The sequence below is a fragment of the Clostridium septicum genome (assembly GCF_003606265.1).
Lineage (GTDB): Bacteria > Bacillota > Clostridia > Clostridiales > Clostridiaceae > Clostridium > Clostridium septicum.
Genome location: NZ_CP023671.1, coordinates 2710562 through 2768232, shown reverse-complemented (window position 1 = coordinate 2768232; position 57671 = coordinate 2710562). Strand labels below are relative to the sequence as shown.

The window sequence follows — 57671 nt, the reverse complement described above, 5'->3', positions numbered from 1 at the left end:
TGTTTTCGTTTCAGCAAAAATCTCAGCGTCTTTTTGGCTTGAAAAATTACAATGTGCCATAATTGACTTTTCACCTAATAGTCCAAAATCCCTTAAAACTTCAGTATCACTTTTTTTGAATCGTTGTTTGACAAAATCATGCTCTCATTGCCCTTCACTACAATGAGATTGAACATACAAATCATGTTTTTTAGCTAGTTTCCCTAACTCTCTCAAAACTTCATCAGTACAACTTGGTACAAATCTTGGTGTTATTACATGGTGTACCCCTTGAGAAAAATCTTTACCTAATTTTTTAACTTCATTTATAAATTTTTCTGTATCTAACAAGGCCTGTTCAGTAGTATATTATTTTTTCTTGCATAGTCCACTTTCATATTATAATTTTTATCTTCTTTTTTTATTACTGCCAATATTATTCCATTACCATCTACTTCTATTAATGCATTTTGTAAGAATTCAAATTCCCCGTATGTTGGTGAATGAAAAAAGATCCTTTAAAACTTTTGAAACCTTCATTTTCAAAATATTCCTCCCTTAAATATTATTTTCTCTTCAGATAATAACTTATTCTTTCATAAGATTACTTCCATTTTTTTAATTTTTTTAAAAATTAAGACTTAATATTTATTATTGAATATATTTTGTTATACAATTAATTTATATTTTAACAACAAAACTAAATTAGATAGTTTATAAACAAAAGATATTTTTAGATATTTAAAACTTTTAAAATACACAATAAAATGATATTATTTTATCAGATATTTTTATTTTATATATTAGAAAGGAATAATTATATGTTTAAAGAAAACTTATTAGAATCGTCAGAAAAAATTGAAATTGAAATTTTAAAAACACTTTATATTAATAATGGTAATTTTTCAAAATATAACTTTTGTAATGAGTTACATATCTCTTTTCCAACATTAAAACTCTATATAAAAAATATTAATATGATGTTCTCTAATCATTGTAATGGTCAGGCTAGTATACATATTATTAAAGAAACCATATTGTTAAAATATAAAACTGATATTAGTTTAGATAATTTTATTTCTATATATAGAAAATTCATTAAAATATAAATTGCTATGTATGCTTTATTATTATAAAGATTTAAATAATTTAACTAAAGTTCTAAATAACATAGAAAAAGAAAAAATAAAAAACTTAAAATTAGTTTAATATTATCTTGAAATGATTATAAATTTAAAAGATGTACTATCTCCATCTTTATCAAATCCCCAAAGATTATCATAAATATTTTTCTTATAAAACTATTTCTGCTCCCACGTCTTTATCAAGGTAAGCTCCTTTCCCTATTATTGTATTATCCTTATTCTTACATCTTTTGTTCCAACACTAATTTTCTTTTACTCTCATCTCAATTAATAAATTCATTAAAAAAATATAAACTAACTTAATAATTTTCATATATAACTAAATAACCAATAAAAAAATTTATATTTGCATTACAATTTTATACAAATAACCCCATCCAAATTATGTATAATATTAATTAATATTGAATTTTTTTATGAAAAATAGTCAAAGCTACTTTAGTTGTGTCAATCTTTTCACATATGTGTCCTTTTTAAATCTTGTCTAATGAGAAACTGGACATGGGACTTTATTTTACTTTTTATTATTTATACCAACTTACTTAGTTTTAAAATCATCATTAAGTTATCTATAATTTAGATATTTATACAATTTTATAAAGTATAAAAATAAATATAATTTAGTTTTAATAATAGGAGATTAATAATATGAAAAAGCAAAATATTTTCATTATAGTAATATTCTTTATAGTTTCGCTTTTTATTTCTTTACTATTTAATATTATAGAAAATTCTTACAATTATATAAAAGAAAATAATGAATTACTTTCTAATAATGCTATGGAACTAGAAATAAGTAATGCTAATATAGATTATAAAGATTTATTAAATATATTAAATAAAACACCTGAAGTGTATTTAGAAAAGAATGCTTTAAGTTTAGATGCTTATTATGGAAAAATGATATATTTTAATGGGAATTTTAAATATACTCCTCCATTAATAAATGGAGAGTTTTTAAATCATGAAATTTTTAATGATTTAAATGGAAAGTATTGTGTTCTTGGAAAGAGACTTACCTCTTTAATTAAAGAAAAAAATAATAAAAAATATGTGTCTATTAATGGAGAAGAATATTCTGTTATTGGAATTATGGGATATTCAAATAAAGAATCTGTATTTGATGAAAGGTTTTATGTCAATATAAATCCTGATATTTTAACTAACATAAATGGTAAATGGGTAATTTATGGAGAAAATGTTAATGGAATTTATGACATTATAAATGTCAATGCCAAAAAATTAGATACTGATATAAAAATATCTCTAATGAGTTTAGATAGACCAGAAACTTCTATGATGGATCTATTAAGCAATAAAATTTATATAATAATACTCTTTGTATTAGTTGTTTTAACCTTATTATTAAATATAGTTAATGTAACTAATAATTATATTATAAAAAGAAAAAAAGAATTTGGTATAAGAAGAGTATATGGTGCAACTAAAATGAAAATATATTTTAAAATTATATATGATTATCAAGTTATGGCTATAGAAGGCTTTATATTATCACAGTTAATTTACTTTTTAATAATAAAATTTAATAAATATGAAGTTATATTTGGTGATAAATTTAATTATTTATCTGCAATATTTTCCTTTTTAGTTTTACTTTTAATAGGTATATTTATATCTATTATTCCTATTAAAAAGAGTAATAAATTATCACCAAATGAATCAATGAAAGGAATTTAATTATGTTTAATATTAAGTTTTCATTTTGGGAATTAAGTAAAAAAATTGGATTTACTATTATATCTATAATTCAATTAGCTATAACATTTACTTTTTTATATAATATCGTTTATGTAAAAAATCAGGTTAGTAATACAACTGAAAAAGTAATTTCTACATTTTCAAAAGATACTATATATACAATGGATGCATTTTATGGGTTAGATGATATATATGATAAAAAAGATGCTGATTATTTAAAGTTTTATAATTATTTAAAAAATAATAAAGATATTATTCATTGTACAGCCTATACAGATCATGTATTGCTAAAAACATTTGAAAATAATAATTTTTTACTTACTAATAATTATGCTCCAATAAAGGAAGGTCATCAATATTATCCAATAAAAGCTTTAAAGGTTGATTATAATTACATTAATGAGTTTAAATATAATATTATTGAAGGACAAGGACTGGATAAAAATGACTTTTCAGAAAATAGAAATGAAATACCAATTTTACTTGGTATAAATTATAAAGGAATTTATAATTTAAATGATAAATTGGAATATTATGATTATAAGTATGGCAAAAAAAATCTTATAGTAAAAGGTTTTATAGATAAAGGCTATAATTCCATAGGTAAAATTATAGAAAGCAAAAATGTTATTAGTTTAGATAATTATATTATATTTCCTATACAGAATTATACAAATACTGATGATGATTTCCAAGTAATTAATTCTACATTACAGTCATATCTAATAATTAATTCAAATGATGTAAACTCTACTCTAATTAATATAGAGGAAAATGCACTTAAGGATTTTGGAGAAATAAAATTAACAGATATTAATGATAATATAAAAAATTATCTTGAGAAATATAAAATAGAAGAAGATATTTTAAAGGTTATATTCTTTATTGTTTTTCTAATGTGCTTTATTGGTATAATGACTAACATGATTAATTATATAAATAATAATATGAAAGTTTTTGCAATTAATTTATTAAATGGTGCAAGAATACTAGATATACAACTTATAGTCTTCTATCAGATATTTATTATTGTTTTTAGCTCTCTTATTTTATCAATAAGTGGTATTCATTTGCTTCAATCACTTAATTTTGTAGAATGAAAGCTAGAATATTTTCTTCAATTATTTATGATAGCATTATTAATTATATTAGTATTAATTATTATTCCTAGTATATACATTAAAAAATTAAGTATAAATACATTATTAAGGAGAGAATAAAATGAGTTTCTTGACTTTTAAAAATATATTTAAAGTTTATGGTGAGGGAGAAGGACAAGTCTATGCCTTAAATGACATTTCTTTTAACATTAATAAAGGTGAAATGTTAGCTATAATGGGACCATCTGGTTCAGGAAAATCAACATTATTAAATATTATTGGCTGCTTAGATAATCCATCAAAAGGTGAATATATAATAAATAATAAAATATCAAATAAATTAAAGGAAAAGCAATTATCCAAATTGAGAAATGAACTCTTTGGATTTGTAGTTCAATTTTTTGCATTAATCGAAGATTTAAACATAGAAAAAAATATATCAATCCCCTTAGAATATTCTAAAAAACGATATAGTAAAAAAGAGAAGAAAGAAAAAATAGAGAGTTTGGCTGAACGCTTAAAAATAAAAGAAAAACTTAAAAGATATCCTAAAGAACTTTCAGGTGGACAATGCCAGCGTGCTGCCATTGCTAGAGCATTAATAAATAATCCAGATATAATTTTAGCTGATGAACCAACTGGAGCATTAGATAAAAAAACAGGCGAAGAAGTAGTTAATATACTTAGAGAACTAGCTAATAAAGAAAAAACTATAATAATAGTAACTCATGATATAAATGTAGCAATGAAATGTGATAGAGTATTAATTTTAGAGGATGGAAAAATTAAAAGTGAAAGGATGAATTATGAAGAAGAAAATAATATTATCTATAATAACAGTAATTTTAATAATTAGTTTATTTGCAATATCAATATTTATAAAAAACATAAAATCTCAATCTTATACTATTGGAAAAACTGTTACTGATTTAAATTATACTGAATTAATAAATTGTAATTATAATTACAATAATTTATTAGTTAATATTGATATTGACAATTCCAACAATGACAAAAATATAAGTATTAAAATATATAATCCTAATGAAGTATTATTAGATGAAATTGAAGTGAAAAAAAAATGAAATTACTACTTACTCTAATACCTTCGAAGGAATAAAAGGTGATTATAAGGTAGTTTTTAATCAAAATAATGGATCTCCAAATTATAATTTCAAAATAGATATGTGTGGTAAAAACTAACTCTTTTTATATTTAAAAATAATATATTACCCTAGCTTGTCTATAGCATACTATCATTCTTTTTATAACCCATATTCAATATATTTTTATAATATTTCTTTAGCCTATCTATACTAACAACTTTTATTTTAGTAATTTCAAAACTATTCGTCAAACTTTAAAGCATTTATGCTTAATTTAACCCTTGTCCATTAGGAAATTATATATTTTTTACCATATTACAAGTTAATCAAATGAAATTAATTATTAATCTACCAATATGGTTTTTAATGGAATAATTTACATAAATAAAAATTTTAGTTAAATATTGACCAAACGTTTTTCTTAATGATACTATTATATAGATAAAAGGATAAAAAAGGGGGATTTATTATGAATAAGGAAAAAATAAGAGGATTTATAAAAACTAAAATAGGAGCTTGCGTACTTACTGGATTAATTACTTTTGTTGTAACTGGTGTTTTATTTAATGAAGAAGCACAACTTCAAGAGCTCTCAAGTAAAGTAGAAAAAAGTATCGTTGAACTAGAAAAAAAAGACACAGAAATTAAAGATCTTTCTGATAAGGTTGCTTCGGCAAAACCTTACTTTGATATGAAAGCAGAAGAACAAGCTCAATTAGCTGAAAAAGTAAGAAAAGAAGAAGAAGATAGAGTAACTAGAGAAGCAGCAGATAAAGAAGCTAAAAATAAAGCTGAGTTAGAAGCAAAAAGTGTAACATTGGAAAATGGAAACTTTGTTTCTGGCACAGATTTTGAACCAGGTGTTTATGATATCATAGCCATTAGTGGCGGTGGTAATGTAGTATCATCAAATATGTTTGATGGAGGGATAAATGCCATAATGGGGGATGACAACAAGATAGCTGAAATGAACGGTTTAGGAATGGGCGATATGTATAAAAAAGAGTATAAGAACATAAAATTACCAAATAGTGTGACTTTATCGCTAGATGGCGTAGGAGTTAAATTAGTACCAAAGAACTAATCTAGAATATTTTAGTTAAAGGTGGAGGGAATATATCTTCCTTCCACCTTAAATTATTATTTATTGATATCTATTCTTGTATCTAAGAAAGAATGGTTCTATCATCTCAGGCAAGTAATTCTCGAAAAATCCCCAATTACCTCCTAATTGATTTCTACCTGAAGCATCTACAAAAACTATACCAGCCAATTCATCACCATACATCTTAGCAAATTCTATAGCTATATGCCCTCCTAGTGAATGTGCTACTATAACATAAGGTACTGGTAATTCTTTTTTCTTTAATAGTTCATATAAATTCATAGCCTTATCTCTAGCTGTCTTAGTAGTTCCATTATAGTCATATTGATGAGTATCAATCTTTTCACCCATTAATACGCCAAGCTTGTCTTTATCAGACATTACAATATTTCTATTTTATCCCCCATAAAATCCCCCTTTTTTTTAAAAACTTACCAAACGATTATAACACAAGCACCGTACTTTTATATCATTAAGTTAATTTTAATATTTTATAATATTCTTTTAATTTGAATTCTCCACTAATTATTCTCTATTAATTATTTATCTTTATATTTAAACTTAAATAGAAAGAGCTAATATTTAGCTATTACTGTAGCTAAATATTAGCTTTGTTTGCAAATCCACTTTTCACCAATATATATCTGAAAACTCTACTATTGCTCTTTGCTTTGCTAAATCTTCTATTTGTTTTGAAATTCCTTCTTCTTTTTTTGAATTTGAGACAACATCTGGCAATCTTACTATAAATTCTGCTCCCTTTCCAAGTTCACTTTCTACTGTTATATTTCCTCCATGCATTTCCACTAATGATTTAACTATGAACAAACCCACTCCACTACCTTCACTTATCTTAGTCATTCTACTATTTATATGATTAAATATCCCAAATATTTCATCTGTTTTATCCTTTGAAAAACCAACTCCGTTATCCTTAACCTTTATAACTACATTTCCCTTTTCTAGCAGAAGACTTACTTCTATCTTTCCATGCAATTTAATAGATTTAATTGCATTTGATAAAAGATTAAACATTACTCTCTCCATTTTTTCTACATCAAAAGCAATTATCTTTTCTTCTATTTCTGTATCAAAAATAATTTCTATAGAATCACTTTTTCCTATTTTTACTACAGACGAGCATATATCCTCTATAAAACTTACAATATCATTATTACTTGGATTATATTTAATTTCACCTGAACTTAATCTAGTACAATCTATTAAGTTATCTACTAGCTTGGTAAGTCTAAAGATATTCTGATTTGCTACCTTAATATATCTTTCATAATTTGTATCTTCTTTTATTTGATTTTTATCTAATGAAAATTTTAACATTTGTAGAGAGGTAAATATTAAATTAATAGGGGTTTTAAATTCGTGAGATAAGTTTGAAAAGAAATCTATTTTTAATTTTTCTAATTGAAATTCTTCATCTTTTTTCGATGTAATATCGCTTATAATAATTACCTTTTTTAACTCTTCTCCATCATCGTTATTTACAACGTTAGATTTGTACCATACCCATCTTATTTCATTGTCTCCTCTTACTATTCTTATTGTTTCTTCAAAAGAATCTTCATATTTATGCCTTCTAATTTTGTATCTATCCTGGGGATGAACATGTTCAAGGAATTTATCTATAGTATTTGAATTATAAATGGTACTACAAGGTTTTCCAAAAATTTTTTCAAAAGCTTGATTTACATAAGTTACCTTTTCTCTTTCTCTTATTATTATTACATCATTAATATTATCTGATATTTGCTTAAACCTTATATCATTTTCTTTAACAAATCTATTAACTAACTTTTTATTACCTATATCTCTTAATATAGGAACTAAGTCAAAGCTTTGAACTTTTCTTCCTTTTTTATCATTAAATCTTTCTAATATTTTTTTATCTAAATAATCCTTAAACCAGATAATTGCCTTATCTCCATCTAATTTATTTATTTTTAAAAATTCACTTTCGTATAATCCATTTTTATCTATTTCTTTAAATATATTGTTTATGTCTATATCTCTAAAATTGTAATTTTCTATTATATAACTAAGATTATTATTTACTAACTTATCCAATTTAAGATTAGTTTCGTAAATTTTAAAATCAGCACCTTCATCATCTTGTCTTATAAATTTACCATAAAAATACGTAAGCGGACTTGACTTTAACATGCATTTATATACATCTATCTCGGTCATATATTCTCCTCCCATACATTAATTCTCTTGTGCCGTTATATATACTTTAATAATATTATTAAAGTAATAAGCTATATTAATTTTTCGAAAATTACCACCCATTTTTTTACCATATATTTAATTATACTTGCTTAATATTCAAAATTCAACAATTTTTCTATTAAATTAAAAAATAGTAATATTTTTTTAATATTACTATTTTTTATAAGTATTTTGCTTTATTAAATATATAAGCACCAATATAATAAATATGTTAGTGCTTCTTTTTATAGAAAATTTCTATTTTGTTAAATATAAATATAATAATTTGATAGTATTCTCAAGTGCTGTATAATGAGTTCTTTCCATACCATGAGATGCATGAACTCCAGGTCCAATTAAGGCTCCTCTAATATTATTTCCACCACGTAATGCAGCTCCAACATCTGAACCATACATAGGATAAATATCTACTGCATATTTTAAATTATTTTCTTGTGATAAGTTAACTAACTTCGTTACCATATTATAATCATATGGACCACCTGAATCCTTAGCACAAATTGAAACATCATATTCTGTACAATTTAAATCTTCACCTATACATCCCATATCAACTGAAATCATTTCTGTTATATCCTGTGGAATATATGAAGCTCCATGCCCTACTTCTTCATAAGTAGATATAAGGATTTTAGTCTTAAACTTTGGAACTATATTTCCTCTATTAAATAATTCTAGAAGTCCCATTAGAGCTGCTACACTTCCCTTATCATCTATAAACCTTGATTTAATAAATCCGCTTTCTGTAATAGTTGTTTTAGGATCTATAAATATAAAATCTCCAGATTCTATTCCTAATAATTTAACCTCTTCTTTAGTAGAGACAATTTCATCAATTCTTATTTCCATATTTTTAGGATCTCGTTTTTTATCTTTACTATCCTCATAAACATGGGCCGCTGGACTAGTGCTTAAAAATGTTCCTGTATATATTTTTCCACCTCTTGTTCTTATTTTGCAATATTCACTATCTAATGTTGCTGGTATAGGACATCCAATTAAAGTAAACTTTAATGTTCCATTAGATGTAATTGATCTAACCATAGCTCCTAATGTATCAACATGAGCTGATAATCCTACTACTTCCTTATCACTTTGTCCTTTTATAGTTATAATTCCACAACCTTTTCTAGTTGTTTCAAATTCATATCCAAAATCCCTAGATAGCTTTTCAATTACCTTCATAATGTCAAAGCAAAATCCACTTGGACTATCAAACTCTAAAAGTTCTTTAGCTGTTTTTAATACAAATTCTTTATTAATTTGTAAGTTCATAAATTCTCCTCCTTAAATAATAAATATTATAAATAATTATATAGTAATATTTATCTAGCAAAAATATTTACTTTATTTTATTGAAATAGCACTTCTAATCTTTTATAAACTAATTTTCACTTTTTAATTTAACCATTATATATTTCAATTCCATCTCTATCTATCTGGAGCTTTATTTCTTCATTCATATTATCTAGAAAAACAATATCACAAGAATAAACCCCTATAATTTCATCTATTTCTTCTACAATAATCCCTCTATAGCTTTTTTCACACAAAATTCCAAGGTCTATATCGGAATTATATTTATAGCTCCCTTTAGCTCTTGAACCAAATATAAGAACTCTTTTTATATAACTACTTTCTCTAAAATACTTTAATAAATTATTGTATACCCTTTCTTCTATTCCAAACATTATAATCTCTCCGTTGATATTTTCTTTAAAAGATTTTCTATTGCGTCCATATAATTATTTAAAATATCATTCTTTATAGCTTCATAATCAGTTTCATCATAAATATGCGCTGTGGAATTTCTAGCAAGTAAAATATTATTCCAAACAATCATATCTTCTATTAAACCTTCTTTAAATGCTTGTTTATAGCATCCTCTAGGACTATTTATCTCTAATCCATCTGCTTTAAATATTTTACATAAAAGTTTCCATGTTAATTCCTCTAAAGTCTCATATTTTTTTATAATAGAGTCTCTATAAACTTCAAGTGTTATATCATCTGCTTTATTCAAATTAATATACTTTTCTTTTATATTTTTTAAATGTATAAGCATTCTATAAGTATAATTATAAGTTAAATTAATTGATTCATCGTATTTATCTAAAATTCCACTCATTTTAAATCCTCCTTAAAATTATAGTATCTTTAATGAACTTATATTAGTTATTATATCATCTATTTATAAAAATGACTTTTATTATAACTTAACTAGTGTTACAAAAGACTCATTATATGTTATTTGTCCCCCTATATCTGATATCCCACTACTTGTAATAAAGTTAGGGTTTCCGTGTTTTTCCCACCAACCTACATACATCATTACTACATAATCTGAAACATCATTATTAATATTTACTTCTACCTCTATACTCCCTGTTATTGATTCTAATTTTACCTTTTCACCGTTTTTTAAACCTAGACTATTAGCCATATTTTCATTTATATGTACCTTAGATATTCCTTCTTCATCCATTAAATGCTGACTAGATAAAGAGTCTCTATGATGATTAGTTAAAAATCTAAAGACATCCTTTTTTACTACTTCTTTATCTACTTTAAAATCTTTTTTATAATGAATTTCAAACTTCTTAGAAGGAGTTAAAAATTCTTTATCCTCCCATGGTATTTCTTTATGTATTGTTATGTATCTATCTTTTAATTTTTCTAAAGTTATATCCCTATAAAATTCTTTAAGGGGAGCTATTACTTTATTTAAATATTCTTTTTTATCAACATAAGGATAATCTATAATATTCATTTTTTTAGCTAATTCTCTAAAGAAATAATACTCATCCATTAATACTTCACTAGGATTTACAACCTTTTCATTATATGTTATATATGGATTGGTCATAGAACTATATATTATATCTTCACTTTCTAAAGTATTAGTACATGGTATAAACAAATCACATTCTTTAGCTGTATCTGTCATAAACATATCAAAACATACTTTAAATTCAATTTTTGAAAATGCATTTTTCAAATTATTTAAATCTGGTAACTGATTTAACATATTACTTTTAGTTATTATGGCCATTTTTATTGGAATATCCAATTTATATATATTTTTTAAATTTTCTGTTTTAATATCTTTTACATAAATATTGTCCTTATAATAAGTTTCTCCATTAATAGCTTCATTAATAAATTTACTTATATCACTTACATAAAATAATCTGTCTTTTCCATAATCACTACTATTATATGGATCTCCATTTAATACATCTGGATAAACCTTATTAGCATAGTTTACTCCGCCACCACTAAAACCAATTTGACCTGTTATAGCACCTAATGCATCTATAAATCTAATTGTGCTTCCTCCATTTTTATATTTTTGTATTCCATATCCTAATAGTATAGTAGAGTATTTACTATTATATAAATAAGCAAGCTCTCTAGCTTCATCTATACTTACTCCACATTTATTACATAACTTATTTATATCTAAAGATTTTACATAAGATTTATAATTATTAAAATCCTTAACATATAAATTTACAAAGTCTTTATCATAAATATTATCTTCTATAATTATCTTTCCAATAGCTAAAGCTAAGTCTTCATCTGTTCCTGGATTTATCCTTATATATTTATCTGCCATTTTTGCTGTAGCTGTATAAATAGGATCTATTACTATTATCTTACTTCCGTTTTTCTGTGCTTTTTTTATCATTTGCATTGTATGTATTGTTGTATATGCAGGATTTTTCCCCCAAACAAATATATTCTTACTATTTATCATATCTTCCAATGAATGGCTTTTAACGTATCCAAAATCTCTTTCTTGCGCCTTTATTCCAGCACTCCAACAAGGCCCTCCTTTAGACTTTGTAACTCCTCCATAAAAGTTGAAAAATACTTCTCCTATGCTCTTAAGGATAGAACCACTTCCATATTGTTCATAATAAAATATAGATTTTGAAGAATACTTATTTTTATAATAACTAAGCATTTCTTCCATTATACCTATAGCCTCTTCAAAAGAAATTTCCTTCCATTCACCATCTATTTTTAAAAGTGGTGTTTTTATTCTATCCTTATGTGTTAACCTATTTAAATGAGCAATTCCCTTTTTACATATAAACCCTTTTGTATAAGGATGCTCCTTATCTCCCTCTATCTTTTCAATTTTATTATCTTTAACATAAATATTAAATTTACAAGCATCTGCACAATCTAAAGTGCAACCATGACTTAGCTTTTTCATAAACTGCCCCCTACTTCTTTATAAAAAATCCTTTTAGCTCTTTAGCATTACCCTTAAACTTTACCTTTTTAACCATTTGTTTTAATATATAAAAATAATCTACTTATCTCTTTCTTCTAATAACTTCCCTATTATAAATATTAATATATTAAATTCCTCTAATACAATTTAGAAATATCTTTGTTAAAATAATATTCGTCTCTTATCTTTAAATACTTAATATCTTAAAGTATTTATATCTTTACCCTTTTATAGTTTTTCTTTCCTTATTCAAATATAAATAACTAATTATTTTTTATAAAGCTTACTTCCTTTTTTATTTTCTTCCACATTTTAATATATATCACTATTTTTTATATAATTATATCATTAATTTCTAAATAATATTTCTTACTTATTTATTAAAAAAATTAAAGCCTACTTTTAAAATAAAGTAGGCTATCTTTTATAAAATTTAGCTAAATAAATTTTAAAGTTTTGAGTCTAATCCACGAACTTCAATTTCATAAATTCTTGTTGCTGAATCTGAGCCTTGAGTAGGTTTTACTGCTGTAAATCTTACATATCTAGCTTCAGTTGCTTTAAATGCATGAATAGTATTTCCTAATACATTTTTAGTTACTTTAACAGCTTCTTCAAAATTTTCTCCATCTAAACTTGTTTCTATTATATACTCTTTAATATTCATGTCAGGACCTTCTCCACCTGCTTCAGCATGAGCTATACGAACTTCACTGACAGTTTTAACATCTCTAAGATCTATTGTTATGTCATGTGGAGCTTTTTCTATTGTTTTATTTCCTAAGTTTAATGTTAAGTTACTAATATCTTCTGAAGAAGAAATTTTATAAGATATTGTTCTAACTACTTTATCTGCAAATTTAGAAACATTATAACTTATAGTTGTCCAATCTTCCCCAATTACTTTATCTGCTTTAATTGTTTCAACTGTTCCATCTTCAAATTCTAAAACTAAATCTAAATTAACTTCTTTGTTTGACTTTGCTGAAGTTTTAAAGTCAACTCCTTTTTCTAATTTTAATTCTGCACTATATAACTTTATAGTAGATGTTTTATTACCTTCTAATTTACCATTAAACTTTATAGAATTTCCTCCATAATAAGCTGTTGAAAAGTCTATAGATAGATTTAATTTATTGTTTCCTTCATTCTCAATTATCCATCTATAAGCTGGCATTACGTCTGCAAGACTTCTATTGTTCCAATCCATAACTGATACTTTTTCACCATCAACAAAGAAGTTATACCCATTACCCATACTAAAGTTTGTTGTAAATGGTAAGTTCTTTACAATTGATTGTTCAATAGAATAAGTTGAAATCCCCTTCCATTCTTTTCCTTATTTTGAGTTTCATTAACTGGAGTTAATTTTGACTTATCAATTCTATTAGCTAAAGGTACTACACTTGTGTTAAAATCCAGATTTTTATCTTCCTTTGGATTCCAAGATAAAAGTTGTACTCATAGCACATGCTAAAACCATAGGTACTACTATTTTTGACTTACTTTTGTTTTTTAAATTCATAATAATTCTCTCCCTTTAGTAAAAATTTCGAAATGAAAATGTATACAAACAATGTACCATATGTTTTATTTACATATAAAACTATTTTATACATAAATAAAAGAGCCGCAGTATTATGGAAATAAAATCCTTTAGCTACAGCTCTCTTTATTTTTAAATGTTATTTTTTTAATCTACTTTTAGCAGGGCCTCTACTCTTTTTAGCTGTGCCTTTTCTTCCATCTGCTATCCTTGTAGATTTTGCTTTTCCTTTAAAGTCTCTATCTGAAATTTTTTCTCTATTTCCAGCTTTACCTCTTGATTGCTCTTTAGACATCTTTCCTTTGTTTTTATCATTACTTTTAGATTTATTTTTGTTTTTACCTTGATATCCTGAGCCTTGTGATTTCTTTAAACTTGCAATATATCTATCTGCTTTTGATTTTATTAAGCACTTAGGTCCATTTCCTATTAAATCTTCTCTTCCTGCTTTCATTAAAGCATCATAAACTAAATTATAGTTTTTAGGATTCTTAAATTGAAGAAGTGCTCTTTGCATAGCTTTTTCTTCTTTAGTTTTTGGAATATATACTTCTTCCATAGTTAATGGATCAAGTCCTGTATAAAACATTGTTGTTGATAGTGTTCCTGGAGTTGGATAAAAATCTTGAACTTGCTCTGGTTGATACTTTATATCTCTTAAATATTCTGCAAGTTCTATTGCTTCTCTTAATCCACTACCTGGATGACTTGACATTAAATAAGGTATTAAGTATTGCTCTTTTCCTAATTGCTTATTTATTTTAAAGAATTTTTCACTAAATCTATCATAAGTATCACCAGCTGGTTTACCCATATATTTTAATACTCTTGGAGATACATGTTCTGGAGCAACTTTTAATTGTCCACTTACATGATGCTCCACTAATTCTTTAAAGAAAGTATCATTTTTATCTGCCATTATGTAGTCATATCTTAACCCTGAACGTACAAATGCCTTTTTAACCTTAGGCAGCTTTCTTATTTTTCTAAGTAAATGTAAATACTCTGAATGATCTACTATCATATTCTTACAAGGCTTTGGTGTTAAACATTGTTTATGCTTACAAGCTCCTAGTGTAAGTTGTGTTTTACAAGCTGGTTTTCTAAAGTTTGCTGTAGGACCTCCTACATCATGAATATACCCCTTAAAATCTTTAAGATTAGTTATTTCTACTGCTTCTTCTAATATGGATTTTTCACTTCTACTTTGAACAGCTCTTCCTTGATGGAAAGTTATTGCACAAAATGAACAGTTACCAAAACATCCCCTTGAACTTACTATACTAAACTTAACTTCTTCTATAGCTGCAATTCCGCCATCCTTTTCATATATTGGATGATAATTTTTCGCATATGGAAGTCCATAAACTTCATCTAATTCTTCTCTTGTTAAAGGCATTTCAGGTTTATTTACAACAACATATCTATTTCCATGCTTTTGTATAAGCTGTTTTCCTCTTACTGGATCTTGCTCTTGATATTGAATTTTAAATGCTTCTGCATATTTTTTCTTATCTGCTGTTACTTCTTCTTTAGATGGTAACATTATATAATCTCCGTAAACCTCATCTAAAGATTCTATAGTATAACAAGTTCCATTTACATGTCTTACATATTTAGCTTCAAAGCCATCATTTAAAGCATTTGCTACTTCAACAACTTGCTTTTCACTCATACCATAAATAAGTAAATCAGCACCTGTATCTATAAGAATTGAATTTCTTATGTTATTACCCCAATAATCATAATGAGCAAATCTTCTAAGACTTGCCTCTATACCACCAATCATTATATTTACATTTTTATATGCTTCTCTTATTTTATTACAATAAACAATTGTAGCTCTATCTGGTCTTAATCCCATTTTTCCACCTGGAGAATATAAGTCCTTTTCTCTTAATCTTTTACTTACAGTATAATGGTTAACCATTGAATCCATATTTCCTGCATTAACTAAAAAACCAAGTCTAGGCTTTCCAAGCTTTTTAAAATCCTCAAGACTGTGCCAATCTGGTTGAGGAATTATACCAACTTTATATCCTGCATTTTCTAAAACTCTTGAAATAATTGCTGTTCCAAAACTATGATGGTCTATATAAGCATCCCCTGTAACTATAATAAAATCACACTGTTCCCATCCTCTATCTTCCATATCTTGCCTACTTATTGGCAAAAATTTATTTTCTATCATCTAATCACCTACTATATCTTATTAAAACTACTAAATAAACCTTATTCATAAAAATCTAATGTCCCGTTTAATGATTATAACATTTAAAAGCATATAAATCATATACTTATTAATAGTTTTTGTATTTTTTTGTTGGATATTGTTCTATATAAAACCACCATTTTCCCATATTTATCCTACTATATATTATGAACATACATTGATAAAAACTTATCATAATAATGATAAATAAAATTCTAGAATTATTACCATACTATATATAAAATATTAGAATTGTGGGTAGATAATATGAGAATTTTAAAATCTAATAAATGGTATATACAGATGCTTTTAATATTTCTATTTAATATTTTTTGCATTATGGATCCTGCAAGTGCAAATAATATTGAGGTAAATAAATCTATAGATAATAAGAATAAAAACGATTTTAATGTATTGGTTATTAATTCATATAATCCATACAGTGAATGGGAAAGTTATGTATTTCAGGGTATTAAAAACAAGTTAGATAATGATACAAACATTAAAATTAATCTTGAATATATAGATTCAAGAAAAAGATGTGATAAAGAATATTTAGACGAATTTTCAGATCTACTTAAATTAAAATATTCAAATAAAAAAATAGATGCTGTTTTATCTATAGATGATGAAGCCTTTGATTTGGCTAGAAGTAATCTTTTTAATAGTGAAAGTATATTTTATAAAACTCCTATTATTTTTACAGGAGTAAATCAAAACCTTAATTTTACTAATGAAGAATTAAATTATATAACTGGTGTTATAGAAATTGAAAATAATCTTCAACTTATTAATATGATCTTAAGTATACATACTAATGTAAATGAATTAAATATAATCCTTGATAATGCTACATATTCAAATGTAATAAAAGAAAATATAAAAGGAATAACAGATTATTTTAATAGATCTGTAAAAATAAACTATATTCAAAGTACTTATATAGAAGATATTTTAGAAGGATTGGAAAATAACAATGGTCCAAATTCTGCTAATATAATTATTGGAGATTATAAATCTAAAGATGGAGATGATATTTATCCATTATCAGAAACTATAAGGTTAATTAAAGATGTAACTAAGACCCCTATTTATACAAAAGCTCAACCTTATGTCTTTACTGGTATTGTTGGAGGTATTGTTGATTGGGGTCAAGATCACGGAAATGTCCTTGCTGAAATACTTATAAGGTTATCTGAAGGTGAAAAGGTATCTAATTTAAAGCTTATTTTTGATTCTTTAGAAAAAGTAGTTTTTGATTATAAATCACTATATGAATATAACATTAATCCATTAACTTTACCTGAAAATAGTGTATTTATAAATAAAGGACCTTTTGATTTATTACTTCCTAAGTCTGTTAAAATCATCTTATTGCTTGCTTTAATTTCTTTGTTTATTTTTGTTTTATTAATAGTTATTAAAATGATTTCTCATAAAAGAGAATCAGCTAAAAATAAAAAATTATATTTAACTGCACAAGAAGAAGAAAGGCTCAAAACAGAATTTATATCTACAGTTTCTCACGAGCTTAGAACTCCAATTAATATAATTTTAAATACATCTAAACTTTTAAATTTAAAAATTGAAAATTCTAATATAGATAAAGAATACTTAAAAGATAAACTAAATTATATAGACCAAAATTCTCAAAGACTTTTAAGGCTTGTAAATAATATATTAGATCTTACTAAAATTCAAAGTGGCTTTATGGAAGCTCATTTTGAAATGAAAAATATAGTTGAGGTAGTAGAGAATACTGTACTTTCTATTGTTGATTTTGCTAAGTCTCATAATATAGAAGTACTTTTTGATACAGAAGAAGAGGAAATTATTACTGCTGTAGATGAAGAAAAATTAGAGAGAGTATTACTTAATTTACTTTCTAATTCTATAAAATTTACATCTGCAAATGGTAATATAATGGTTATGCTAAGAAAAGATATTGAAAATGTTATTATAGATATTAAAGACACTGGAATAGGAATTGAAGAAGAAGATCTACCTTATATATTTGATAAATTTAAACAAGTAGATTCATCCTTAACTCGATTTAATGAAGGAAGTGGTTTAGGACTTTCTATAGTTAAAGGACTAGTAACTATTCAAAATGGAACTATAGATGTTTTTAGTAAAAAGAATATAGGTACTGTTTTCACTTTAACCTTTCCTATAACTGAAGTAACTCAAAATAAACCCAAATATGCTATTACATCTTCAGACTTACAAGAAACTGTAAAGCTTGAATTATCAGATATAAAAGATAAAGAAAATTATTAAAAAATAAGCATTAACATCTTTATGACGTTAATGCTTATTTTTAGAGTTATTTGAATCTTCAAAATTAATACTGACTCTACTAACATCTTAATCAAACCAACTCTTAAAATACTCTCTATCTATGTCTTCTGCTTCTTGAGTTTGACATAGTATTAGGTTTACTATTATTATTCATTCCACCCATTCCATTAAAAAGCATTCCTAGTGGATTATTTCCCATTTGATTGCTTCCCATTTGGTTGCCCATTGGATTTCCCATTTGGCCTCCATTATTTCCTCCCATTAGCATATTTAACACTTGACTCATATCAAAATTGTTTCTATTACCTTGATTATTTCCTTGGTTACTCATTCCATTTCCACCTAGTCCATTAAAAAGCATTCCTAATGGATTATTTCCCATTTGATTGCCCATTGGATTTCCTCCCATATTTCCCATTCCGCCCATTGGGTTTCCTCCCATTAACATACTCATCATCATACCTAATGGATTATTCCCCATGCCTCCCATATTAGCCATTGGATTTCCTCCCATGTTTCCCATTCCGCCCATTGGGTTTCCTCCCATTAGCATACTCATTAGGGGATTGCCACCCATTCCCATGCCACCTCCGGGCATACCTCCTGGCATACCGCCCATTAGTAGACTATTTAAAAGCATCTCTAACATTTTTATCTCCTATAAAAAATTATTATTACTATATAACTATTGGAAATATGTTCAATTTGATACAATAGTATTAAATGTTTTTTAAATAAAAAATATTTATAAGTAATATTTGTATAATCTCCTTAATAAGAATTAAAAAAAGTCACCTTTTTCAAGGTGACTTTACTATAATTAGCTTCCAATAAAGCTTTCCATTCTTTTATTATTCTCAATTATACTAATTATATTTTTAAGTAATATTACTTCTCTATCATCTTTTGCTATTTTTATACGCTGATTTATTTTTGAAATTACAAAATCATAATCACAGTTCTCTTGTTGTGTTAATTCTTTTATTTTATCTATTATGCTACTTAAATTTTTTCTTACATCTTTATTTTCTTTAATTAATGTATGGTAATGATATATGCTATTTACAAGTCTTCTTTGATTATATATAAACTCTTTTTCTTCTAAAGACTGTGTTCCAAAATTAGTTATTTTTAATTTTTCTTCAATTAATGATGGAATTAAAAATAAGTTTCTAATACTTTCATCTAAATTCCTATCACCCATACTATTGAACATATGATTTATAACTTCCCCATAAGTTTTAATTAAATCTTTTTTACCATCTTCTATTTTATATGGCAATATATATCTGTTTATAATTAAAGATATTATAGTTCCTATACCAACAAATATTATTCTATTGATAACAAACTTGTTTGTACCATCTATTATTGCAGCTCCAGCCACTGCTGATACTGTAACACATATAATTGCATTTCTATAACTAGTTGCAAAAGGATTTAAATATCCTGCAAGAAGTATTATAAAAAGTCTCGCTGTTTGATTTTCTATTAAATTAAATGCCACAAAAATTATTATTGCTCCAATTAATGTACCTTGAAGTCTTTGACTTGCCTTTGATTTACATGTTTCTGAATAAGGTTGGATTAATGAAAATATAGTATAACACATCCATCTTCCTTCTGATAAGTTAAAATAACCTGTTAAAAATGCTGTTAATGAACCTGCAACTGCCAGCTTAATTGCATAAGTGAGTTTAACTGAATCAAACTTTAAATCCCTTTTATGCAAAGTGATTTTCTTAAAATTATCTGGTACTGAAATACTAGTATCTACAACATTTCTACTTGCTTTATCTAAATTAAATATTTCTAATAAATTTTCAATTAACTCTTCAATTAACACAACAAATTCATGTACATGTATTTTATTTAAGTCACTATCTTTATACTTTTCTTCTAATGCTTCTAAATCTTCTAATTTTAAAGTACTATCTTGAATTTTACTTATTACATTGTACATATCACCTAAAAATAATATATAATCATTTTTATCTCGTTGAAGTTCTATGGTATCTAATAATATATTTAATCTTTCTAATGTACAAACGATATTAGTTGTTATTTTACCATGATTAGTAAGATAAAAGTTATTAATTCTTTTATCATATACCATTCTTTTTATATTATTAATATCTTCTAATATATTTATATTAACTTTGTTTAACTTTTTACTTTCTCTTGTGCCTCCAATTTTTAATATACTAATTTTAACTAAAAGCTCATGATATATTTTATGAACTTTCTTACCTCCCACTTTAGAAAGCTTGTCTTTGTTAGTTAAAAATTGTAAAGCCATTATAAAGAATGCTCCAAATATTAATGATAAAATTCTATTTTTAAAACCTTCACCATATACTGGTGAAAATAACATAAATAAATATTGAAGACCAAAAGGTACTACTATAGATTTTCTCAATTTATAGCTTAATAAATATGCTATCATAAATAATGATATAAAATTAAGAACAATTCCTAGCCAAATATTATTACTTGACCAAAAAGCAAAATATCCTAAAACTAAGTTTAATGCTAATAATCTAGTTAAGTTCTTAAATGGTTCTATAGTTAAGTCCCTTTCTAATAAAGTTAAACTTGCTGTAATAACTGCAACTCCAACAAGAGTGTTCTCTGATCCGAACATTTTTTGAAAAATATTTATAAATACCATTATTCCTATGAATGTTATTGTATTAGATATTATTTTTCCTTTTGTCATTTCTATCCACCTCTTTTTGATATACAAGAAACAATATTATCACAATAAAAAGTTCATTTCAATATAATTTTTTTCTCTTTTCTTATATTAATATTTGTAAATTCCATATAATTATTTACTAAAAAAAGTACTTAATAAAAACTAATTTTCTATATTAGGAACCTTTAACATTATAATAAATCCTATTATAAATAATACTACTAAACTTAATATTCCATTATTTGATTTCCCTGTTACTTGAATAACTAATCCAACTAAAAATGGTCCAAGAACTGCTGCGAACTTTCCAAATATACTGTAGAACCCAAAGAATTCTGCTGATTTTTCCTTTGGTACTAATTTTGCAAAGTAAGATCTAGAAATAGCTTGTATTCCACCTTGAGCTGAACCTACAGCCATTGCTAAAATCCAAAAATCCAAAGTTGTTTTAATAAAATATCCGTAAATACAAATTATTGTATAAGTTATTATTCCTACATATATTAAATTTTTTGTTCCTATTTTCTTAGATAATTTTCCATATAAAATTGTAAATGGGAATGCTACAAACTGAGTAAGAAGTAAGATTATTAATAAAGATGTCATTGAAATTCCAAGATCTGTTCCATAAGATGTAGCCATACCTATAATAGTATGTACACCATCTATATAAAAGAAATATGCTATTAAAAATATATATACCCCATTCCATATCCCATAGATGAAACATAATCCATTCTATCTTCTGTTGTTACATCTACTAAAAATGAATCATAAAATATATTTGCTCCTGAAAAGCCAAGTACAGTTATTACATAAGCAAATAATAGTAATACAGGTGTGTTAGTTGGTATAAATGCTAGAAATATAGTTGAAATTACTCCTAAAATAAAAAATATATTAAAAAATTTCTTCTTATTACCTTTATAATCTGCTATATTACCTAAAATAGGAGCTAGCATTACTACAAGAAAAGTAGATATAGAAATAGAGTATCCCCAAAATGCAGTTGAAGTAGATGAAGACATTCCTCCATTTTCAGCAACCATTTTAAAATAAATTGGTAAAATAGTTGCTGTTATAGTCATTGAATATGCAGAATTAGCCCAATCATAAAGAATCCAACTTTTCTCTTCCTTACTTAATTTACTCATAAAATCCCCCTAGATATTAAATATTTTTTCCTCAATATTTCCGTCAATATCTTTAAGCTCTAATCCTAAAATTCTAGCTAATGTAGGTCCATGATTTATTAAACTTCCATTTTCTAAAGTAAATCCCTTTTTAATACTATTTCCATAAGCAATAAAAAATGTTGTATAGTTTTCTTTTTTCGGAAAATATCCATGAGTTGCCTTAACTCTATGAGGCTTTTCCCCTATATCTTCTTCCTTTATCTTTTCTATAAAATCTCCTGTAACTTCATCTATAAAAGAATATCCGAAGTTTCCTTCTACCATAAAATCACAATTAGGATCTGCGCCTAGATTTTCTGCCTCATTAGAATCTAATATAAATTCAAAAGGATTATTATAAGTTGAGTTTGCCTCTTCTAAAATCTTTTTTACTTCTTCTTTTACTTTATTATCATTTTTATCTTTTAAATATATGTAACTACTACCATCGCAATTTTTTGCAATAGCTTTATAATCCTTTAATTTCCCTCTTCCATCTAAAGTAATTAAGTTTTTTTCTGTAAATAAAGAATTTATCCTTATGATTTTATCTACATCTATTTGACTATGATCCCCTAAAGCAACAATTGTACTTTCTTCTAAAATATTAGCCTCTTTTAGAGTATCAATTATCTCTCCAAGTCTTTTGTCATGTCTAATTAAAGCTTCTTTAACTTCTTTACTTTTATAACCTGTATAATGTCTTTGACTATCAACATCAACTAAATGTAAAAGCATTAAATTAGGTTTTCTGTTAATTATAGTATCTTTAGCTACTTCCATAGAGAAATTATCTAAATAAGGCTGAGATATTCCTTTTCTTAAGCTTCCATATTTTTTATTAAGAGGTAATTGATAAGATATTGTTCCAGCTAAAGCTGACATAATTATTTGATTATGCCATGATTTAGTACAACATATTTCGGGCATATTGTAAGTTATTTTACTTCTACCTGTAACTGGCCATAATATGGAACAAGTTTTTAATCCTTTTTTCTCTGCTAAATCAAAAATAGTTTCCTTTTTTATATATTTTCTATACCAATACCAATTTGGGTTTTCATCTCCAAATTCAAGTAATGTATTGTTTATTATCCCATGTTTATTGGGATAGCATCCTGTAACTATAGTTGCATGGGCTGGATAAGTTAAAGATGGATAAATAGTTTCTACATTTTTAATTAAAGCTCCTCCTTTAATAAGCTTTGAAAAATTAGGTAATTCACCTAATATCTCTATATCCTCTGAAGATACACCATCAAAAGATATAACTATTAAGTGCTTTGTCTGCAATTTAAAACCCCCTTCTTCAGAATATCTTTATAGTACAAAAGTATTGTTAATTCTAGTTTAATTCTATGTTTTATTTTATAATTAATTTCTCTATATAATTAATTATAAAATAAATTAGCACAACTTTGAAGTTGTGCTAATTCATTTTATATTATTTATCTTTCTCATTCATATAAAATTTTATAGTTTTGCTACATATTGATGTAATATATTAACTGCTGATCTTAATGTATTTTCATTAAGTTCACCTGCTTGTATTTCTTGAGTTAATACTTCATTTAATGTATTAACAACATTTTCTTTATTTTCCTTAGTATCATTTCTCTCTTCTGAGAATACAATTTCAACATTATTTATAGCTTGTAATACTCTAGTTATTCTATAAGTCAATTCCCTAACTTCGTTTCCTGATTCTTCTATTGAGTCAATATATTGATTTTCTATTCCTAATCCTCTAGATCTTTCTAGTGATGTTGTAGCAAAAATTAGTAATCTATTATAATTATCTATATTTGTAAAATCTGCATTATCTACTAAATCAATTGCTATTCTCATTTCTTCTATTGCATAATTTAATTGTTGTAAGTTTTCTTGGCTTAATTTTATAACCTCAACAGATTCATTTGTTGCTGCATTAGCAGATAAAAAAGGAATTCCTCCCATTAATAGCCCTGTAGCTACTGCTGAAGATAATATTTTTTTAAAAGTCTTTTTAATCATAATTATTTCTCCTTTAATTTATATAAATTTATTTAAAAGATATATAAATAAAAAAGCCTTAACAATTTAATATAATTATTATATAATGTAATTGAATTAAATATATTTATAAAGTATTTAGCCGGCCAGCCATATATTTTATAAAACATAATTAATTTTAATGAAAATTCCTTAAATTATATTTTAAAAATATTTTTTAAGGTTTTTTTATTTTTATTTATATCTTAATAATTAACTATTTTTTTATTTTCTTTTTATAGTAAGTACCCCCGCTAACAATGCTAAAATACCACTTATTAATGTTACTGGTGTCTTTCCTGTATTAGGAAGTTTATTTTGTTTAGCTTTATTATTTTTATTTACTTTAGCTGAGTTATATTTAATTTTTTGTTTTTTAATTTCTGGTTTTTTAATTTCTGGTTTTTTACTATTAACTTTTGTATCTTCAGGATGATTCTTTTCATCTACAGACATATCAACTATATTAGATTTATTATCCTTTTCTAATAATGTTTTTTTACTTTCTGTATCTTTAACATTTTTATCATCTTTATTTTCAAGATTCTCATTTTTACTATCTTCTTTTTCTGTATTTGTTTTTTTAGACTCTACTTTTTTAATATCTTCATTTTCTACATTTTGCTTATTTTCTTCATCTTTATTATCTTGCTTGTCATATTCATTTTTTACATCTTGTTTATTATCTACATCAGCATTATTTTGCCTATTTTCTTCATTGTTAGGCTGTTCTTCCTTCTTATTATCTTTATTTTCATCTTCTTTTGGAATTGCTCCATTAACAACTTCCTTTGGCTTGCTCTCTTCAATGAATTCTTTATAATAATTATTATATATCTCTTTAGCTTTATCTAAAGTTATTTTATTTAAAACTCTACTTTCACTTTCTTGATAAATTACTAAATTTAAAGTATTTATTACGTTTTCCTTATTTTCTAATGTATCTTTTCTTTCTTCGGAAAATACTACTTTAACATTATCTATAGCATGCAAAACTCTATCTATTCTATAAGTTAAGGCTCTTACTTCATTACCAGACTCCTCAATCCACTCTGCATATTTATTCTTTACACCAAGACTTCTTAATCTATCTAAAGATGATTTTGAAAATACAACTAATCTATCATAATTTTCTTTTTCTGTAAAATTAGCATTATCTACTAGAGTTATTGCCTCTCTCATTTCCTCTACTGCATAAGTTAACTCTGGTAAATCATTTTCACTAATCTCTAAATTTTCTTTACTGCTATTAATAACCTCATTTGTTGCTGCTTCTGCAATACATATAGGAGTTACTCCTATAACCATACCTGTAGCTATTGCAGTACATATAATCTTTTGAATTTTTTTCTTAATCATTAATAATCCTCCTTTAATATAAATAAAATCTATATTAAAGGTATATTACTTAATAAACCTACTGTTATTAAGTTTATTTTATAAAAATAAATATATTTATAAAATATTAAGCCGGCCAGCCACAACTTCTATAAAAATATTCTTCTTAATAAAATTCCTTAAAATAACATTCTTTAATTATATAGTTTTCATTAAATATATACCTTTAAAATTTACAATATTTCTTAATTTTATTTTGGGAATTTTTCTCATTTATTGTAAATTTACCATTACAATATTATCACTTTTTTCCATAACTTTCATTAGTTTTATGAAAGTTTTTAAATTTTCGTTTTTCATTTTGCGACTATTTTTTGTTTTTTATTTATTAATTCTAAAAAATATTTTCCTTTTTTATTTTTTATTTATAAATACTTATTATTTATATTTAATATAATTATAATTTTATTCTTATAATAAAATAAACTAATTAAGAACAATTCCTAATTAGTTTATTTTTTCAGTATTTATTTTATTCTAATATTTTTCCACTAATATAATCTACTTCATAAGCTCCTACTACTCCATCATCATTTAAATCATATTCTGGAATACTCATATTATAATTTTTTGATGCTATTGCTAAATCCTTAATACTAATATTACTATTTCCGACTGGTACTGCTTCAATATTTAATGGTTTTTAATTAGATTTAATTAAATATTTTAACTTATCACTTGAAAAATCTTCTATTGTTTTACCATTTATTTTTATATCACTTAACTCTGTTTTACTATCTGATGTACGAAGTATATTTATAATGTGCTTACTCTTGGTTTTACCATCTTTTCCAACACCCTCTACATAAAAAGTATTATTCCCAACTTTTAAATCAACAGTTCCTTGAAATTCATTATGCTGATTTAAATTATTATTAACAGGATTTCTATATTCTGTTGAATATAAATTTATATTACCTATTATTTCCTCTGATGAAATATTTAAAGTAATACTTTTGGTATCATAGGAAGTGCTTAAAGTATATACATCATTAAGATTTCCACTTTCATTTAAATTAAGTTCTGGAATTGATATTGAACTTATCTTTGAAAAATTATTATTATACTTTTTAATATTTATTGAATATACTTTTTCATTTTCTCCATTTGGTGATACTACCTTTATTATAATATCCTTTTCTTTATTTACTTTAATATTTCCACTAATATTTCCTAACCCCTTAATTAACTCTTCTCCATCTACAGTTATAACTATATTACTATTTTCCTCATATGATTTTACATTTAACTTTAAGCTTTCTTGATTACTTATTGAATTATACTGATAATTTACTTTATCTTTATCAAAACTATCTATAACTGAATTATTTATATTTATAAACTCTAAATCAGCATTACTAACAATTTCTTCTCTGTTAACTATAAATATTTCATTACTTTTAACCCCTTCTCCAACTTTTCCATGTTCATCTACAGGATATACCGTACAAGATAGTTTTCCTATTGAATTAGGTACAAAATTCTTCTCTTGTGTAAAATAATCTTCAGTATTATCATTATTTTTTAATTGCCATCTATAAATACTATCCCCTTCATTATGACCTTCTAAATCACTATACAAATAATCTACTGATACAGTTTCTGAAACTTTAGCTTCTGACTTATTTAAGTTAACTTCTCTTACTGATGGCTCTATGTTACTAACTCCTGTAAACTTAATACTATTTAATGTTTTTATACTGTCTTTATCATACTCACTTCCATTTGCAACTTTAAATTCAGAAATATTAACATCTGTAGCTCTTCCATCATGATTCCATGCTGCAAAGCCTATTTTATAATCATTAGATATTTCAGTTGCATCTATTGTTCCCCATTCTATCCAGTTTCCATTTGGTGTTTTATAATTTATAACTAACTGGTTATTGTTTTTGTATAAATCAAAAATTAAAGTAGATTCTTGAACATTTACATTTTTATCATTTTCTACTGCTGAGCCATTAGTTTCTTTTACAGATACTACACCATTAAAGTGAGATTTCTTTCCTATAGATGTATAGTTATCAGCATCTTTAAATAAATATACTCCTACTGAATCCCATCTATTATTTGTTTTTAACGGAAGATTTGATATTTTAACACTTAATCTCATATTGTCTTTATCTATATTTCCCGGTAAATTATAAAGGAATATATTTTTAGCACTATTATCGCTATTATAAAGATCTCCTCTTTCCATAGTTATTTTAAGCTCTGTATCATTTATACTTTCCCACTTTTCATTATTCTCATTTAATATATTAAAACTATATGATAGTCCTTCATCTTCTGAAAATGATATTCTAACTACTCTACTTTTAGAGATACCATTTAAAGTAGCATTTACAATAACAAATCCTTCTTTTTTAGCTGTAAATAGTCCATTTTCTGAAATTGTAGCTTTATCTGTAGCTGTATTATCTATATTTTTTACTGACCACATAATACTAGAAGCTAAACTTTCTGGCTTAACTATGGCTTCAAATTGGATTTCACCATCTTTAATCTCTATCTTTTCATTATCTCCATTAACTATTTCGAACTCTTCTGGCTTTACGGCCTCATCAGATAATACAGTAAATTCTATTTCATTTGATTTTATTTCTGTGTCATTCCAAATATAATATGCTATAACTTTACCAGTACCTGCTCCAACTGCATTTACTTTTCCATTATTATCAACAATAATTACCTCAGGGTTAAGAGTTACATATTTTATATTTGATGTTGGTGGTGATACTTGTCCACTTCCATTTAAGGTTAAACCACTATCATTATTGTTAACATACTCTAATGGCATATCTCTTACAATTGCATTTTTTATTAAACCATCATCATAACTATTACCTTCAATCACTACATTTTTACATGCTTTAAATGAAAATACCTCTCTATTATTTCCGCTATTTACATTTCCATTTGCATCTAAATCTAATAGTAAATTATCTCCTATTTTTAATTCACTTTTAGGTGATGTTAAATTAAGTGTTACATTTGGATTTTCTCTAAATACTTTATTATTTCTTATTGTTAGATTTTCAACACTTTCTGCTGTAACAACACGACTAGCATTCATATAGAATTCATTTTCTTCTATAGTTATATTTTTATGAATAGGGGTATCTGAACTTGGTAATTTGCCTCCTAAAGTAACAGGATGTATAAATACTGCTGGAGCATCTGCCCATTCTGTTTGTCCAGTATCAGTAATGTGAAACTCATTATTTCTTATTGTCATATCTCTAATTGGACCTGACTCATACCATTCATTTGAATCATTTGATAAGAAAATACTTGCCATAGACATATTTTTAAAAGTATTTCCTTCTATTAAAACAGGCTTTCTAGTTGTTGCAAGTATTCCTCTAGTCGGAATTGTATGAAATACGTTATTTACTATTTCAAGCTCTGGAGTATATGTTACATTTTCTGCAACATACTTAGGTTGATTTCCAATTTTACTGTTAATATCCTCAGGTAAATCCTTGTTAAATTTAACTATCATAGTCTTTAAATCGTTTCCATTTTCTCCAGGTTGACTACTTTCAACAACTTCATAAAGTACTTCTTCTCTGCTAGGTGACTCTAAAGTATCTCTTGTAAAAAATGCTACCTTATCTCCTACATAATATTGAGGGAATCCACCTTGCTGTCCATGTATATATTTAAGCTTTAAAGTTCTATTATCTATTTTTTCTTCAACTCTTGTAAAAGTACCATGAATGTTTATAGGATCATCATGGGCATGGGAAAAATTCGAATTTTTTATACTTATTTTTCCCTTTGCTCCTGATACATGTATTAAGTCTGCAAAGCTTGTAGTGTACTTTCCAGTTCCTACTCTTGGCATAAAATTAACTGTATCGAAAGTTACATTTTCACTCATTTGAGTAAGCCATCCAAATCCATCCATATAATGAACATTTACATTTTCTATACTAGTATTCTTACTTTCCCAAATAAAAGCTCCTGCTGTATGCCTATGAGTACTTGCACACATTTCGTTTACAACACCTAATGTTTGTCCTACTGGAATATTATTGTTATAAGTTATTCTTACTGTATTTTCACTTGTTTTTTTAATATCCCTTACTCCATTGAATGGTCCTTCGCTTAATGAATGTCTTCTTGTAATTTCTGTTTTAGGATTATATATAACTACTGACCAAGCATTATGATGTCCCTTTTGTGTCCAATAATACTCACCTGTATATGGACTTTTTTCACTTGTCCAAAGAATATTTGTATTATTATCTACAATTTCATATTTAAAATTTGATGGTATAAAATAATCAACATATTTTTTACCATTTTCAACACCAATATCTTTTACAGTCATTTCTGTAGTTGTTGGAACTTCAAAATCCCAAGCAAAATTTCTAAGTTTTATATTTTCTGATTTTACTACTGCTAGTGCCATCATATCTCCATGGATAACAAATAAAGAATCATTTCCTTCAATAGTTAAATCCTTTTGTCCTTCTATTAAAATTCCTATTTTCTTCATTGGATTTTCTATACTATTTGTATTTGAAGTGTGATACTCTCTTTCCTGAGCATAATCTTTATAAATACTATATTCTCCTTTAGGAAAGTTAATAATAACAGGTTCACTAAGCTTTTTAGCTTCTTCTAATGCATTATAAATAGCTAATGCACTATCATTTTTTCCGCTTGGATCAGCTCCAAAATCAGTTACATTAATTGTTTTTACATTAGTATTTTCTTCTGCATTACTTTTAAATGTTGGTGATGCCATAGTGGCTCCCATTGTTGCAACTATTGTTATAGAAAGTAGCCTTAGAATCTTTTGTTTAATTTTATTAAATTCCGTTTTCATAAATATAATCCCCCTTAAATAAATTATATTTCATCAAAGTTTAATTTCTATATTTTAACTTAATTACCTTCTTTTTTATGGGAATTTAATTATTTTTACTTATTTATTACATAGGCTTCAGGATTAGTATTTCATGGAATATTAGCAGATAATAATGCAATGTGATACAAGACTTGGATATATATACTTGATTTTATATCTTTTGCAAGTCTTATTATCTTCATATTAAATGTAATTGTAGTTTTTAAAAGAAAAAAAATAGCCAGTAGACTTATAAGTTTCTACTGGCTTGAGAGAATAGATAATTCTGTGTAATTATCATTTTTATTATTTTAATACAGATTCTTATACTTAGTTTACCCCTTTTAATATATTATTTTAATTTTGTTAAATCAATGTTAAACTCTTCTCCAACCTTTATAAAATCATTACTTAACTTTCCACTTTTTTCTGGAAATTTAACTGCATATGGAGTAAGTTTTAATTCTTTAGCTTCACTTTATATATTTCCCTCTATAGATGAATTCTTAAATACTCCTTCTGTTTTGCTTCCACTAGATAAATAAAACTCTACAGGATTTCCTAAATCATCATTTCCTCTTAATACCATGTCATAACTTTCAGCTTTATTTTCAGCTGTATAATATATTTTTTGTCCTATATCATTAGTTTTATATTTATTTAAAATTATCTTTTCTCCACTTTCAAGAGTAAAGCTATATCCTAAATCTAATTCTTTTGTGGCTAAAGCAAATTCTTCACCACTAGATTTAAATTCAAACTCCCAAGGTCCTTTTACTTCATTATTTTCAAGTGATACATTTGAATATCTTATTTTTATATTTAAATCTTTATCTGTATGAATTGAATTAATATCATAAATTAACGTTTCTTCCATAGTGTAATTATCTATAGCTTTAGGTCCTCCTGCTGCTCCAGTATCTACTAATTCCCCATTTATATATATTTCACCATAAGAATTTATTCCATGTTCACCTATAGGTTCATTAGTTTTTAATTTACTAGAAACTATTAATCTTCATTTTTTCCCTTCTTTCATGCAAGCTTGCTTTCTAGATTTATCCATTACACTAGATACTTCGTAATAGTATGTACCATATCTATCAAAAATAAAAAATTTTAAAAAATAATTATTAATCATTAAAATTTACCCAAATTATATACTAAAGCTTAAAAATAAATTAAGAGAATATGAAAAAACTAAAAATACTTAAATAACTTGTCTTTATAAACAACTTTAATATCCTATATATAACTAAAGGAGCTGTTTTAAAACAACTCCTTTAAAATTAAAAATAATCCAATATTCTTTTAAACACTATATTTAAAATTAAATTATTTCCTCTAATTCTTTAGCATATTTTTTTGCATTATCTATTATTAATTTTGGATATCCAATATATTCTAATAATTTTATTGCATTTCTTGTTTTTGAAACACCAGACTTTAATTTATAATCAAAGGATAAACCCTCTTCTGAGTCAACATCTTCTGAAAAATAATAAAAATCATAATTATCTTTTAACGAATCCGTAAGTTCTCTATCATGAGTTGCTACAAAAGTTAAAGCTGTTGCATCCCCTATATATTTTAATATTGCCATTGATGATGAAATTCTTTCAACAGGGTTAGTTCCTCTAAATATTTCATCTATAATACAAAATACTGGTACAGGCTTCTCTAAGGATTTTATTATTCTTAAAATAGCCTCTGCTTCTGCCATATAATAGCTTTTACCTTGTCCTATATCATCATTTGGGCTTATTGATGATACTATATTTAAAAAGCAACATTCATATTTAGAAGCTATAGCAAAATAAAATGTTTGTGCTAAGATTACATTTACACCTAACATCCTTAAAAATGTAGATTTACCTGACATATTTGTTCCTGTTAATACAACACCTTTTTTATTTAGCAATATTGTGTTAGGAACTCCATTTTCTAATAATGGATGAACCCCTTCTTCTATATTTAATTTAACATCTTTTATAAATTTAGGCTCACAATATGTATATTCTAATATTTCTTGATAAATCCCTATAGATATACATGCTTCTATTTCTCCTAAAGCCTCATATAAATCTAGTATAGACTTTTTATTTTTCTTCAATTCCCTAGTTACTCCATAATAAGAGCTTTCTAATACTAAAAAGACTATTCCTAAGCCTTCAAAGATTCCACCATAAACACTCATTAAATTACAAAGTCTAGTATTACTTCTAAAATATTTTAATTTTTTATAAATATTATTTATCTCATACTTATCATCTATAATTTCTTTACACTTTATTTTAGATGTCTTTTTACCTGCAATTAATATATCATTAAGGTAAGTTAATCCATCTGTATGTATATTTTTTTTCTCTCTAAAGCTTATATTACAATTCAAAACTACACTTATAGCAAAAAGATAAAAGAAAATAATTTTATTAGTTGAAAAAATAATTAAAAGAATAAATATAATAGGTAATGTCCCTAATAATGGATAAACTATTTCTTTAAATTTATTACTAATTAAATTAGAATTTATCATTTTTAAAAACTTATTTTTCTTATCAAATCCTAATTTAAAGAAAATAGATTGAATTTCTGCTCTTAAATCTTTATCTTCTTTTAATATATTAATAATCTTATCTCTTTCCTTTAATTCCTTTTCATTCATTAATGGATTTCTTAACATTTTATATAAAATAGATTCTCCAACACTTGAATAGGTTCTATCCATTTCATAAAATACACTATCCATGTCTAAGTCACTCCAAGTTTGATCATCTAAAGTGTACTCACCATCTTCTCCCATATAAAAATATTCATTAACTAAATTAATCTCTCTCTTACTTTGCTTTTCTTCTCTATAATATTTTTTTAAAGAATTTAACATTTCTTTTTTAGCAAACATTATTCTCCCCCTAGATATTTTTATCTTAAAATAGTATTCATTTCCATTTTATATGTTGATTACTTTTATTACAATAAAATTACATTAATTTATAAAATTAAAAAAATAACCATATATAAAACTGGTTATTTCAGATTGTAGACAAAAAGCATTTTCTCAAGTTGGAGAAAATGCTTTTTGTTATTATATTTAAAATTAAAGAGTATATTTTTATAATAGTTAAATTTATAATTCTAAAAAACTATTTATTTATATTAAAATACATTTCTTTTGTATCCTCAGTAATTGTTTTAAATTCATATCCTTTGTCTTTATAATATTTTATTATTTCAGGTAAAGCCTTAGGGGTATTTTTTTGTAAATCCGTACAATGCATAAGTATTATTGTAGGCTTTGAATCTTTATTTACCTTAATAGCTTTTCTATATATTTTATCTGCTGGTAAATTAGGATTCATTCCATCTGTACTATCTACATTCCAATCATAAACTTTAAAATCATTTTCATGTAATCTTTTTAAATATTTTTTACTTAAATGCTTATAACTGCCTCCTGGGAACCTAATTATACTAGGTGAAATTCCAACTACTCTATTTATTTCTTCACGACAGTCATTCATTTCTTCAATAAATTTATCTTCACTAGAATAAACATATTTAAATTTATGATTAAAAGTATGAAGACCTATACTGTGACCTTCAGCATTAATTCTTTTTACTACTTCTTCTTTACCCATAATTTGATTACCTATTAAAAAGAATGTGGCCTTTACATCATTTTCTTTTAATATATCTAAAACATTATCTGTTACTCTACAACTTGGTCCATCATCAAAAGTTAAATACACCTCTTTTTTAAAAGGTATTTTTTCATTTTCATTAATATCATTTTCTTCAGTGCTTGTTGCTTCCCCCGACATTGGGACAGCATTAATACTTTGCGTAAATATAGAAATAATAAGAAGTATATTTACAGAAAGGAATAAAAAACACTTTAACTTATTTTTCATTTTATTTTCCTCCTTATAATTTATTTTTATTAATTATAAAGTCCGTTACATCTTATTATTTGCTTTTTTAACTTTTTTATTTGTGGTAATTTTCAGGAATAAAAAATATAACCTATAGTTTATATTTTTTTAAAACAAATTCTTATTTTTAAATTCTAATATATAAATGCATATTAAATATCCTGTGTAAGCTCCGAGAGTATTAATTAATATATTGTCTAACTGTATCAGCCCATTAGTAACTACTTTAATAAATTCAATAATAATTGAAACAGCAAGTCCAATTAAAAATCCATAACTTATTTTTTCTCTAATCTTTTTAAAAATAGCAGTTAAAAAAAATCCAAACAAAATAAATAGTATTAAATTTAATGCTATATCCTTAGATATTCCTTCCTCAAAAATAGTAAAACTATAATTAACATTACCAGTAGCTATTGAAGTTAAACTAAAATTACCTTCTAAAAATCCTGTGGTTACTAAAATAAATAAAACAATAAGAATCCATGCGAATTCACACATCATTTTTAAAGGTTTCATTTCAACTTTTCTTTTGATAAAAAATTTAATTCCAAAATAAATAAAAAAGATAACAAGAGCTAACGGTATCATTGAATAAAATATACTAATATCTAAATAATTCATTAACAAATCTGCTCCCTCCTTATAATTAGACACTAATATATATATTTTAATACCTACTTAAAAATGCCTTATAAAATCATTAATAGTTAATAAAACCTTTTCTTAAAAATGTATATCCTCAATTCTTGAATACTCTCCACTCCAAGCTAAAGCCTTTGTTCCTTTTTCTCCATGTCTATTTTTAAGTATAACTGCATTTATACAATTAGGATTTACTTCTGAGTTTTTTGAGTTTAAATTTAATTTCCCACTTTTTCTGAACTCATCCCTATACATTTTATTATCTAGTTTTTTATTTCTATAAAGTCCTATTAGTTGATCGCTATCTTGTTCTATTCTAGCACTATCTTGAATATCTGCTTCTGATATTTTTTCACATATACTATTAGAAACATTTCTATCAACTAATCTATTTGCTTGTGCTAATAATACAACACATATATCCTCCCTTAATGCTAATTCCTTTAATACTGAAGTAACTACTCCTATTTTTTCGCTTAATGTATTTCCTTCTATTCCTCCTACATATTTATTTACATAATCTATAAATAAAACATCTAATCCAAACTTTTTCTTATAAGATTTTATTTCATTTACAACCTCTCTTAAGTTAGTTTTATTAGAAACATAAAAGTCCTTATTTATAATTTCATTTGCAAAGTCTTTTATCTTTTCCTTTTCTTCTAAATCTAAGTTTCTTTCTATTATATCTTTATATTTTATTAAACAATAACTTGATGCCATTTTGCTAAAAACCTCTTTTTCACTCATTTCTCCACTTCCAAAAAATATCTTATTTCCATTTATCATCATATTTAAAGCAATTTGTAGTGCTAATGTGCTTTTCCCAACACCACTTCTTGAAAATATAGTTATTAACCTTCCTTTTTGAAAATTTCCAAGAACCTCATCTAACTTAGAAATATCACTTTTAAATCCTATATCATTATAATCACTATATAACCAGTTTATATATTCTAGAATTCTCTCTTCCTTATTAATCATCCCTATCACCATTAATCTATATAATCCTCAATATTTATATAACCTTTCTTTTTTTCACTATTGAAAAGATAGCTTGTCCATATGTCACCATTTCTAATAAATCTACTTAACCCATTTTCCTTTGTTAAAAATCCTTCTAATGTCCAAACATAGTTATAATAATGCTGACTTCTATAAACTATTCCATAATTATCTATACCTTGGATAATTTCTTCAAAATCATATTTCTTTAAGATTATATCTATAGCATCTATAGTTTTTCTATCTATATTAGCTTCTAAAATCCCACTACTATTCCAGTGATTTATTATATTTATATATATTTTTTTATTTTGTATTTTTAGTGTTTCATTTTTGGAACATTCACAATAACTATTTTTAGAACTACGATTATTATTTCTAGTTTCATTATTAGGATTGTTCTCTGTCCTATTATTAGGATTCGATGTCACTTGAAAATCTTCTAGCAAATAATCTTTTTTAAAGTAATAGCAATTACAACCTTTAATCTTTTTTACTTCTATATAATCCTTACTCATTAAAGATTTAATAAGCTTAGATACTTTAGCTCTTCTTTTTGTGCTACATAAACTCATTAATACCTTATAAGTTGGGTATATTTCTCCTATATCTTTATAATGAAATCTCTTAAGTACAATTAAAAAGTACTTTTCCTCTAAAGTTAAATTATCATCCTCAAAAATTAAATTATTAATTACTGTATATCCCTTTTCATTCATAAATTAAAACCTCTCTTCTTCTATTTCTAAGAAACATTAATAAAATTATGTCTCTAAAGATTTATATATGCATATGATAATTTTTTTAAAAAATTTTCAACAAAATTTTGATATAATTTTTTAAAGAAAAAAAGACAGATATCCTTTATAGATATCTGACTGTAAAATTTGCTATATTAATAAAATAAAAAGTAGCTAATTTCTTATATAAAATATTTTTCACAATAAAATCACCTAATATTGCTTATGCATACATACTTATGAAAGTCTATATAGGATTATCTTTTATAAGCTTTTTATAGGTAATCCTGTAAGCTCTTCAAGAGAAATTAAAGTTTTTAAAAATTCCTCTTCACTTTTACATCCTATATTAACTTTTTTTCTAAATCCTAAGCTTCCATCCTTAGTATTTATTTCAAAAACCTTTCCTTTTCTTATAAAAGTATCTCTATAAAAAATATCCTCAATACCATCCTTTGTTATAAACTTATTGTACATAAGTTTTATTCCATCTTTATATAAAATTTGAGTTGAAGAAAAATAAAAATACCCATATGAAATTACTATAGAAAGTAAAAAGATTGTAGCTACTACATCAATAGTATTTGATATTTTAAAATTTCCAATTAATAAATGATTAACATTTAAAATAAATATCTTATTAATATTCATATAGCTCTAATGGAAGTTTATCTGGATCTTCAAAAAAGGTAAACTTTTTACCTGTAAATTCATCTACTCTAATAGGTTCTACCTCTACTCCATTTCTATTTAGCTCTTCCACTGCTTTTTCAATATTATCTACTTCTAAGGCAAGATGTCTTAGACCACACCCCTCTGGATAACTTTGTCTCTTTGGAGGGTTAGGAAATGAAAATAGCTCTATTTGACTATTTCCTAATTTCAAATCTAATTTATATGATTTTCTTTCTTCTCTATATACTTCTCTTATTACTTCAAGTCCAAGCTTTTCAACATAAAATTTCTTTGATTTATTATAATCAGAACAAATAATAGCTACGTGATGTATTTTATTAAATTTCATATCTTTAGCCTCCTAATTTATATTAATTATTATTAAATCACATTTTTATAAAATAGGCTATATTTTATAAAAATGTTTCTATACACTCCTAATAAAAGTTAAACAATTTAAAATTTATTTTCTTAACTTTAATTTTATCTTAAATTAATATTAAATCTTTTCAAAATTTCTATTATTTATTTCTAATTTAAAATAATATATAATATTAAATAAAATTTAAAAGGAGGTTATTTATGCCATTTACATTATCACATCCCGCTGCTGTTATATTTTTTAAAAATAAATATTTTAATTTAATGGGGTTAATTCTAGGATCAATGGCACCCGATTTTATTTATTTTTTACTATTTAGTCCTAGTAGTGGTATAGGTCATACTTTATCTGGATTTATTATTTTAAACTTACCACTTTGTTTAATACTAAACTACTTATTTTTTACTTACATACAAGAAATTTTTATTTTAACTTTACCTAATTTTATATCAAAAAATTATATTTATCTTTTAAACAAAAAAAATAAATTAACTACTTTAAAAGAATATTTAGTATTTATATACTCATGTATAATTGGTATGATAACTCATATATTTTGGGATGCATTTACACATAACACAGGATTTTTTGTTGAGAATATAGATTTTCTAAAAAATGAAGTTTTATTATTAAATTACAATATTCCTGTATATAAAATACTTCAACATAGTAGTACTTTAATAGGATTATTAATAGTTATTCTTTTCTTTTTTAAGATTAAAAATAAAGGATCTATTACTACTAATAAAATAAATAAAAAGAAATTTATTTTCTATATTTTTATAGTACAAGCTTTAACTTTAATTATTAGTTATTTTTTTTCTATACATATTGAAGGTAATTTCCCCCTTGGAAGATTTGTTGTTACTGTTGTAAATGGATTATTTTTAGGATATTTATTTTCTGGAATAATTTACAACAAACTAAACACTACATATAAATGAATAAAGTGTACTTTCTAAAGTAATCCTATATATAATAAATTCAAATCTAAGAATCCAAATTCATATACTTTTGTTTATGTTCATCCTTGGAGTAAAAATATAATTAATGTTCAAGAAGCCATTTATAAGTTAAAAGAAAATCCTAAAGTAAAAGTAGTTTCCCCTGATATATTTATGAAACTAATTAAAGAAAATATCTCCTCATAATGTTAAAAATAAGAATAAAATATATTGCTATTATATTTTATTTATAGGTATTAATAACCAATTATTAAATAAACTCTAATATTATTGTTGTAATATACAGTTAACCTGTATATAATAAAACTATATAGTTTAACTGTATAGTTTTATTATACAATTAGTTTATAAATTAAGGAGAAATTATGAATAGAGATAAAAATTTACCTTTAACTGAAACAACTTATTATATTTTATTAGCATTGTTAGAGCCAGCTCATGGTTATGTTATTATGCAAAAAGTAGAAAAATTAAGTAATGAACAAGTAAGATTAGCTCCTGGAACTCTTTATGGTGCTATAGAAAATTTATTGAAATTAGATTTTATAAAACCTATTCCTAATGATGATAAGCGTAGAAAGGTTTATGTAATTACAGAACTAGGAAAAGAAATACTAAAACTTGATATGGAAAGAATGACTCACATAATTGAAGTAACTGCTAATTTATTAAAATAGATAAAGGAGGATTTATTATGAAAAAATTTAAGTGCTTTACTAATTTTATTAAGGAAGAAAAATGGTTAAATGAAATGGCTAATGAAGGCTATAGGCTAAAAAACGTATCATTTGGATATACATTCGAAAAATCTAAACCTGAAAATTCTATAATTAAAATTGATTATCGTAAATTTAAAACTAAAGATGATTTTATAGATTATTGTACACTATTTGAGGATAGTGGTTGGGAACACATAGTTGGTACAATGTATTCTGGAATTCAGTATTTCAAAAAAGTGAATACTTCTTCCTCATATGAAGATATTTTTTCAGATAACCTTTCAAAAGCCGCTGTTTATAAAAGATTATCTTTAATGTGGTTTAACCTTGCAATTTCTTATATTGTTGTTTTCTTACCTCTTTTATATGCTGGATATATAGACATTAGTGCGCTTATAAATCCTAAAAACTTATACTATACACCAAGTTTATGGAGTATGACAGGTTCAGATTTTTGGTTTCATTTCCTATTTGAAACTCCTTTTGCATTAGGCAGAGGATTTTTATGGATTATATTTCCTGTATTTATAATATTATATTTAATTGCTTCATTTAAATCTCAAAGATTATATAAAGCCTCTAAGTTAAATTAATTAATTCTTTATCTTTAAATTTTTTCTATATATTATATAATATTTAAAGTAGATATATCCTAAAGGAGGGGCAATTTTATGAATAATCAACTTACTGAGGAAAATATAAGAAAATTAAGAGAAGAGTTAGATTATAGACTTACAGTAAAAAGAGCTGAAATAGCAAAAGAAAAAGCAATAGCTGCTGCACATGGTGATAGATCAGAAAATGCAGAGTATAAGGAAGCTTGTGCAAACTATAGAGAAAATGATAATAGAATACAATATTTATTAACTATGATTTCAACTGCTACTATAATAGATGATAAAGATATTGATAAATCAGTATTAGGTATTAATAGCAAAGCTAAAATTAAGTTTATAGATGATGATTTTGAAACAGAGGTAACATTAGTAACTACTATGGATTTAGATCCTGATAATATGCGTATAAGCATAGAATCTGACTTAGGAAAAGCATTATCTGGAAAAAAAGCTGGAGATATAGTAGAAGTTAATGCTCCTGGGGAAAACTACTCAGTAGAGATACTAGAAATACTATAGTAACTTATTAAAACTATCTCTTAAGTATTTTAACTCCTAACCAACTATATAAATAAAATTATAAAAGTCCCCTTAGATTATGTTATTCATTTAAGGGGAAATTTATATAACTCTATTCCTTTTTATTATTGTTGATAGTTCTATTCTCCATATTTTTTGCTATATTTAACCTTGACTTTTATATCAGGATATTTTTTACAAAATTGACTAATTACAGAATAACAACTTGGACAAGGTTCCCATTTACTATACAAAATAAGATTTCCTTCATTCTTTAAAGCTTTTACTTCTATTTGTTTATGAATTTCTTCAAATATCTTTTTTTCACTATCGTTAACTCTGTTATATCCTACTCCTAATTTACCTAACTTATTGACTTTACTACTTTTAAAAACTGCCTTTTCTAGTGGTGGTGCCATGCAATAATTACTTATATTATTACTACCACTTATTGCTTTAAACTCTTTATTATCAAATATTGCTACTGCTATATTTATAGAGTCTTGTAAGGCTTTACTTTGATTTATTTTAAATGTTGTTTTTTCTTTTCCACAAGATTTCATATATTTATTCATATTTTTTATTAAACGTTGCATTCTTGGTATATTATTGCTAATATGTTGATGATACTCTACACTCCCCCTTTTAGCTGGAATATATTGATAATCTATTTGTTTTGGTACTTCTATAGATATTGTTTTTATTTTAGTTTTATCATTATATTTTTCTTTTAAGGTCTCTTTTCTACTAAGAATCATTTTTTTCAATAACTCAATATCCTTAGCATAGAGATAATCCTCATCTATTTCTTTTTCTAAAGCTTCCAATCTAGCTTTTTCTTCTTCAGTTATTGTACTAGATACGTGACTTTTTATTTCCTCTACAGCTTTTATGATATCCTCAACATTATCTTGAGAGCTTACCTCTCGCTGATACTCTATCCTATCTATATATAATTTATTTATTTCACTTATTTTTTCACATAATTTATTATGCTCTTTCTCAAATAAAATAATTTTTTCTATATAATCTATAAACCCTCTAATATCATTTGCTCTATACGTAATCTCAGAATTATTAATACATCTATGTAACCTTTCAGTTACATTACTATCTATATAAAAGGTCTTTGTAACTTTTTTTTTAAATTTTTCTTCATCAATTTCATTTATGTTATAACCCTCTCTTTTTAATGCATCCTTAAATTCATCTATACTATTAATTTTCAATCGTTCTTTTTTTCTATTTAAAGGCATGTTTCCTTGTGTCATATTTACCTCTTGTCTTTTTATTTTATATTGACAAAACTTATTAATATCATTATTTTCTTTAAGTTCTATTTATATGCCTATTATATATAATAACTAAAATAAATCAAAGGTTTTATAATTTCTCTATTGTATAAAAATCAAAGAATTGTAATCTATCATTCCTTAAATTTAGGTAAAATAAAGAGAGCTCATATTCGAACCCCCTTTTTAGATTATTTATTCAAGTATTTTATCCATTATAATTTGAATATCAGCATCATTTACTATTCCGTCTTTATTTATATCACATTTTTCACTTATTGCGTTTCCTGCTATTACTTCACCAAAATGTTTAGATGCTATAGATAAATCTTTTATAGTTACAGTTCCATCACCATTAATATCTGCTGAATCTCCTGTATCTTGTAAAACATAGTTTATAGTATATTTATTTCTCTCACCAGATTCTGAACGAACTATTATTGTTGATTTATTGTTGTTAACAGGTAATATAGTTATAGCTGCATTATCTTCTGCACTTGCCTCTACTGTTTTAGGTGCTGCTTCTACATTAACTGTGTACTCGTTAGTATTTGGATCAAAACCTTCTAGTAATTTTCCATCTAGTTTAATTTCAGATAAAGTTTTTGTTTCCTTTGCAGTTTCTTGTCTTACATATTCATAAACTGCAACTTCTGTTAAACCAATACATTTACCAACTTCAGGTTGTTGCATGTAAATACGTACGCTATCAGTATTTATTACATTATCTAAGAAGTAAGTTGTTTCACCTGCAGTATATGAAACTTCTGTTGTATTTGTATGAGGAACAACAACATATTCCCCAATTTCATTTTTATAGCTAATTTCTACTTTCTTTGGAATTCTACCAGCCCCATTATCAGTAAATAGCCATAAATCAATTCTATCAATATTATATTTATTTGCCCAATCTAATTGAACATATGCTCCCTTAGGTTCTCCATTAACTACTTCTGAACGTTCATTCCAGTTTGTCCAACGTTCATTAGTTGCACTACTATTATTTGTAACTCCATTATTAATAGCTGCTAAATTATCGGATGTATTAGTACAACTTTGAGATAAGCTTGGAATATCTTCATTACTTGAATTATTAATTGCAAGATTAGAAGCAGCTTTTAAAGCATCAACAATACGTACACTAGCAGTAACAGGATAATCATTTCCTAATAATTCAACATTACCATTAACAACAACTGTTTTATTAGGTGTTGAAAAATCTACATTATCTATATTCCAAGTAACTAAAAATTCTTCACTTTCACTACCATCAGCTAAATAACCTTTTACTGTTTTAGGAAGTGTAGGAGCTGTTCCTGCATAAGTAAATGTTGAATAGTTTTCCATTGAAACTACATTGCCAATTACATGTATATTAACAACTACTGCAACCTCTGTTCCTTCTAACTTTCCAGTTACCTTGAAAATTTGAGGAGTATTTAATTGATTTTCATCATAATCATTCCATTGTATTCTAAAAGTATCAGTTGTTCCATCACTATATCTTCCTGTTACAGTAGATGGTAATTCTGGTTTTTCACCTAAACCTACATAATACTCTTTAATTATTTCATAAGATTCTAAATACTTATCATCCCCTGATTTATTTTCAGTATTAATTTCTATAGATTTAGAAGCTAGACCTTCTCCTGAAACATTTAATGTCATAGGACCTGCATCCTTAGTTGATTGAACTATTACTAAAGCTTTACCACTAAATGCTTTTCTAGTAGCAGTTGTATCATCTATAGGCTTATAAGAAGCTGTATCAACAGCATTACCATTATCTACACCTACAATTTTACCATTACCTTCAAGATTGAAATTCAATTGATTTTCTGCATTAGGAACTATATTCCCATTTCTATCTACTACATCAACAGTAATATAAGATAAATCATATCCATTTGAAGCAATAGTACTACGATCAGCACTTAAATTTACAGTAGTAGCTGCTCCTGAAGTTGTAACTGAGTTTCTACCTTTTGTATTAGTAATTTCATTTCCTTCTTTATCAAAAGCTTTAGCAGTTAATGTTCCTTGTTCATAAGTTACATTAAATGATGGATATAATGCATCATTTCCAAATGTATAATATTTATATCCAGCAGATGTTGTATGCTCAGTTGCAGTTTCTTCTCCAACCTTTGTATCATTTAAGTATAATTCAACTTTATAAGCATCAGTAAACACATTAACATTTACTCTTCCATTATCAATAACAATGCCATCTTCATTCCATGTAGGTAAAACATGTAATGTATTAACATCTTCATTCCATTGGCTTTGATATAAATAATAAATATCTTTTTCAAAACCTGCTGTATCTACTATACCAAAGTAACTTGATTTTGGTGCCGGACCTCTTCCTCCACCAACACTACCTGTTCCTGTTCCATTCCATGGAGTTGGTTCCCCTATATAGTCAAAACCTGTCCATATAAATTCTCCTGCATTATAATCATTTTTAATAACATACTTCCATGCATTACTAGCTGAATGTCCCCAACCTACTTTTGTAGAATCATTATCATATTCTGATATTTGAAGATTTGGACGATCTATTCCTGTAGATTTATAATATCCTCTACTATGAACAGCACTACTAGTTTCTGAACCATAAAGAATCCAATCTGGATGGTTATTTCTTTGTTGATTATATTGAGCTTCTGTTGCATAGTTAAATCCAACTATACCTTCATTATCATCAACTACTTCTGAAATAGCAGTAGCTCTTCCATCACCATTTTTAGTACGATTATCACCTATAGTTACAGGTCTTGTTGGATCTTCTTCTTTAATCCAATTAATTATATCTTGAGCAATTTCAGTATATTTAGATGAATCTCCTCCAATTCCTTCTAATACTTCATTACCAATTGACCACATAATTATTGATGGGTTATTCTTTGAATTTTTAACCATTGCTCTAGCTTCAAATTCACCCCAACTCATATCTTTATTTCCGTTAATTATTTCATTCTCTTCTCCTATTTTCACATTAAAGAACTTAGAAAAATCATTACCATTTCCATTCTTAGGGTTTGTCCAAGTATCAAAAGCTTCATTAATAACTAATAACCCTAATCTATCACAAATTTCTAATAACATTTCACTTGCTGGATTATGAGAAACACGAATTGCATTTGCACCCATTTCCTTCATTATTTCCATTTGTCGTTCTACAGCTCTATAATAAGAAGCACTACCTAAAGATCCTTGGTCATGATGCATACAAACGCCTTTTAATTTCATTTGTTCACCATTTAATGTGAAACCTGTATCCCTATCAAAATTATAATATCTAAATCCAAAATCTGTATTATAAGTATCAACTACATTTCCATCTACTATAACTTCACTCTTTACTTTATACATATTAGGTGAAGCTACTGACCATAAATTTGGTTGATTAACTATAGCAGTTTGCGTAAAAGTTCTGTTACTATTAGCAGCTATATTTTCATTAGATGTTACTTCTGAACTTACTTCATTTCCATCTCTATCTAATACCGTACTTTTAACAGTAACATTTTTTTCTTCTGAAGATTCATTTTCTACCTTTGTTTCTATATTTACATCTACATCTCCTGATTTTTGTGATTCCACATTAGGTGTTGTAACAGTAGTTCCTAAATGAGCAACATGGATTTTATCTGTAACACTTAATGTAACATCACGATAAATTCCACTACCTGAATACCATCTACTAGTTGGTATAGGATTAGATACTTTAACTGCAATTATGTTTTCAGTTTGTCCATCACAAACTAGTGAATCAGTTATATCAAAAGCAAAAGCAGTATAACCATAATTATGTTCTCCTAATTTTTTACCATTTACATATACTTCGGCATTCATATAAACACCATCAAAATTTAAAGTAAAATCTTTACCATGGTATTTTTCTGGAACAACAAAATGTTTACGATACCATCCTGTACCACCTAATAAAAATCCACTTTCTGCTTCACCTTCAACCGTAAATTCTCCTTCAATACTCCAATCATGTGGTAAGTTTAAATTTCTCCAAGAAGAATCATTAAAGTCTTTTCCTTCAGCCCCTTCTTGATCTCCTTTAAAGAAACGCCAATTATTATTAAATATAGTTGAACGTTCTCCATCCTTAATAAACCCAACATATACCGTCTCTGGATCAGATGTCTGTTTTGCTTCGGCATTTACCATAGTAGGCATTAAAGTAAATGCAAATGCTATGGCTGCCAAACATGCATAACCCTTCTTTCTCAACAAATTCATTTCAATATCCCCCTTTTTTTAAATTATTATAAATTTGTTAATAAAAATATAGATATGAAAATTATAATCCTTTACATTTTTCATTTGTACCTTTACATGTATAATAATATCATTGTTTACAAAAACAGTAAACATATTATTTGGTATATTTTGAATATTTCTTCTTTAGTTTTTAAATAAAAAAGATATCATCATATACTTATGACAATATCTTTTCTTATATATATTATTTGTTATAAAATAGCCCTGCACCCTTTATTATTTCTTGCTCCTCAAACAAACTTGAAACTACTTCATTATAGGCACTTAACTTTTGTGCTTTCTTTATTTTTTTAGCATACTTTTTATTATCTGAAAATATGTAAATCATATATCCCCAAAGTTCTTTCATTCTAAACATTGCATTTTTATCATCATTAAATACTTCTCTATAAGCACTAAGAATTTCATCATGAAAATCCATTAACACCTTTTTATCCATATAAACATTATTTTTTATCTCATTTACTAATGCTGGATTTGCTAATATTCCTCTACCAAGCATTATTGTTTTTACTTCTGGAAAAGCTTCTATTAGTTTATTATTATCATCAACTGTAAAAATATCTCCATTATAACATACTGGACTTTTGCTTAGAGATAATGCATCTTTAAATACTTCTAAATTAGGTTTATTTCCATAAAAATCCTCTCTTGTTCTAGGATGAATAATTAACTCTTCTATAGGGTATTTGTTATAAATTTTTATTAGCTCATAAAACTCTTCTGGACTATCTTTTCCTATTCTAGTTTTTATAGAAATTTTCATATTCTCTATTTTAAATATTTCATCTAGAAATATATCAAGTTCTTCTCTTTTAGCTAAAAATCCTGATCCCCTATTTTTTGAAACAACTGTTCCAGAAGGGCATCCTAAGTTTAAATTCACCTCATTATAACCCAGTTGCTGTAACTTTTTTGAAGTAATAATAAACCCTTCAGAATCATTAGTAAGTATTTGAGGAACTATATTCATATCTTTATTATTTTCAGGCAAGATATCTCTAAGCTCCTTTGTTTTAAGACTTCTGCTAGTATTTGGAACAATAAAAGGCGTAAAGTATTTATCAATATTTCCAAAAAACTTCTCATAAGAATTTCTATATATATATCCCGTAATTCCTTCCATTGGTGCTAAATAATATTTCATTTAATAACTCCTTTGTAAAATAAAACTTAATTAGAAAAGGTATTCCTTAACTAATTTAAAATTAACTTATTAATTGTAATAATAAATATTATCTCCCTACTTATAAACTAGGATTGTATATTACATATACTTTCAATAAATATTCTAAAAATATTATATCAACCTTCCTTTTGCTTATCTACTTAATTTAACTCTATTTTAATTCTACTTACAAGTTAATAAAGAACATCCTTATGATAAATACTTTTAATATAAAAAAACTGATTCCTGCATAATACAGAAATCAGTTTTCTACTAGATAGATTTTTTAATGTCCTTCACACCTTAAATTAAGGTATTACTCACATCTTAACTTTTAAACTCTAATTAAAATATTATTTTACAGCTTCCTTAGTTGTTGGAAGTATAACTTCAACTTCTGAGTGTGGACGTGGTATTACGTGAACTGATGTTAATTCTCCAACACGTTGTGCAGCAGCAGCTCCAGCATCTGTAGCAGCCTTAACAGCTCCAACATCTCCTCTAACCATAACAGTTACAAAACCGCCTCCGATATATTCTTTTCCTATTAAGTATACATTTGCAGCTTTAACCATAGCATCTGCTGCTTCTATAGCTCCTACTAATCCTTTTGTTTCAATCATTCCTAATGCATCGTATTTCATTTAAAAAAACCTCCTAAAATATCCTTTTTATATTTTTATTTTTTAATTATAAACTTTTATTTTAATTTTATTATTTTACTATTGTTATTTTTGATTTTGAGTTAATGCCAACAGCATTAGCTTCTTCAATATCAAGATGGCACTCAAGCTTTGAAGTATCATTAGCTCTAATAGCTACATTACTATATGTTCCACCTCTTAAATTATCAAATTTTATAGATACTATCTCACCATCACATACTCCTAATTTTTTTGCATCTTCAGGTGTCATATGAATATGTCTTTGTGCAACTATCAAACCTTCTTCAAGTTGAACAGAACCATTTGGACCAATTACTGTAATTCCAGATGTTTTATTTAATTCTCCAGACAACCTTACATGAGGTGCTGCTCCAAGTTTAATGCAATCTCCCATTAATACCTCAATTTGAGATTTGCTTCTTACTGGGCCAAGTATTCTAACTTTTTCAATTGCTCCTTTTGGACCGCAAATTGTTACTGTTTCCTTACAAGCATATTGTCCTGGTTGAGATAATTCTTTGATTTTTGTTAATTTATATCCTTCTCCAAATAGCTTATCAAGATCTCTTTGTGAAAGATGTACATGTCTATTTGAAATTCCCACTGGTATTTCATTTGAGTTTTCAATTACCTCAGTGTTTATTCCTTTATCTTTAACAGCTTCTAATAAAAGCTTTAGTAGTGCTTCACAATTATCCATTAGTTATTCCTCTTCATAGTAGCAATTATTTGATTTACTAAATCTAAAATTTCTTCATTTGTTTCACTTCCACCATTACATTCAGTACAAGTGTTAGTATTTTGAACTGTATCATTAACTTTACTTAAAGCTGCTGCCACTATTTGATCTGGGCTCATATTCATATATGAATTTTGAACTGCATGACAATTTTCTGCTGTTTTTATACAATTGAAAGTTGGATCATTTATTGCTAATGTTGCACAGTCTTTTAAACCATATGCAACTCTCTTTACATTTATTAAATGCTCTGGAGTAACATTTTCTGATACTGAGCTTCCTCCCCATGTACCGCATCCTAAAGTAAATGATGGGTTAAGTCCTGTACTTGCACCAGTTCCTCCTTGTGCTCCACCAGTATTAACAAGGATACGAGAAGCTGGTTTAGCTGAGAACTTCATAACCATATCTCTATCAGAAGTATGTATGCTCATTGTATGACCAATTCCATTTTGAAGTAATTCAATACTTAAATCACATGCTTCTTTCCAATCCTTTACTGTGTAGAAACCAAGAACTGTTGTAAGTTTTTCATATGATAATGGGTTACCATCGCCTACTCCGTTTTGTCTTCCTATAAGTACTTTTGTTTCTTGAGGAACTGTAAATCCTGCTGCTGTTGCAATAACTTGTGGGCTTCTTCCAACAAATTTAGCATTCATAGCGTGTCCATTTTTAAATAACAGTTTACAAACTTTATCAGTTTCTTCATCTGTCATAAAATATCCACCTTGTTTTTTAAACTCTGCAACAACTGCATCATGGTTACATTCTTCACAGATAATTGATTGTTCTGATGCACAGATTGTACCATTATCAAAAGTCTTACTTGCTATAATATTTCTAACAGCCTGTTCTATATTAGCAGTTCTTTCAATATATGCTGGAGAGTTTCCTGCACCAACACCAAGAGCTGGTTTTCCTGAGCTATAAGCTGCTTTAACCATTCCTGGTCCACCTGTAGCTATTATTATAGAAACTTCATTACATTTCATTAATTCATTTGTAGCTACAATTGTTGGTTTCTTTATACAAGTTATAATATTTTCTGGTGCTCCAGCTTCTACTGCTGCCTTATACATTAATTCTGCTGCTTTATTTGTACATTTTGCTGCAGATGGGTGTGGTGAAAATACTATAGCATTACGTGATTTAATAGCAATCATCGCTTTAAATATTGCAGTAGAAGTTGGATTTGTTGATGGTACTATACCCATAACTAAACCAACTGGTTCAGCGATTTCTATAGTCTTATTTACCTCATCTTCTCTAATTATTCCTATAGTTTTCATATCTTTAATTGATTCATATAATGTAGTAGATGCTAAATGGTTTTTATAAGTCTTATCTTCAACTTTACCAAATCCTGTTTCTTCAACTGCCATTTGAGCTAAGCAAACAGAATTTTCTTTTGCCACTTTAACCATATTACATAATATTCTATCTATTTGTTCTTCAGTATATGTAGCAATTTTATTTGCAGCTACTTTTCCAAGTCTAGCAATATTTCTTGCTTCTTGTATTGAATGTAAGTCTTGGTCAAAAATTTCCATGTTGTTCTTCCTTCCTTTCATAAAATAGCTATCTAAACTCTTTAGTTTCTTTTGTTAATTTAACTATTTATTATAGTAATATAATCTAAACTTTGTAAGTAATAAATTCTTATCAGCTTTTGAAATACTTCTACCCTTAATTACAAAATCATTATATTCACGAGCTAAGTTTCTAAGCTTAACAACCTTTAGTTTAGATAACGTTAAAATTGTTTTTTCTATTCCATCATTATTTACTAAATTATCTACATCTTCTTTATGTAAATCTTCTAGATTAACACCTTTTTGTTTATCTAAATCAACATCTAAAACTTCTTGATGCTCCTCTAGAATTTCTTTAGCTTCTTCAATATTTTCTATATGATCTTTTGTTTCTTTTGAAACTTCTTCAAAACTTTCTAATTCCTCTTCACTTTCTTCTAAGTTATCTTCTTTTTCAGATTGTGAATTATCAGGTGTATTAGGTCCTATTATTCCATCTAACTCCTCATGTGGTCTTGGAATAACATGTTCTGAAATTAAATATCTTTCATCAATTTTCTTAACTGCTGCTGCTCCTGCTTCTATAGCTGCCTTTACTGCTGCTACATCACCCTTAATTAAAATTGTAACAAGTGCTCCTCCAACATAAGATTTTTCAACAATACTTACGTCAGCTGATTTAACCATTACATCAGCAGCCTCAATAGCTGGAAGTAATCCTTTTGTTTCTATTAAACCAAGTGCGTACATAGGCTTATCCTCCTATTTTTTCTATAAAAGATCTGCCCAGTTTGCTGGATAAGTTGAATAAAATACCCTAGCCTTATCTGGTGATCCCCACACTACTTTAGAGCCTGATGGTACAAATAACACATCTCCAGCATGTGCTGTATATGTCTTTCCGTTAATTTCTACTGTTAAAGTACCTTCAATAACATAATCAATTTCTTCATAAGTTAGTTCCCATTCAAACTTTGAATTTTCAATAACTAAAAATCCAGCGCTCATTTTTGATTCTTCTTTACTTACTAACTCTTGGAAATATGCTCTTACATTTGGATCTCCAGTATCAAACACATCCATTTTTACAGTATTTCCTCTAACTACCTTAAGTCCACTAGGATCACATTCAGCATCAAATAAAGTATTTTTTGGTTTTAAGCATTCAAGTAAGTCTTGTAATAATCCTTTTTCCATTAAAACTTTAAAGAATTTAACTAATGTGTCACTATCTAATCCTTCTATATTTGGACATTTTATAGGATCTAACTTTTGTGTTGTTGATGCTTCTACTTTAGGAGATTCATTAGTAAATTTTATTTGATTATTTATTGCAAGATCTTGAGCTGCTGGTGTGATTATTTCACTACCATCAATATAAAAAGTCTTCTTGCCATTTACTATTAACTCCTCAATATCTTTTGCACAAATTAATTTCTTCACTTTATCACATCCTTTCAAATAATTTTTAGTATATATTCTAATCCTAAAACCCTATATTATTAAAAAGATTGTGTTTTACTCAAAAGTACAATCATTGTCAATTATTCCAACAACAACTGCATCTACTGGGATATTATCATCCCCTAGCATTTTGCGAGCTGATGATCCAGTACTGATAATAACTCTATCACCAACACCTGCTCCGATAATGTCAACAACAACAAATCTGTTGCCTTCTCCTTTATCGCTAATCTCTTCAGCTAACATAAATTTAAGTCCTGTAAGTGAATCTGCTTTTCTAGTTGCCCATACATTATGAACCAGTCTTGCTACTAACATACTTTTTTACCTTCCTTCATTTTCAGCTGTATCTCCTTTATTGCAGATTCAACTGATGCTGTATCGCCAAAAATACCAAGTAAAACCATGTGTTGTGGACATGTCCCTCTAATATCTGAAACAGTAACTCCAACAGCTTTCTCTGCAATATCGGCAACATAAATCATATCAATAAGCTTGCCTTGAACAAGACCTATTGCATCAGCACTATCTAGTTCTTTTATACCCTCTCCTCCCATTCTTCTTCTTAGAATATCTTTAGTGTTTTTGGAGGGAGATTTTATAATTCGAAAATCCACTTTTAAACACTCTCCTTATTCTTCAATAATGTCTTGTGTACAATTTAATGCTATTCCTAGCGGTGTAACAAACATAGGGTTTTTAGGTTTATGAGTATATATTCCTGTTTTCTTATTAATAATTTCTTCAATTCCTGTTAAGCAACAAGTACCACCTACTAAAGATATCTCTTTAACATCATAATTATTAACATTTGTAGTGATAATAGATGCTACCTTTTCAACTACTGGTTTTAATAATGGTAGAATCTCCTTATGATTTTTATTATCTCTTTTAAATTTATCTGCTTCTTTAAATGGCATCTTATATGCTCCTGAAATAACTAGTGAAAAATGAGTGCCCCCTGTCGGTTCATCTACTACATAAACAACTTTTCCATCTTTTAAAACTGATATTCCGGTTGTTCCTCCACCAATATCAACAACTGCACCATTTTCAATTTTAAGTACAGCATTTGCAGCAGTAGGTTCATCTAAAAGACATGTAAGTTCAAATCCTGCAGCTTGAACTACATTTTTAATTGCTCCAGAATCTAAAGCATCAGTTCCAGGTGGAATTGCAGCTGCTGCATAAATCAGCTCAGTATTAAGTTTTTCTTCGATTTCTTCCTTAAGCTCTCTAACAATTTTTACAGCTCCTAGATAATCAACAACCATTCCATCACGAACTACATCTGCATATCTATATGCTCCTGCAACTGGCTGATAGTTTTCATCTAAAACAGCAAGTACAATGCAAGCAGTTCCTAAATCTACACCTGTATAATAAACAGAAGATTCTTTAAGAATTGGATTTTCTATAACTTCTTCAAACTTTCTAACTAGATTATCACAATCTTCGAAGTTTACTCTTTTCTCTGACATTCTTTCCCTCCTACTGCTGAACAAATTAATTGAGATAGTGAATTAATTATTGAATTAAGATTTCTCATAATTTCATTTCTCGTATCATCATTTTCATAAATTTCAGCTAGTTCAAATTTTAATTCTTGTAATTTACAGCGGAGTGTATGCATCTTTAAAATTGAATTACTATTTTTTAGCTGAATATGAAACTCTGTTATTTCAAAACAATCTTCAAGTTCACTTGCAAAATCTGATAACTTAATTCCAGTACATTCTTTACAAATAATAACTTCAAGAGGACCTTTTCCACTTATAAAATTTCTTATGTTTGATATCTTTTTGCCTAAATTTATAATATTTTGTGCTAAAAATATATCTTCTTTTAATATTTCACTACTAATAATAAGAATTTCTGATTCTATAGCTTTTAATTTATAGCAAAATCTCTTTTGCAAATCTAAACTACTCTTTTCAGATTTTTTAACTATTTCAGTTTCGTTGTTTTCTATTTGTTTATCTTCAATTTCATTAAATTTCATATTATTTTTAGAAGCGTTATTTTTATTTTTTGGTTTATTATCACTTATTTTTATTCTCTTATCAGATAAATATTGAGCTGCTCCAGGTGTAAGGCGTTGTCCTTGTTGTAACTTGTAGGTATTAAAAGGTTCTTTTCTATATAGATCTCTTAAATACTCTTCCGTAATAAATTTCATCATTGACCTTTACTCCTCACCTTTTCCGAATAAATACTGCTTTAAATCATTAATTCCTATTTCCATTGGAAAACTAACATGAAAATATGGTTCTAATACACCTATATCCTTTAGCTGTTTCAAGCATTTCTTTTCATTTTCTGGTGATAAATCACACTTAGTTATAACTCCAATTACTGGACATCTAAAACACTTTGCAAATCCATAAGAATATATTTCAGTGCAGTTAGATTGATCTACTAATATAAGCACATGAGATGCATCTTGAGCTGTGGCAATTATATTCTTATACATCCATGCATTCTCTACATAGGCAGCTGGAACATCGATTGTATTTTTACCATAAATTAAATCTGGTGTTCTTCTTAATGGACCTTTATAATCATTTAATGCATTAACTAATGTGGTTTTTCCACACCTTGAAGGACCAATTACCATTATGCGTTTTCTTTTCATGTTCTTGTAATAGCAGCCGGAGTAAATCCAAGCATATCCCTTAAAGTATTATTTACTGCATCAAGTGCTGTTTCAACACTTTGAACATCACCACTTATTACAACAGAACCTGTAAAACGATCTAGAAATCCAATATTAACATCTGCAACCTTTGTAGCAATATCTGCTGCAATAATAGCAGTTTCATATGGAGAAAGAGTTAAAATACCTATTGCTCCTTTTTCATCTATTCCTAAACGTTCATATATATCAGGCATAGGTGAAGCAATAACATGAGCTATAGTAATTTGTTTTCCTGGAACTGACTCCTGTACAATACGCTGAATTTTTCCATCAAGAAAATCTTCCATAAATCTTCCCCTCCATACTTTATATATTTGAAATTTATTTAATGGCGAATTACTTTTACAGGTAAATCATATTTTTTTACCCATCCTTCAATTCTATCTAAATCTTCACTATTTAAACTTGGGTCTCCCTTTATAGGGTATTCAATTCCTAATTGGTTGTATTTATTTACTCCCATTTTATGATATGGAAGTAAATCAACTCCTCTAAAATTCTTATAATCTTTATATGGTTTTAAAAATTCCATAGCTCCTTCAATAGCTTCTTGTGAATCATTTATACCCTTTAATAAAGGCATACGAATTTGTACATTGTATTTACCATTAAGAAGTGCTTTAAGATTTTCTAAAATTTGTTCATTCCTTACTCCTGTTAACTCAAAATGTTTGTCAGAATCAATATGCTTAATATCAAATAGGAATAAATCTGTAAACTCCGCAACCTTAAGTACTGATTCTAACTTTGCATATCCACAGGTTTCAATTGCAGTATTTATGCCTTCTTGCTTACATGCCATTAATAAACTACTTGCAGCTTCTGGTTGCATCAACACTTCTCCGCCACCTAATGTAACTCCACCACCTGACATTTCATAGAAAGTTCTATCTTCTTCTATGATTTCTAGAAGTTCAGAAATAGTTTTTTCTTCTCCAACTATTGATAGTGCTGATTTAAGGCAAGCATCTTTACATTTGCCACATCCTATACAATCAATATTGTGATTAACTTCATGCTTTAAAGTCTCATTAGATATAGTATGTATTCCCACTGGACAAACTGAAACACATTCTCCACAGTTAATACATAAATTGCTTTTTAGCATAACTCTATACTTTCTAATCATTCCTTCAGGATTTGCACACCATTTACAACGAAGAGGACATCCTTGGAAAAATATTAAAGTTCTTATTCCATCTCCGTCGTACATATTATATTTTTGTATATTAAAAATCGTTGCTTTTCGTTGGATTATACCTAAATTTCCATTACTCATATCTTCATTCTCCAGTTTGACCTACTTGGATTTTTAATATATCTTAATTGAAATCTATAATCTACAGAAACTCTCTAGATTATAGACTTCATAAGTTTTAATCTAAGTAGTTTAATTTTATATTTTTATTTATTAGAAATGTGTTAACATAGTTCTACTTATAATTTCATCTTGAACATCTTTACATAACTCAACGAAGAATGCACTATATCCAGCAACACGAACAATTAAATCACGATATTGATCTGGATGTTTTTGTGCTTCTATTAATGTATTGTTATCTAAGTAGTTAAATTGAACTTCTCCAAGTTGAAGAGCACATGCACTACGTAACAATGTAATTATTCCTTGTTCACCTTCTTTTGTATCAAGAAGACCAGATATTAGCTTAAAGTTATGAACCATACCTATATTCATGTCTTCACAAGACATTTTAGAAACAGATTTTATTATAGAAGTAGGTCCCTTAAAGTCAGATCCTTGAGATGGACTTATACCATCTGATAAAGGCATCCATGCTCTACGTCCATTTGCTGTAGCTCCAGTCATTTGTCCAAATGGAGTATTATTTGAAATTGATAAAGTACCATGACTAAGAACTGAATATAATGTCTTATACTTACGATGTTCTCTTTCAGTAAAGTTAATTAAATCAGCAGCAATGTAATCTGCATAGTCATCGTCATTACCATACTTAGGTGCTTCTAAACAATCTTTTCTTAATTTTTCGTATCCAACAAAGTCAGCTTTTAATGCTTCATTTAATTCTTGTAAAGTATATTTCTTTTCTTCAAATACTAATTTCTTTATAGCTGCCATAGAATCTGTGTAAGTAGCTAAACCACTCCATACTACTCCAGGTCCGAAGTTGTACATAGCTCCACCAGCTTCTACACCTCTACCATTTTCCATACATCCTTCATACATAATTGACATAAGTGGCTTTGGAGCAAGTTCTCTATGAACACGTTGAGAAATTACTGTAGCAACACTTGTCCATTTAGTAATGTACTTAATTTGCTCCTTAACAGCAGCTTCAAATTGTTCATAAGTTTTAAATTGGCTTAAGTCTCCCATATTAGGACATACTTGTTTTCCATACCATAAAGGCACACCTTGATTTAAAACTAATTCTATACATATTGGCCATTGAGTATATCCTGTAGAAGTCCATTGATATAATCTTCCTGATTTTTGAGGCTCAACGCATCCCATTAAACAGTAATCTCTTGCATCTTCTATAGAAACACCCTTTGCTAACATCATCTTTATATGAACATCATCAAAGTGACATGCTGGGAATCCCATACCTGCACGAATAACTTCAACTATCTTCTTAAGGTACTTGTTTGGTGATCCTTTATGGATACGACAAGCTAAAGATGGTTGATATATTTTAACGTGACGAACAGCATCCATTAATAAATAAGTTAATTCATTTGTAGCATCACGGCCTTCTCT

50 protein-coding genes and 2 pseudogenes (2 of these 52 running past the window's edge) are annotated in these 57671 nt (G+C 26.5%); 11 read left to right on the top strand and 41 right to left on the bottom strand.

Annotated features, from left to right (window positions below; genetic code table 11):
• Positions 1 to 333 (bottom strand): annotated as a pseudogene (locus tag CP523_RS12705) (amidohydrolase family protein) (its annotated part extends 468 nt beyond the left edge of the window); the annotation flags it as partial.
• A gap of 1439 nt (positions 334 to 1772) precedes the next feature.
• Between CP523_RS12705 and CP523_RS12695 the strand changes: the two are divergent.
• From CP523_RS12695 to CP523_RS12675, 5 genes are all read left to right on the top strand, one after another.
• Positions 1773 to 2822 carry an ABC transporter permease gene (locus CP523_RS12695; RefSeq protein WP_066675208.1) on the top strand — a complete coding sequence of 350 codons (1050 nt, stop codon included), beginning with the start codon at positions 1773 to 1775 and terminating at the stop codon, positions 2820 to 2822.
• Positions 2823 to 2824: 2 nt separating this feature from the next.
• The gene (locus CP523_RS12690) at positions 2825 to 3943 is read left to right on the top strand and encodes an ABC transporter permease family protein (protein WP_066675210.1); all 1119 of its coding nucleotides are present in this window, start codon (positions 2825 to 2827) and stop codon (positions 3941 to 3943) included.
• Between the two features lie 121 nt (positions 3944 to 4064).
• Positions 4065 to 4799, top strand: coding sequence for an ABC transporter ATP-binding protein (locus tag CP523_RS12685; RefSeq protein WP_066675212.1), 735 nt, complete (start codon positions 4065 to 4067; stop codon positions 4797 to 4799).
• Positions 4750 to 5028, top strand: a complete 279-nt coding sequence (locus tag CP523_RS12680; RefSeq protein WP_066675214.1) for a hypothetical protein — start codon at positions 4750 to 4752, stop codon at positions 5026 to 5028. Before CP523_RS12685 ends, CP523_RS12680 begins: the two co-directional genes overlap by 50 nt.
• 490 nt (positions 5029 to 5518) lie before the next feature.
• Positions 5519 to 6133 carry a coiled-coil domain-containing protein gene (locus CP523_RS12675; RefSeq protein WP_066675215.1) on the top strand — a complete coding sequence of 205 codons (615 nt, stop codon included), beginning with the start codon at positions 5519 to 5521 and terminating at the stop codon, positions 6131 to 6133.
• A 60-nt stretch (positions 6134 to 6193) separates the two neighbouring features.
• Here the strand turns inward: CP523_RS12675 and CP523_RS12670 are convergent, their stop codons facing one another.
• From CP523_RS12670 to CP523_RS12635, 8 genes are all read right to left on the bottom strand, one after another.
• Positions 6194 to 6535 carry a hypothetical protein gene (locus CP523_RS12670; protein WP_066675217.1) on the bottom strand — a complete coding sequence of 114 codons (342 nt, stop codon included), beginning with the start codon at positions 6533 to 6535 and terminating at the stop codon, positions 6194 to 6196.
• A 249-nt stretch (positions 6536 to 6784) separates the two neighbouring features.
• Positions 6785 to 8359 (bottom strand): PAS domain-containing sensor histidine kinase, encoded by a 1575-nt coding sequence (locus tag CP523_RS12665; protein WP_162925986.1) that lies wholly within the window; start codon positions 8357 to 8359, stop codon positions 6785 to 6787.
• A 279-nt stretch (positions 8360 to 8638) separates the two neighbouring features.
• Positions 8639 to 9676: a M42 family metallopeptidase gene (locus CP523_RS12660; protein WP_066675222.1), complete on the bottom strand. Its 1038-nt coding sequence runs from the start codon at positions 9674 to 9676 to the stop codon at positions 8639 to 8641.
• Between the two features lie 128 nt (positions 9677 to 9804).
• Positions 9805 to 10092 carry a nucleotidyltransferase domain-containing protein gene (locus CP523_RS12655; RefSeq protein WP_066675224.1) on the bottom strand — a complete coding sequence of 96 codons (288 nt, stop codon included), beginning with the start codon at positions 10090 to 10092 and terminating at the stop codon, positions 9805 to 9807.
• Positions 10092 to 10529: an HI0074 family nucleotidyltransferase substrate-binding subunit gene (locus tag CP523_RS12650; protein WP_066675227.1), complete on the bottom strand. Its 438-nt coding sequence runs from the start codon at positions 10527 to 10529 to the stop codon at positions 10092 to 10094. Before CP523_RS12650 ends, CP523_RS12655 begins: the two co-directional genes overlap by 1 nt.
• Positions 10530 to 10610: 81 nt before the next feature.
• Positions 10611 to 12626 carry a molybdopterin-dependent oxidoreductase gene (locus CP523_RS12645; RefSeq protein WP_120140921.1) on the bottom strand — a complete coding sequence of 672 codons (2016 nt, stop codon included), beginning with the start codon at positions 12624 to 12626 and terminating at the stop codon, positions 10611 to 10613.
• Positions 12627 to 13095: 469 nt separating this feature from the next.
• A complete protein-coding gene (locus CP523_RS12640; RefSeq protein ID WP_120140920.1) occupies positions 13096 to 13905 on the bottom strand; it encodes a discoidin domain-containing protein in 810 nt (269 codons plus the stop codon).
• Between the two features lie 427 nt (positions 13906 to 14332).
• The gene (locus CP523_RS12635; RefSeq protein WP_083089412.1) at positions 14333 to 16384 is read right to left on the bottom strand and encodes a YgiQ family radical SAM protein; all 2052 of its coding nucleotides are present in this window, start codon (positions 16382 to 16384) and stop codon (positions 14333 to 14335) included.
• Positions 16385 to 16672: 288 nt separating this feature from the next.
• On the opposite strand from CP523_RS12635, the gene CP523_RS12630 reads away from it, so the two are divergent.
• On the top strand, positions 16673 to 18685 hold the full coding sequence (locus tag CP523_RS12630; protein ID WP_066675243.1) for a sensor histidine kinase: 2013 nt from the start codon (positions 16673 to 16675) through the stop codon (positions 18683 to 18685).
• 115 nt (positions 18686 to 18800) lie between these two features.
• Here the strand turns inward: CP523_RS12630 and CP523_RS12625 are convergent, their stop codons facing one another.
• The 16 genes from CP523_RS12625 to gloA2 form a co-directional block, all read right to left on the bottom strand.
• Complete coding sequence (locus CP523_RS12625; RefSeq protein WP_227909526.1) at positions 18801 to 19355, bottom strand: hypothetical protein; 555 nt, start codon at positions 19353 to 19355, stop codon at positions 18801 to 18803.
• A gap of 171 nt (positions 19356 to 19526) precedes the next feature.
• Entirely contained in the window at positions 19527 to 21425 is a 1899-nt protein-coding gene (locus tag CP523_RS12620; RefSeq protein ID WP_066675244.1) for an FUSC family protein, read from the bottom strand.
• Between the two features lie 141 nt (positions 21426 to 21566).
• Complete coding sequence (locus CP523_RS16595) at positions 21567 to 22046, bottom strand: MFS transporter (RefSeq protein WP_322746247.1); 480 nt, start codon at positions 22044 to 22046, stop codon at positions 21567 to 21569.
• A gap of 44 nt (positions 22047 to 22090) precedes the next feature.
• Positions 22091 to 22558, bottom strand: a complete 468-nt coding sequence (locus CP523_RS16590; RefSeq protein WP_322746248.1) for an MFS transporter — start codon at positions 22556 to 22558, stop codon at positions 22091 to 22093.
• 9 nt (positions 22559 to 22567) lie between these two features.
• Positions 22568 to 23872: an alkaline phosphatase family protein gene (locus CP523_RS12610; protein ID WP_066675247.1), complete on the bottom strand. Its 1305-nt coding sequence runs from the start codon at positions 23870 to 23872 to the stop codon at positions 22568 to 22570.
• A gap of 180 nt (positions 23873 to 24052) precedes the next feature.
• Entirely contained in the window at positions 24053 to 24592 is a 540-nt protein-coding gene (locus CP523_RS12605; protein ID WP_066675249.1) for a hypothetical protein, read from the bottom strand.
• A 243-nt stretch (positions 24593 to 24835) separates the two neighbouring features.
• Entirely contained in the window at positions 24836 to 25969 is a 1134-nt protein-coding gene (locus tag CP523_RS12600) for a hypothetical protein (protein ID WP_120140919.1), read from the bottom strand.
• A 682-nt stretch (positions 25970 to 26651) separates the two neighbouring features.
• Entirely contained in the window at positions 26652 to 30848 is a 4197-nt protein-coding gene (locus CP523_RS12595; RefSeq protein ID WP_120140918.1) for a cadherin-like beta sandwich domain-containing protein, read from the bottom strand.
• 499 nt (positions 30849 to 31347) lie between these two features.
• Positions 31348 to 31746 (bottom strand): hypothetical protein, encoded by a 399-nt coding sequence (locus CP523_RS12590; protein WP_066675260.1) that lies wholly within the window; start codon positions 31744 to 31746, stop codon positions 31348 to 31350.
• Between the two features lie 453 nt (positions 31747 to 32199).
• On the bottom strand, positions 32200 to 33771 hold the full coding sequence (locus CP523_RS12585; RefSeq protein ID WP_227909527.1) for a MutS-related protein: 1572 nt from the start codon (positions 33769 to 33771) through the stop codon (positions 32200 to 32202).
• A 241-nt stretch (positions 33772 to 34012) separates the two neighbouring features.
• A complete protein-coding gene (locus tag CP523_RS12580) occupies positions 34013 to 34780 on the bottom strand; it encodes a polysaccharide deacetylase family protein (RefSeq protein ID WP_066675269.1) in 768 nt (255 codons plus the stop codon).
• A 129-nt stretch (positions 34781 to 34909) separates the two neighbouring features.
• Positions 34910 to 35425 (bottom strand): VanZ family protein, encoded by a 516-nt coding sequence (locus CP523_RS12575; protein WP_227909623.1) that lies wholly within the window; start codon positions 35423 to 35425, stop codon positions 34910 to 34912.
• Between the two features lie 102 nt (positions 35426 to 35527).
• The gene (locus CP523_RS12570) at positions 35528 to 36430 is read right to left on the bottom strand and encodes a DnaB-like helicase C-terminal domain-containing protein (RefSeq protein WP_162925985.1); all 903 of its coding nucleotides are present in this window, start codon (positions 36428 to 36430) and stop codon (positions 35528 to 35530) included.
• Between the two features lie 11 nt (positions 36431 to 36441).
• Positions 36442 to 37170 (bottom strand): helix-turn-helix domain-containing protein, encoded by a 729-nt coding sequence (locus CP523_RS12565; RefSeq protein WP_066675283.1) that lies wholly within the window; start codon positions 37168 to 37170, stop codon positions 36442 to 36444.
• A gap of 285 nt (positions 37171 to 37455) precedes the next feature.
• On the bottom strand, positions 37456 to 37842 hold the full coding sequence (locus CP523_RS12560) for a hypothetical protein (RefSeq protein WP_066675286.1): 387 nt from the start codon (positions 37840 to 37842) through the stop codon (positions 37456 to 37458).
• Entirely contained in the window at positions 37832 to 38215 is a 384-nt protein-coding gene (gene gloA2 / locus CP523_RS12555; RefSeq protein ID WP_066675292.1) for an SMU1112c/YaeR family gloxylase I-like metalloprotein, read from the bottom strand. Before gloA2 ends, CP523_RS12560 begins: the two co-directional genes overlap by 11 nt.
• 233 nt (positions 38216 to 38448) lie before the next feature.
• Between gloA2 and CP523_RS12550 the strand changes: the two genes are divergently transcribed.
• The 5 genes and pseudogenes from CP523_RS12550 (at position 38449) to greA (ending at position 41068) form a co-directional block, all read left to right on the top strand.
• Positions 38449 to 39192 (top strand): DUF4184 family protein, encoded by a 744-nt coding sequence (locus tag CP523_RS12550; RefSeq protein WP_066675295.1) that lies wholly within the window; start codon positions 38449 to 38451, stop codon positions 39190 to 39192.
• Between the two features lie 51 nt (positions 39193 to 39243).
• Positions 39244 to 39399 (top strand): annotated as a pseudogene (locus CP523_RS16510) (hypothetical protein); the annotation flags it as partial.
• A gap of 179 nt (positions 39400 to 39578) precedes the next feature.
• Positions 39579 to 39890: a PadR family transcriptional regulator gene (locus tag CP523_RS12540; RefSeq protein ID WP_066675299.1), complete on the top strand. Its 312-nt coding sequence runs from the start codon at positions 39579 to 39581 to the stop codon at positions 39888 to 39890.
• A gap of 17 nt (positions 39891 to 39907) precedes the next feature.
• Positions 39908 to 40525 (top strand): DUF2812 domain-containing protein, encoded by a 618-nt coding sequence (locus CP523_RS12535; RefSeq protein WP_066675302.1) that lies wholly within the window; start codon positions 39908 to 39910, stop codon positions 40523 to 40525.
• Between the two features lie 78 nt (positions 40526 to 40603).
• Complete coding sequence (gene greA / locus CP523_RS12530) at positions 40604 to 41068, top strand: transcription elongation factor GreA (protein ID WP_066675304.1); 465 nt, start codon at positions 40604 to 40606, stop codon at positions 41066 to 41068.
• 140 nt (positions 41069 to 41208) lie between these two features.
• On the opposite strand, the gene CP523_RS12525 is transcribed toward greA, so the two are convergent.
• From CP523_RS12525 to cutC, 16 genes are all read right to left on the bottom strand, one after another.
• On the bottom strand, positions 41209 to 42339 hold the full coding sequence (locus tag CP523_RS12525) for a deaminase domain-containing protein (RefSeq protein WP_066675307.1): 1131 nt from the start codon (positions 42337 to 42339) through the stop codon (positions 41209 to 41211).
• A gap of 216 nt (positions 42340 to 42555) precedes the next feature.
• Entirely contained in the window at positions 42556 to 46620 is a 4065-nt protein-coding gene (locus CP523_RS12520) for a glycoside hydrolase family 2 TIM barrel-domain containing protein (protein ID WP_120140917.1), read from the bottom strand.
• 226 nt (positions 46621 to 46846) lie between these two features.
• The gene (locus CP523_RS12515) at positions 46847 to 47809 is read right to left on the bottom strand and encodes a tRNA dihydrouridine synthase (RefSeq protein WP_066675311.1); all 963 of its coding nucleotides are present in this window, start codon (positions 47807 to 47809) and stop codon (positions 46847 to 46849) included.
• A 374-nt stretch (positions 47810 to 48183) separates the two neighbouring features.
• Positions 48184 to 48474 carry an ethanolamine utilization microcompartment protein EutM gene (gene eutM / locus CP523_RS12510; RefSeq protein ID WP_066675313.1) on the bottom strand — a complete coding sequence of 97 codons (291 nt, stop codon included), beginning with the start codon at positions 48472 to 48474 and terminating at the stop codon, positions 48184 to 48186.
• 70 nt (positions 48475 to 48544) lie between these two features.
• Complete coding sequence (locus CP523_RS12505) at positions 48545 to 49195, bottom strand: phosphate propanoyltransferase (RefSeq protein WP_066675315.1); 651 nt, start codon at positions 49193 to 49195, stop codon at positions 48545 to 48547.
• The gene (locus CP523_RS12500) at positions 49195 to 50787 is read right to left on the bottom strand and encodes an acetaldehyde dehydrogenase (acetylating) (RefSeq protein WP_066675317.1); all 1593 of its coding nucleotides are present in this window, start codon (positions 50785 to 50787) and stop codon (positions 49195 to 49197) included. Before CP523_RS12500 ends, CP523_RS12505 begins: the two co-directional genes overlap by 1 nt.
• A gap of 63 nt (positions 50788 to 50850) precedes the next feature.
• Positions 50851 to 51519 carry a BMC domain-containing protein gene (locus tag CP523_RS12495; protein ID WP_066675319.1) on the bottom strand — a complete coding sequence of 223 codons (669 nt, stop codon included), beginning with the start codon at positions 51517 to 51519 and terminating at the stop codon, positions 50851 to 50853.
• 21 nt (positions 51520 to 51540) lie between these two features.
• Positions 51541 to 52212, bottom strand: a complete 672-nt coding sequence (locus CP523_RS12490) for a cupin domain-containing protein (RefSeq protein ID WP_066675321.1) — start codon at positions 52210 to 52212, stop codon at positions 51541 to 51543.
• Between the two features lie 75 nt (positions 52213 to 52287).
• A complete protein-coding gene (locus CP523_RS12485; protein WP_066675322.1) occupies positions 52288 to 52551 on the bottom strand; it encodes a EutN/CcmL family microcompartment protein in 264 nt (87 codons plus the stop codon).
• Positions 52545 to 52850 carry a BMC domain-containing protein gene (locus CP523_RS12480; protein ID WP_066675324.1) on the bottom strand — a complete coding sequence of 102 codons (306 nt, stop codon included), beginning with the start codon at positions 52848 to 52850 and terminating at the stop codon, positions 52545 to 52547. Before CP523_RS12480 ends, CP523_RS12485 begins: the two co-directional genes overlap by 7 nt.
• A 15-nt stretch (positions 52851 to 52865) precedes the next feature.
• On the bottom strand, positions 52866 to 53714 hold the full coding sequence (gene eutJ / locus CP523_RS12475; RefSeq protein WP_066675326.1) for an ethanolamine utilization protein EutJ: 849 nt from the start codon (positions 53712 to 53714) through the stop codon (positions 52866 to 52868).
• Complete coding sequence (locus CP523_RS12470; RefSeq protein WP_066675328.1) at positions 53696 to 54415, bottom strand: cobalamin adenosyltransferase; 720 nt, start codon at positions 54413 to 54415, stop codon at positions 53696 to 53698. The genes eutJ and CP523_RS12470 overlap by 19 nt, the downstream gene beginning before the upstream one ends.
• A gap of 6 nt (positions 54416 to 54421) precedes the next feature.
• Positions 54422 to 54868 (bottom strand): EutP/PduV family microcompartment system protein, encoded by a 447-nt coding sequence (locus tag CP523_RS12465; protein WP_066675330.1) that lies wholly within the window; start codon positions 54866 to 54868, stop codon positions 54422 to 54424.
• On the bottom strand, positions 54865 to 55218 hold the full coding sequence (locus CP523_RS12460) for a BMC domain-containing protein (RefSeq protein ID WP_066675331.1): 354 nt from the start codon (positions 55216 to 55218) through the stop codon (positions 54865 to 54867). Before CP523_RS12460 ends, CP523_RS12465 begins: the two co-directional genes overlap by 4 nt.
• Positions 55219 to 55256: 38 nt before the next feature.
• Complete coding sequence (cutD, locus tag CP523_RS12455; RefSeq protein ID WP_066675333.1) at positions 55257 to 56210, bottom strand: choline TMA-lyase-activating enzyme; 954 nt, start codon at positions 56208 to 56210, stop codon at positions 55257 to 55259.
• Between the two features lie 132 nt (positions 56211 to 56342).
• Positions 56343 to 57671, bottom strand: partial view of a choline trimethylamine-lyase gene (gene cutC, locus CP523_RS12450; protein WP_066675336.1) — the 3' portion only. Its footprint extends 1212 nt past the window's final position; only the last 1329 of its 2541 coding nucleotides appear in the window; its start codon lies beyond the right edge, outside the window — the gene reads right to left on this strand; its stop codon occupies positions 56343 to 56345.

Excerpts from the sequence above, each read along its gene's own strand:
- CP523_RS16595 (WP_322746247.1), bottom strand. The coding sequence starts at position 22,046 with ATGGCTACATCTTATGGAACAGATCTTGGAATTTCAATGACATCTTTA.
- CP523_RS12625 (WP_227909526.1), bottom strand. The coding sequence starts at position 19,355 with ATGTTAGAGATGCTTTTAAATAGTCTACTAATGGGCGGTATGCCAGGA.
- CP523_RS12515 (WP_066675311.1), bottom strand. The coding sequence starts at position 47,809 with ATGAAATATTATTTAGCACCAATGGAAGGAATTACGGGATATATATAT.
- CP523_RS12640 (WP_120140920.1), bottom strand. The coding sequence starts at position 13,905 with ATGGGTAATGGGTATAACTTCTTTGTTGATGGTGAAAAAGTATCAGTT.
- CP523_RS12550 (WP_066675295.1), top strand. The coding sequence starts at position 38,449 with ATGCCATTTACATTATCACATCCCGCTGCTGTTATATTTTTTAAAAAT.
- CP523_RS12620 (WP_066675244.1), bottom strand. The coding sequence starts at position 21,425 with ATGACAAAAGGAAAAATAATATCTAATACAATAACATTCATAGGAATA.
- CP523_RS12540 (WP_066675299.1), top strand. The coding sequence starts at position 39,579 with ATGAATAGAGATAAAAATTTACCTTTAACTGAAACAACTTATTATATT.
- CP523_RS12500 (WP_066675317.1), bottom strand. The coding sequence starts at position 50,787 with ATGGAAATTTTTGACCAAGACTTACATTCAATACAAGAAGCAAGAAAT.
- CP523_RS12465 (WP_066675330.1), bottom strand. The coding sequence starts at position 54,868 with ATGAAAAGAAAACGCATAATGGTAATTGGTCCTTCAAGGTGTGGAAAA.
- CP523_RS12520 (WP_120140917.1), bottom strand. The coding sequence starts at position 46,620 with ATGAATTTGTTGAGAAAGAAGGGTTATGCATGTTTGGCAGCCATAGCA.
- CP523_RS12460 (WP_066675331.1), bottom strand. The coding sequence starts at position 55,218 with ATGGAAGATTTTCTTGATGGAAAAATTCAGCGTATTGTACAGGAGTCA.
- CP523_RS12470 (WP_066675328.1), bottom strand. The coding sequence starts at position 54,415 with ATGATGAAATTTATTACGGAAGAGTATTTAAGAGATCTATATAGAAAA.
- CP523_RS12485 (WP_066675322.1), bottom strand. The coding sequence starts at position 52,551 with ATGTTAGTAGCAAGACTGGTTCATAATGTATGGGCAACTAGAAAAGCA.
- eutM (WP_066675313.1), bottom strand. The coding sequence starts at position 48,474 with ATGAAATACGATGCATTAGGAATGATTGAAACAAAAGGATTAGTAGGA.
- cutD (WP_066675333.1), bottom strand. The coding sequence starts at position 56,210 with ATGAGTAATGGAAATTTAGGTATAATCCAACGAAAAGCAACGATTTTT.
- CP523_RS12630 (WP_066675243.1), top strand. The coding sequence starts at position 16,673 with ATGAGAATTTTAAAATCTAATAAATGGTATATACAGATGCTTTTAATA.
- CP523_RS12590 (WP_066675260.1), bottom strand. The coding sequence starts at position 31,746 with ATGGAAGAAACGTTAATTTATGATATTAATTCAATTCATACAGATAAA.
- CP523_RS12560 (WP_066675286.1), bottom strand. The coding sequence starts at position 37,842 with ATGAATATTAATAAGATATTTATTTTAAATGTTAATCATTTATTAATT.
- CP523_RS12605 (WP_066675249.1), bottom strand. The coding sequence starts at position 24,592 with ATGATTAAAAAGACTTTTAAAAAAATATTATCTTCAGCAGTAGCTACA.
- CP523_RS12685 (WP_066675212.1), top strand. The coding sequence starts at position 4,065 with ATGAGTTTCTTGACTTTTAAAAATATATTTAAAGTTTATGGTGAGGGA.
- CP523_RS12660 (WP_066675222.1), bottom strand. The coding sequence starts at position 9,676 with ATGAACTTACAAATTAATAAAGAATTTGTATTAAAAACAGCTAAAGAA.
- CP523_RS12495 (WP_066675319.1), bottom strand. The coding sequence starts at position 51,519 with ATGTACGCACTTGGTTTAATAGAAACAAAAGGATTACTTCCAGCTATT.
- CP523_RS12635 (WP_083089412.1), bottom strand. The coding sequence starts at position 16,384 with ATGATAGAAAATAAATTTTTGCCAATAAGTAGGCAAGATATGGAAGAT.
- CP523_RS12695 (WP_066675208.1), top strand. The coding sequence starts at position 1,773 with ATGAAAAAGCAAAATATTTTCATTATAGTAATATTCTTTATAGTTTCG.
- CP523_RS12690 (WP_066675210.1), top strand. The coding sequence starts at position 2,825 with ATGTTTAATATTAAGTTTTCATTTTGGGAATTAAGTAAAAAAATTGGA.
- CP523_RS12680 (WP_066675214.1), top strand. The coding sequence starts at position 4,750 with ATGAAGAAGAAAATAATATTATCTATAATAACAGTAATTTTAATAATT.
- CP523_RS12650 (WP_066675227.1), bottom strand. The coding sequence starts at position 10,529 with ATGAGTGGAATTTTAGATAAATACGATGAATCAATTAATTTAACTTAT.
- CP523_RS12665 (WP_162925986.1), bottom strand. The coding sequence starts at position 8,359 with ATGACCGAGATAGATGTATATAAATGCATGTTAAAGTCAAGTCCGCTT.
- CP523_RS12670 (WP_066675217.1), bottom strand. The coding sequence starts at position 6,535 with ATGTCTGATAAAGACAAGCTTGGCGTATTAATGGGTGAAAAGATTGAT.
- CP523_RS12675 (WP_066675215.1), top strand. The coding sequence starts at position 5,519 with ATGAATAAGGAAAAAATAAGAGGATTTATAAAAACTAAAATAGGAGCT.
- CP523_RS12565 (WP_066675283.1), bottom strand. The coding sequence starts at position 37,170 with ATGAATGAAAAGGGATATACAGTAATTAATAATTTAATTTTTGAGGAT.
- CP523_RS12535 (WP_066675302.1), top strand. The coding sequence starts at position 39,908 with ATGAAAAAATTTAAGTGCTTTACTAATTTTATTAAGGAAGAAAAATGG.
- CP523_RS12570 (WP_162925985.1), bottom strand. The coding sequence starts at position 36,430 with ATGATTAATAAGGAAGAGAGAATTCTAGAATATATAAACTGGTTATAT.
- CP523_RS12600 (WP_120140919.1), bottom strand. The coding sequence starts at position 25,969 with ATGATTAAGAAAAAAATTCAAAAGATTATATGTACTGCAATAGCTACA.
- CP523_RS12595 (WP_120140918.1), bottom strand. The coding sequence starts at position 30,848 with ATGAAAACGGAATTTAATAAAATTAAACAAAAGATTCTAAGGCTACTT.
- CP523_RS12580 (WP_066675269.1), bottom strand. The coding sequence starts at position 34,780 with ATGAAAAATAAGTTAAAGTGTTTTTTATTCCTTTCTGTAAATATACTT.
- CP523_RS12655 (WP_066675224.1), bottom strand. The coding sequence starts at position 10,092 with ATGTTTGGAATAGAAGAAAGGGTATACAATAATTTATTAAAGTATTTT.
- gloA2 (WP_066675292.1), bottom strand. The coding sequence starts at position 38,215 with ATGAAATTTAATAAAATACATCACGTAGCTATTATTTGTTCTGATTAT.
- greA (WP_066675304.1), top strand. The coding sequence starts at position 40,604 with ATGAATAATCAACTTACTGAGGAAAATATAAGAAAATTAAGAGAAGAG.
- CP523_RS16590 (WP_322746248.1), bottom strand. The coding sequence starts at position 22,558 with ATGAGTAAATTAAGTAAGGAAGAGAAAAGTTGGATTCTTTATGATTGG.
- CP523_RS12575 (WP_227909623.1), bottom strand. The coding sequence starts at position 35,425 with ATGAATTATTTAGATATTAGTATATTTTATTCAATGATACCGTTAGCT.
- CP523_RS12645 (WP_120140921.1), bottom strand. The coding sequence starts at position 12,626 with ATGAAAAAGCTAAGTCATGGTTGCACTTTAGATTGTGCAGATGCTTGT.
- CP523_RS12585 (WP_227909527.1), bottom strand. The coding sequence starts at position 33,771 with ATGTTTGCTAAAAAAGAAATGTTAAATTCTTTAAAAAAATATTATAGA.
- CP523_RS12505 (WP_066675315.1), bottom strand. The coding sequence starts at position 49,195 with ATGGATAATTGTGAAGCACTACTAAAGCTTTTATTAGAAGCTGTTAAA.
- CP523_RS12525 (WP_066675307.1), bottom strand. The coding sequence starts at position 42,339 with ATGACACAAGGAAACATGCCTTTAAATAGAAAAAAAGAACGATTGAAA.
- eutJ (WP_066675326.1), bottom strand. The coding sequence starts at position 53,714 with ATGTCAGAGAAAAGAGTAAACTTCGAAGATTGTGATAATCTAGTTAGA.